We start from the raw sequence: 49393 nt of genomic DNA, 5'->3' as shown, positions 1-49393 counted from the left end.
CGACCCCAACCTTGGCAAGGTTGTGCTCTACCCCTGAGCTACGCCCGCTCTGGCGTTTCGGATGCCTGCGGCGGTTGGCGGCAGGTCCGGGGTGGAGGCGCGCCACTAGCAGGGGCTTTCCGGGGCGACAAGGGGGAAACGCAAAAATTTTCTGAACCGGGGGGCTTCGCGAGGGGAGACGTGTTCCCTAAGCGCATTCGCCCTTCACAAACCGGTGCGGAAATCCGATCTAGGGCTCCATCGCAAAGGATTTTGGAGCACGTATCTTGGCCAGCATGGGTCTCAATCTCGACGAGCAGAAGGCAGTGGACCGCTTCCGCAAGGCCGTCGCCGAACCTTCGATGACTCAACTGGTGATCCTGGATTTCTGGGCCGAATGGTGCGGGCCGTGCAAGGCGTTGACGCCAGTGCTGGAGAAGGTGGCGACGGATTATGCCGACAAGGGCGTGATCCTCGCCAAGATCAATGTGGACGAGGAGCAGTTCATCGCCTCGCAATTCCAGGTGCGCTCGATCCCCACGGTCTACGCCGTCTTTCAGGGGCAGCCAGTGGCCGACCTGACCAATGCTCGCAGCGAATCGCAGCTCAAGCAAATGCTCGACCAACTCCTCGCTAAGCTGCCGGTGCAACCCGACGGCCAGCCTCAGGCTGACCTGGCGCCTCTGATCGCCATGGGGGAAGAGGCGCTGGCTGGCGGCGACGGCGAACGCGCAGCCAATATCTTCCTCCAACTCCTCGACATGGCACCGGACAATGTGGAGGTAATTTCCGGGCTGATCCGCGCTCTCGTCACCGCCGGGCGAATCGAAGAGGCGGAGCAAACACTGGCTGAACTCGATCCTGCTCAAGCGTCCGATCCACTGATGGAACGCGCACGCAGCGCGTTTGAACTCGCCAAGGCCAAGCCGGAAGACAGCGAGATGGCCGCTCTGCGAGCCTCCGCCACCGAAAGGCCGGATGACATGGACGCGCAATTCGCGTTCGCCAGCGCCGCCTTCGCCGCGGGAGAGCGCGATGCTGCCGCCGAAACGCTGCTGCGCATGGTGGCCGCCGATCGGGAATGGAACGAAGGCGCCGCACGGGCGAAACTGCTGCAGATATTCGAGGCGGTAGGGCTTGAGGATCCCTGGGTTTCCGCCACGCGCCGCAAGCTTTCGACCGTGCTGTTCGGCTGAGCCGCCTTGACGCGGATCACCATCTTCCCGCTGCCCGGCGCGGTGCTTTATCCGGGATTGCAACTGCCGCTGCACATCTTCGAGCCGCGCTACCGCGCGATGGTGAGCGACGCTCTGGCCCGCGACCGACGCATCGGCATGATCCAGCCTCAACGTGCCATGGAAGGCGCGCCCCTGTTCACGATAGGCTGCCTTGGCCGCATCGGCGATGTCGAGGCATTGGACGACGGCCGTTTCAACATCGTGCTGGAAGGCGAGCAGCGCTTCCGCGTGCTGCGCGAACTGGACGTCAGCACGCCGTTTCGTCAGGTAGAAGCCGAACTGCTGGCGCAAGAGCCGGAGGAAGTGCTCGCCCCGATCGAGCGCGCCAGTTTTGAGCGCGAAGCCCGCCGGTTCGCCGATGCGCAGGGCTATGCCGTGGACTGGGAGCAGGTGGCGCGGCTGGACGACACTTCGCTCATCAACGGCGTCTCCCAGATTGCCCCCTTCGACCCCGCCGCCAAGCAAGCGCTCCTGGAAGCGCCGGGACTGGCGGCGCGGTGTGAGCTATTGGTCCAGTTGATGCAATTCTTCGGCCGCACCAGCAATGGGGATGAGGACGGGGCGACATTGCAGTGATGCGCCCTTAAATCCTCCCTGCGGCTGAGATTTGATCCCGGTCGCCGTCGTGCCTCACTCCACAGCAAATCCCTCAGGCGTCAGCCCGTCAATCCGCCGCTGATGCATCTGTTCCAGCGCGGTTTCCACCCGGTGCGTGTAGGCTGCGGTATCGAACAAGGGGTGCGTCGTCCGATTGGTTGCCAACCGATCGCACACATCCGCCAACGCTGCCGGATCGCGCGCCAGGAACAGCGCCATCTCGGCGTAAGCTTTCTCGCTCTTCACGGCCAGCTCGGGCAGGCCCACGGCAGTGACGAGACTGGCCGCAACGCGCGCGGCGAATTGTTGGCCGGCGAGAGTAAGCACCGGCAGACCGGCCCAAAGCGCGTCACTGGCAGTGGTGTGAGCGTTGACCGCGAACGTATCGAGAAACAAGTCCGCGTGGATCAGACGGCCCAGGTGCTCGCCGTGATCTACGGACGGGGTGAATACGAGCCGCGCCGGGTCGATGCCCCGTGCCTGGGCTTCCTTGCGCAGATTGGCCTCGGCCCACTGGTTTGAGCGCAGAAGCCACATGACGCTGCCCGGCACGTCTCGCAGCAGACCCATCCACAAGTCCCATTCGCGCGGGCTGATCTTGTAACTATGATTAAAGCTGGCGAAGACGAAACCTTGCTCGGGAAGCCCCCAGCCGGTCCGGCCTTTCGTATCGGTCACGATCGCGCGCCGATCGTCGTTGGCCTGGTAGCAGTGGGCCAGCCGCACGATCTTCTCACTGAAATGTCGCTCTGCGCTCAGCGGCATGGTCACATGATCGGCAATGAAATAGTCCATGCACGGATGCCCGATGCTGCCCGGATAGCCCATGAAGCTGACTTGCACGGGGGCGAGGCGGTGACCAAACAAGCGGCTGCGGCTGCCGCCGGTATAGCCCTTGAGGTCTACCGCAATATCCAGGTTGTCGGACCGGGCAAGTGCGACCACATCTTCGTCACGCATCGCGCCGATTTCGGTAAAGGCATCCACATGGCTGCGCAGATCGGCGCGCGTATAATCCTCCTCCCGCTGCGGACCTGAGCTGTATATCCGCACTTCGAAACGCGAACGGTCATGCTCGCGGAAGAAGCCCGACATCAGGTACATCGTGGCGTGGTTGTGGAAATCGGCCGAGAAATATCCCACGCGGATGCGCCCATCCGCGGAGGGAGCCGGATCGGGCATGACCGGGGCCAGCCCCTCGAACATCTTCGCCGCGCAATCCCGCGAACGGCGGTATTGATGCGCCGGATCGTCGACGAAGGGCAGCGCCGCGAAAGGCTGTACGGCCTCCGGCCCTTCCGTCAGTGCAAATTCGCCACGCCTGCTCCAGTCGCAGATATGGGCTTCCTCGAAAAGCGCCTGCAGCCGCGCGGATCGATCAACCGGATTGAGCGCCAGCGCGCCCCGGAAAGCGGCAATGGCGCCGGGCCCATCACGTTTGAGGACCAGCGCCTTGCCTTTGTTTATCATCGCCTGCCCGTTGAACGGATCGGCCGCAAGCGCACGCTCGTAAGCGGCCAGAGCCTCGTCCACGCGATCCAGCGCCAGGAGTTCAGCGCCCATATTGTTATGCGCATCACTGTGACCGGGGCGCAGGCGCGCGGCCTCGGCGAAGCAGGCGATGGCCTTCTCCCGCCGGGCCGCTTTGGCGAGCAAATTGCCAAGGTTGTAATGCGCATCGACATAGGTGGGATCGATGCGGATGGTCTCGGAAAAAAGTTCCGCCGCCTCGTCGCTCCGGTCGGAAAGCTGCAGCATGTTGGCCAGATTATAATGGGCATCCGCATAATCGGGGGCTCGCGCGATCACGGCGCGGTATGTCGCCTCGGCTTCTTCCAGCTGACCCAGCTTGCGCAGTGCGATGGCGAGGTTGTTGTAGCTGGCGGGATGGTCGGGGTCAGCCTGTATGGCGCGGCGGAAGGCTTCGACCGCACCCGCATCATCGTCAAGCGCAAGCAGCGCTGCGCCCAGCAGGTTCTGCACGCCATGCGCGCGGGGGAAGGCTTGCGCCAAGACGCGCCCCTCTCGGGCTGCCTCTTCCATGCGGCCGGACTGATAAGCTGCGACCATGATATCGAACTGCTGTTGCGAAGGACTGTTGTGTGCGGCCTCAAGCGCTGCCAGCGCGGCTCGTGCCCGGGGATTGCGGGGGTGCTTTTCCAGTACCTGGCGATAGATCTCGCGCGCGGCATCCGCCTCACCCCGCTTTGCCGCGCCTTTCGCCTTGATTAGGAGGGTTTCCAGCCCGCTCATCCCACTTCCTTCGCGCCCCGGTGAACCGAAGCAGCGGTAACCAAACGAGGTTGACCGAGCATGAGGGAGATATCCGGGGAAATGCCTAGGCGATTGCGCAAGGGCCTTTTACGCCGGGTTAACCATGGATGGAGGATAGAGTGATCCTATAGCAAGTCTCGCGGGGGCACGATTATGAAGATGGGGCCGATAAAGCCATTCGCCGAACATGCATGTCCCCGCCTTTCGGTCGTCGTGCCGTGCTATAACGAGGAAGCCGTGCTCGAAATGCTCGAGACGCGCCTGTCCGCCGCCTGTGCCCATCTCTTTGCTGACGATTACGAGATCATCCTGGTCAACGACGGTTCGAAAGACCGTACCTGGAGCATGATCTGCGACCTGGCGGCGCGCAATCCGTGCATCGTCGGCGTCGACCTTTCGCGCAATCATGGCCATCAGCTCGCCGTCACGGCGGGACTGCAAATGAGCAAGGGCGACCTCGTCCTGATTGTCGATGCGGACTTGCAGGACCCGCCCGAACTTCTGGGGCGAATGGTCGCTAAGATCGGCCAGGGTTACGACGTGGTCTATGGTCAACGCATCCGGCGTCACGGCGAAAGCGCCTTTAAGCGCGGCACGGCATCGCTGTTTTACAAACTTCTCGATCGCCTTGCCGATCACGAAATTCCGCTCGACACTGGCGATTTCCGGCTGATGACCCGCCGCGTGGTCGACCAGCTCAATGCCATGCCCGAACGCTTCCGATTCATCCGCGGCATGGTAAGCTGGATCGGCTTCGAACAAACCGCAATCGAATACGAGCGTGATCCGCGCGCGGCGGGTAAGACGCATTATCCGCTCGGCCGCATGATCCGCCTCGCGCTCGATGCGATCACCAGCTTTTCCACGCTTCCACTGCGAATCGCCTCGCATCTGGGCATGCTGATGGGCCTGGTCGGCTTCGGAATGCTCGGCTGGGCGATCTTTTCCTGGCTGAACCACGGCACCGTCTCGGGCTGGACCAGCATCATCGCCGTTGTTCTCATCATGGGCAGCGTGCAACTCTTTATACTCGGCGTCTTCGGGGACTACCTTGGTCGGCTCTATCTCGAAAACAAACGGCGACCGCTGTTCATCGTGCGCGAGATACGCTCGCGGCGGCACGCCGATGTGCCGCACTTGTCATCCTTGCCCGAAGCAATCCGTGACATGGCGATCAGATCGATCGAGATGCACGGATAAGCGTGCCAGCCGGAACAAAAGGAAATGCTGCAATCCGCAATCCGTTTCGGCCTGGTGGGTATTGCCAATACACTGATCGGCCTGGCCGTCATCGCGGCGCTGTTGCGCGCCGGGGCGGGCGACTATCTCGCGAATACCCTGAGCTATGCCGTTGGCCTGTGCGCTTCGTTCCTGCTCAATCGCGCCTGGACATTCGGAGTGCGTGGACCGGTCATCGCCGGTGAGGTGCAGCGGTTCATCGCTGCCTTCGCACTATCCTATGCCGCCAACCTTGCCATGCTGACGCTCATGCGCGGCTATGGTTTTGCCCAAAGCCTGATCGGGCAAGGCGCGGCCATGGCCGTCTATTCCGCATGCTTCTTCCTGCTTACACGCCGCTTCGTCTTTCGAGCCGGAACACACGCAGCATGAACCCGCTTTCCGACGACCTTCAAGTACGGAACAATTCCTCGGTCGGGCCTTGGTGGCCCGCGCTGATCCTTCTGTCGATCGTTCCCTTGCTTTATCCTGCAGTGCCGCCCCTGACGGACCTTCCCGCACATATGTCGCGGTTCCTGGTGCAGATGGATGCCGGGCGGTCCCCCGACATCGCACGATGGTACGGCTTCCACTGGAACCTAATTCCGAACCTCGGCACTGATCTGCTCGCCTGGATGCTCGAACCCGTCCTGGGGCTGGAGCCGACGATGAAGGCCATCGCGACGCTGATCGTGGCCCTCCAGACCGCCGGTTATGTGCTGCTGTCGCGCGCGGCGCATGGGCGCGTGCAGGCGCCGGCGCTGTTCGCGCTGCCCCTGGCTTATGGCTATCCGTTCCAGTACGGCTTCATCAACTTCACTTTCGCGACCGCGCTGGCGACGCTGGCGGTGGCATTATGGATCAGCCCGCCTATGGCGGCCCGGCCAGTGCTGCGGTGGCTGGTGTTCTGCCCCATCGCTTGTGTGATCTGGATCAGCCACCTTGCCGGCTGGGCCATACTATGCGTGATAATCGGCTGCTGCGAACTGGCCGCACGGCACGAGCGGACCGGACGGTTCTGGAAATCGGTCGCCAGCGGATTTATCGCGGCGTCATGCCTGCTCCTGCCGCAAGCGCTGAGCCTGTTATGGCCGGACGCCCCCGCCCATATGCCGAGCGCGGGCTTTTTCCTCATTCCCGAAAAACTCTATTTCCTGGCCAATGTCCTGAGCGATCGCTGGGCCGTTCTTGACGTAGGGAGCGCGTTGCTTCTCGCTGCGCTGATCTACGTGATCTGGCGCTCGCGCAGTTTCGCTCTGCACCGAGGGCTTGCGCTCACTGCGATCGTGCTCTTCGTGCTGTTCTGGTTGATGCCGGCGTGGGTGATGGGATCCTTTTATGCCGACATGCGCCTGACGCCGACAATATTTGCCATGGCGGTGATCGCAGCGAAGCCGAAGCTGCCGACAACGCGATTACGATGGCTGGCTCTGGCAGGCTTGACATTCTTTTGCATCAGACTGGCCGGCACTACCGCCAGCATGATGCTGTGGGACAAACAATTTCGGCAGGAGCTTGCCGTTCTGGACAAGCTTCCGCGTGGTTCTCAACTGGTCTCGTTCAGCGCGATCGAATGCCGTCCTTTCGTGCTGCAGGGGCGCCTGCGCGATATGCACATTGTCAGCTTCGCCCTGACGCGTCGTCATGCCTTCGCCAATGACCAATTCGCGCTGTCCGGCGGGCAACTGCTGCAAATCCATAATCCCGCCGCCGGCACATTCGACCGTGACCCCTCTTCCATACAAACGGGTGAGCCATGCCAGGGTTCGATCCCAATACGTGACAGCGCCGCCAAAGTGCCTGCCGCGATCCCTCACCTGTGGGTCGTCTGGCACTCCATGGAATCGCATCTTCCCGGCTGGACGGTTCTTACCCGCTCGGGCAACTCCGTGCTCTATCTAAGAGGTCCATCGCTGAATTGACTCCGTCAGCCCATTGGGCGCCGAAGGACGTATGCTTGCGTCCAAAGCAGGCCCCTCAGCCCCGGCAAGCGTCGGAACCGAGCATCCATCCAGCGCAGCAGCGCCCAGCCGCCTGATCCACCGAACTCCGCGACCACCGGCAAATACATTCCAAAGGTCTCTGCCTTCCACACTTCGAAGCCTGCCTTTGAAATTTGTTTCACAAGCCCGCTTCGAGTCAGCAAATTGATGTGGCCAAGCTCTTCGGCGGCCCCATAAATTCGGCGGGCAATCCAAAGAAGCGCGGGAAACTTGAAAAGCCTTGCCATCAGCTCAACCGTGGAGAACTTCTGCGGCGTGGTGAGCAGAAGAGTCCCGCCCGGCTTGAGAGCGCCGAACAAGCTATCAATCATGGCTTGCGAGCGCGATGATGGCACGTGCTCAAGGACTTCCGTGCACAAAATGAAGTCGGCCGGCTTGATCGGCAGCGAGTTTGTCGCGTCAAAGTTGAGGACAGACACTCCATCCATCTCGGAGACATTATCGAGAAAACTCTGATTGATATCGACAGCGGTGACCTGGAAGCCGCATTCCCGAAGAAACCTGACGAAAATTCCGCAGCCCACGCCCACTTCGACCGCCAGCCGCCCCGACTGAGCATAGGCGGCCGCCTCTGTCTCCACCCACTTTCTCCGGGCGAGATGAAGACCTCTTCGGGTGGGATTGGGATCGGTATAGAGGTTCGCTTGAAACGCCACCTCACTTTGCCCTCCCAATTCGCCATCCAGTAGCTCCTTCTTCATCGCCCTTCCTCGCAGCTCCGTACTGTATCGCCACGGCTACTGGACCATGTTGGCGTCATCTTGTCCACATGGCGGGCGAAGGGGATCTTTCTGCCGGAGCGTGCCCGTCCAGGCCGAGCGCGGTAGCGATCGGGGTTGCCATGGAGGTGCCGGTGGCCATTACTACCTTAATGCCATTTGCTCCAGCTTCGCGGACCGCCTCGACAATCGCCGGATCGTCCTCCAGCGAAAGGGACAGATTAATCGACCGCACATACAACGGCATTGTTTAATGAAAATCGCGCGATTCCGGAAGGATGCGGACATTGCGCGGGTGGCGTCGAGCTGCCGGGGACTGTCCTTCGACCGATAATGCGCCGTCCAACCGCGCCAGCAAGGCAGAGTGGTCGATTACTTGCCGGGCCATCAGGTGCACCACACCTTCCTTGCTGCGCTGGATTTCCCCCACGATCTCCGCCAGTCGCGAAGCCATGACGGCCGCGCGCTGTTTCTCGAAATCGCGAGCCCAGAGCAAGGCATTGACGATGCCGGTCTCGTCCTCGAGAGTGATGAACACGGCATTGCCTTTGCCGGGCCGCTGGCGCACCAGCACCACGCCTGCGCAACGCACCCGTGCCCCGTCCTTCGCGGCATTGGCCTTGGCACAACTCAGCACTCCGCGCTTGGCGAAATGGCCACGCAGGAACTGCATCGGATGGCCTTTGAGCGAAAGGCGATGAGTCTGATAATCAGCCACGACCTCTTCCGCCAAGGGCATCGGCGGCAGGACGGCATCGGGTTCCGCGCCGAGTTCGGGCGCCTCCATCGCATCAAACAGGGAAAGCTGTTTCGGGGGGAGACGACGCACTTCCCAGCCGGCATCGCGGCGGCTTTGTCCAAGAGAGCCGAGCGCATCGGCATCGGCCAACAGCGTCATCGCTCGCGCCGGCAATCCCGTGCGGCCAGCAAGATCCTGAATATCGGCGAAAGCCTTCACCCGGCGCGCCTGTTCCAGCATTTCCGCCCATTCCTTTCGAAACCCGCCGATCTGCCGTAGGCCCAGCCGCAACACGCGTTCCTCTTCCAACGCGTTGTCCCAACCGCTGGCACTGACATCAATCGGGTGGACTTCCACGTCATGCGCGCGGGCATCGGCCACCAATTGCGCAGGGGCGTAGAACCCCATTGGCTGGCTGTTAAGCAGGGCACAGGCGAAGGCCGCAGGATAATGGCATTTGAGCCAGCTTGAAACATAAGCGAGCCAGGCAAATGCCTGTGCGTGGCTTTCGGGAAAGCCATAATCGCCGAAGCCCTTGATCTGTTCGAAGCAGCGCTTGGCAAAATCGCGCTGATAACCGCGCGCCACCATGCCTTCGATCAGCTTGGCCTCATAATAGTGAATTGTGCCGCTGCGGCGAAATGTCGCCATGGCCCGCCGCAATCCATCCGCCTCGGCCGGAGTGAAGCCCGCCGCGACAATGGCGAGCTTCATCGCCTGCTCCTGGAACAACGGCACGCCAAGCGTCTTGCCGAGAACTTCGCGCAGTTCGTCCTCGTTGCCAGGCGGGCCAGGATATTCCGCTGCTTCCTCCTCATTCCGACGGCGCAGATAAGGATGGACCATGCCGCCCTGGATCGGCCCCGGCCGCACGATCGCCACCTGAATCACCAGATCGTAAAGGCAAGCGGGTTTCATGCGCGGCAGCATCGACATCTGTGCCCGGCTTTCCACCTGAAACGTACCCATGCTGTCAGCCCGCTGGAGCATCTTGTAAGTGGCTTCATCCTCACGCGGGACAGTGGCAAGCGCATAGTCGCCAAGATCCGCCTCACGCATCAGGTCGAAGCACTTGCGAATGCAGGTAAGCATGCCAAGCGCCAGCACATCCACCTTCATCAGGCCCAGGGCATCGATATCGTCCTTATCCCATTCGATGAAAGTGCGATCCGGCATGGCGGCGTTGTGGATCGGCACCAGTTCGTCCAGCCGCCCCTCGGTTAGCACGAAACCGCCCACGTGCTGCGAGAGATGGCGAGGAAACTCCAGCAGTTCCCCCACCAGATCGCGCAACCGGGCCAGATCCGGATTGTCAGGATCGAACCCGGCTTCGACCAGACGCCTCTCAGGCAGGTCGTCTCCGCCCCAACTGCCCCAGATCGTGCCGGAAAGGCGCGCCGTCACATCGTCGGTCAATCCCAGTGCCTTGCCGACCTCACGAATTGCGCTGCGCTGGCGATAATGGATCACAGTGGCGGCGATCCCTGCACGGTCGCGGCCATAACGCCGGTAAATGTACTGAATCACCTCTTCGCGTCGCTCGTGCTCGAAATCGACATCGATGTCCGGCGGTTCATCGCGCGCTTCTGAAAGGAAGCGAGAGAACAGCAGCTTCTCCTTCACCGGATCGATCGGCGTGATACCCAGGAAATAGCACACCAGCGAATTGGCGGCGCTTCCCCGTCCCTGGCACAGGATCGGCGGAGAAAGTCCCCGCGCATAAGCGACGATATCGTGGACGGTGAGGAAATAAGAGGCATAGCGCCGCTCGCGGATAAGGCGAAATTCCGCTTCCAGAGTTCGGCGATATGCCTCGGGCAAGCCGTCAGGGAACAAGGCCCGCGCGCCTTGCTCCACCAGATGTTCCAGCCAACCTTGCGGCGTATGGCCGGGCGGCACTGGTTCATGCGGATATTCGTAGCGCAAGTCATCCAGTGTGAAGCGCACGACATTGAACAGGTCCAGCCCGGCCGCCAGCGCTTGCGGGCAGCATGCGAACAGACGGGCCATCTCCATGGGTGGCTTGAGATAGCGTTCAGCATTGGCGGCCAGCCGGCAACCGCCCGTCTGAACGGTCAAGCCCTCACGAATGCAGGTCATCACATCATGCAGGGGGCGGCATTCCGGCGTGGCGTAAAGCGCATCGTTCGTGGCGATCAACGCTATGCCCGCTTCGTCCGCCAATGCCATGCGCCGCGCCAATTCGCGCCCATCCTGCCCGGCGCGCGGCATGGCGGCGGCCAACCATATGTGCGAAACCGCTTCCTGCAGCGTGCCAAGCAAGTCCCGCGCGCCATCCAGGGCGATCAGCGCGAGCCCTTCGGCATGGTCCAGCAGATCGGGCAGATGCAGCAGGCAATCTCCCTTTTCCGCGCGGCGGTTGCCCAAAGTAAGCAACCGCGTCAGCCGTCCCCAACCGGCGCGGTCAACGGGATAGGCGACGATGTCCGGCGTGCCGTCCGCAAAGACCAGCCGCGCGCCGACGATCAGACGAAAACCGCCTTCGCGCGCGCCGGATCGTTTCCAGGCGACATGCGCGCGAACGACGCCGGCCACGGTATTGCGATCGGCAACGCCCAGCCCCGCCATGCCCAGCGCACGGGCCTGCATCACCATTTGATCGGGCGCTGACGCGCCGCGCAGGAAGCTGAAAGCCGTGGCGGCAACAGGCTCGGCAAAGGTCATGCGAAAAGCCCATGCATATACCAGCGCGGGCTTTCGATTTCGCCAAACTGGCCAAGGCGGAAGACCCAGTAACGACTGCCTGCCTCATCCTCGATGCGGTAATAGTCACGTGCAAGGCCGGCGCCGCCCGGCAGGTGGCCCTCAGGTAGAGACCACCATGCAGGAGCAAGACGTTCAGGCCCTTCCGCCAGCGCCACTTCGTGCAAGCGCCCCCGCCAGCGCAACCGCTGCGGCGGACCGTCCGGCACGCTGGCGATGGCGGTGATCGGCTGCGGCGGATCGAAGAGGAATAGCGGCCGAGGCGGTTTCAGAGTCGGGTCCGGCCAGGTCTGCGAAGCGGGACGGGCGGCGGGCAGAAAGGTCTGCGCCGCTTCCGGAACATGTGTGTCGCAAGAGGTGAGCCGCAGGACCTTGTCCGGCCCCAGACGCGTCGCCAGTCGATCAATCAATGCGGCAATGCCATCCTCCTCAGCCTGGACCTTGATGCCGGCGATCCGGGAGGCGATCTGGGAGGGAGGCAGACATTCAGTGCGAGTTACCGCCAAAACCACGGCATCGAAGCCGAAACCGGGATCGAGCGGATCAGCAAGGCTTTCGATCCGTTCGCGAAACAGCCGCATGACGCGTGCCGGCTCCCGGCTGGGCAGACTGGTTTCCACCGCCAGTCGCCGTTTCACCCCATCAGCACGTTCCAGCCGAACTGCAAAACGCCGTCCGCCCAGATGGCGCGCCTCCATCTGCCGAAATACCTCGATCAGCAAGTCTTCGATCACATCCAACACGTATTCGGTGCGGCCAATCGGTTCGGCGAAGCGGGCTTCCGCACGCAAGGGAACAGACGGGCGAAGCGGCGCCATGGGACTGTCCCGCTCCCCCAGCACTGCAAGCAACCTTGCCGCCATTTCCTCGCCGAAGCGCGCGGCCAACGCCGCCATCGGCCGCGCCGCCAAGTCGCCAAGACTGACAAGGCCCGCGCGGCGCAGCCCTGACAGCACCTCCTCCGGCAATTCCAGAGCGGCGACAGGCAGAGCACGGACGCGGGCAAGCTCTTCCGCTTCCAGGGAGAAGGAAGCAGGTGCTTCATAACGTGCCAATGCCCGAGCCGTGGCGGCATGATCGGCAAAAGCGTGGCGTACGGTATAACCGGCCTGCATCATCGCCTGACGCGCCAGCACGGTTTCTCCCCCAAACAAGTGCGCGCAGGCAGTAATGTCTAACATCAGTCCGTCAGGCGGATCGGCAGAGACCATGGGAGTAAAACGCAGCATTTGCGCCGCCAGTCGATCAAGCTCGCGCATATCGGCTTGGGCATCGTGCGGCAGGGTCGCCAGATCAGGGCAGCGTGCCCGTGCGTCGGCCAGCGTCATCCCCACCGACAGGCCCAGCCGATTGGCCGCGACGTCTACCGCTGAGAGCCGAAAGGCGTTGCGGGTCCGCATCACCAGCGCCAGAGGGGTGGAGGGCGTGCACTGTTCCTGTGGCATGGCCCTGCGCGTCCGGTCGCATGGGAACCATGGAAACCACAGCGCCAGATAGCGGCGCGGCATCGACGCGTTCTGCATGAAAGCCTCCATTTGCGTCATTCCATTCCAATCGCCAGCGCATCCCCAACGGTCCGCCACGACGGCGCGACAGCTCCGCCTCGCAGACAGGCAGACCCGGCGCATTGGCCGCCAACGGAACAGAAGGAGCGCTGCGGATGATCCAGCGGCTATGCGCGGCGGTAGCGCCCGGTGCGGCCTCACACCGCAAGACGATTACCGGCGTACAGGATTTCTCCGCCGCCAGGACCAGACGGCGGCTGGCGGTCAAATCATAAAGGGGTAGGCTGCCCCATGTTTCCAGCATGACGGCGGCAAGGTCCGGGCAACGCGCCGCATCCAGTCCCGCCTGCAGCAAGGCACGATCGTCGTCCGTCTCGACAATCAGCAACCGGGCCGGGTCGATGCCCAAACCCGCAACGCCTGGCCCATAAATCCGCATCCGCAATCCCGCCCGACGAGCCGAACGCGCCAGTAGGATCGGTTGCGCACCGGCCTTGTCCAGTGAGCCAAAAATGAAGGCCAAGGCCGCGCTGAAAGCTTCCGCTTTAACGTGGATCTCATGCAGATGCCCTTTCGCAAGCCACACATCCCCCATTTCCGAGATGGAGGAAGTTTGGCGGCAATCATGGGCATGGTTGGGAAACATCGTGAACATCGCGAATCGCTAACAATGTTCATGTTATGTTCTTTTATTTCCTATTTGTCCAGACCGCCTTAAGATGAAGGTCGACCTGCCTTTACAAACAAACGCGACTTTCGCCGGCTCCGCTCAAAGCGGGGACCACGGCCTTTCATCGACTTCTTCCTGTTCGCCATCCGGCCGCTCGGTCACGGTCGCGGCGGGGAGGTAATCGATCACCGCATCCAGCAATTGCGAGACGCCTTTGCCGGTCGCGCCGGAAATCGGAAATACCTCGTCCGCGCCCGCCTGGAGCAGTTCCTTCGCATATTCCGCCGCCAGCGCATCATCCACCAGATCGATCTTGTTGAGCGCCACCAACCGCGGCTTGTCCTCCAGACCGCCGTCATAGGCTTCCAGTTCCTCCTCCACGATGCGCATCGCCTCAACCGGATCATTGCTGGAAATGTCGATCAGGTGGACCAGCACGCGACAGCGTTCGATATGACCCAGGAAGCGGTCGCCAATGCCCGCGCCATCTGCCGCGCCGGCGATCAGACCAGGGATGTCGGCCAACACGAACTCTCGGTTCTTGTGCATCACCACCCCCAGCTGCGGACGCAGGGTAGTGAATGCATAATCGCCGACCTTGGCCTTGGTATTGGTCAGCTTGTTGATGAAGGTGGACTTGCCTGCGTTCGGCATGCCGACCAAGCCTACATCGGCCAGCAGTTTCAGCCGCAGCCAGACCCCCATCTCCTGTGCCGGCTCACCCGGCTGGTGCTGGCGTGGAGCGCGGTTGGTGCTGGTCTTGTAACTGGCGTTGCCGCGCCCACCCAGGCCGCCGTGAAGCAGCGTCACGCGCTGGCCGGCGGTAACGAGGTCAGCCAGCACCGTCTCTCGATCTTCATCATCGATGATCTGGGTGCCCACCGGAACCTTTACCACCAGGTCCTTCCCGGCCGCGCCGTTGCGGTTCTTGCCCATGCCATGGCCCCCGCGCGGAGCCTTGAAATGCTGAGTATAGCGAAAATCGATCAGGGTATTGAGACCCGCCACCGCCTCGAACACTACATCGCCGCCCTTGCCGCCGTTGCCGCCGTCCGGGCCGCCATACTCAACGTATTTCTCGCGCCGGAAGCTTACCGCCCCTGGCCCGCCCGCGCCGGAGCGAATGTAGATCTTGGCTTGGTCGAGAAAATGCATGGAAACTTTATCCGGCGGAATTGGGACCTGTCAGGCCGCAAGCGTCGATGACGCTGACAAAAACGCGAACGGCCGCAGCAATGTGCGGCCGATCAGCGTGAATATCAATTACTGGTGGAGCCGAGGGGGATCGAACCCCTGACCTCGTCATTGCGAACGACGCGCTCTCCCAGCTGAGCTACGGCCCCGTTCCAGTATTGCTCTCACACGGCCTGCCGCGTCGAGAGGCGCCCACTTAGCGAAGAGAGCCTCGCCATGAAAGAGCAAAAATGCGCTGCACGAAAATTCGTCCGCCCCTTGCCGACGCTATTGCGAAAAGCCCGGCAATTTAACGCCCGGCTGAACCTGGTTCGGTTGCCGCGCCGTAACTTGCGGTTCCACGGAAGGCAATTGCACGGTTGGTTGTGACTGGCCCGGCTGTGACTGGCCCGGCTGCTGCTGGATCGGCTGTAATTGAACGGGCTGCGGTTGGACCATCTGCCGAACGGTGACCTCTTGCCCCATAGACGGCAGCGGCCCGATCGGCTGCGGCGGCCTCGACTGCTGGGCGGTAACCTGCTGCGCCACGGACGGGCGTACGGTTATCAGTCCTCCGCCATACCGCGCCTGCCAGGCGGCAAGGTCAGCCTTGTATTGCTCGTACGCGGTAAAGAAGGACTTGAACGGCGCCTCCATCTTCGCAAGGCCAGTGAACGAATAAGCCTCAAACTGAGTGGGATCGACCGTCTGCAACTCAGTGGTCACATCCATCGCGGCCTGGCAGAAGCCGCTGTCTACCGGCGGCAACGAAAAGAAGTTGTAGACCTGCGTTTGATACGTTTCCCGCGCAACCGTGGCGGCCCGGCCGCTGGCCTGAGTGCCGAAGCTGGCGTCGATCGCCTTGTTCGCGGCGGCCAGTTGCTTGGCGTAGACTTTCAGGAAGCGTTTGTAGCCGTCCAGGATTGGGGTGTACTGCGGCTCAATGCAATTAAGCGCGGCGACATTGTAGGCCGAGCGCAGGTTCCACACCGCCTGCGGCGTGGAGATCCCGGTGTTGACCGTATGGCGGTTTCCCGTGGCATCGACAGGCGGAATGGTCATGTCGGTCGGCGCGCCGTTCGGCGGCGTCGGCATCTGTGGGATAACCACGACGGGAGGCGGTGGAGGTGGCGGCGGTGCCGGTTTTGGCGCGCAACCCGAAAGCACGCTCATCGTCAGCGCCACCGCGGCCCCTGCGAGCAACGGCAACCTGCGACCAAGGCCGTTAGGCTTGAGATGTTTCAACCTTGCACTCCCATCACTGGTATCAGGTCTAACGCGCCGGGCGATCAAAGGAAATGCCCGGTGCGACAAACCGCACCGGGCATTATAGCAAGCCGAAACTGGACTGTGGATTACTTACACGCCGCCACTTATCGGTCAGCGGCGATCACCCATGAAGCTCAGCAAGAACTGGAACATGTTGACGAAGTCCAGGTAGAGGCTGAGCGCACCCAGCACCACCGCCTTGCCGACAAACTCCGTGCCGCGCAGCTGATAATACTGGTTCTTGAGCATCTGCGTATCATACGCGGTAAGCCCTGCGAAGATCAGCACGCCCAGAATCGAGACCGCGAGTTGCAAGGCAGTCGAGTGCACGAACAGGTTAATCAGCATCGCCACCAGAATGCCGACCAGGCCCATAATCAGGAAAGTGCCGAAGCCCGACAGGTCCTTCTTGGTGGTATAGCCATAAAGGCTAAGACCGGCGAACGCCGCCGCCGTGGCGAAGAAGGTGGTCGCAATCGAAGTCGCGGTGAAAACCAGGAAGATCGTCGAAAGCGACAAGCCCATAACCACCGCGAAGCCCCAGTAGAGCATCTGCAGCGTCGTCGTCTGCATCCGGTTCGCGCCATAGCTCATGGCGAACACAAAACCGAGCGGCGCAAGCATGACCACCCACTTCAGCGGCGAGAAGGCCATCTGCTCGGCCATACCGGAGTTGGCGAAAAGCATCGCCACGATGCCGGAAAGCAGAACGCCGGACGCCATGTAATTATAAATCGACAACATGTGCCGGCGCAGCCCCGTGTCGTACGAGGCCCGGCCCGCGGCACGCCCGTCAAGGCTGGGCGACGCACCAAAACCCGAACGGGGCTGGGGGTCGTTCCAATTTGCCATTTCAAACTCCCTTTCACGGGGCCTTCCGCACGATGCGGCTCCCCGGACGAAAGCAATATCGGCCTGCATGAGTAAAGATTCAAGAAAAACCGAGCGCAACCGTTTGTGACAAATTGTACAAGGGGCTGGTAGAAATCGCTCTATCCCCGCCGCGCGTCAGCCGCCATTTCCGCGTTTCGATCACGCGATGCCGTCATCGCCTCAGCAATGACCCTGGCCAATGCACCGTCGGCATCCAGCACGTTGAGACCGGCCCGCGTGGAACCGCCGGGGCTCGCGACCCGATCAGCCAGCACGCCTGGCGAGACGGGCGGCGACGCTTCGGCCTGTTGCGCGGCAAGTTGCGCCGCGCCCTCCACCATCGCCAGCGCGAGGCGCTGCGATTGCCCTTCCTCCAGCCCCAACGTCACGGCCGCGGTGGCCAACGCGTCGATGAAACGATAAACGAAGGCAGGGCCGCAGCCGGCAAGTGCAGTTACGGCGTCGAAAAGATGCTCGCCTGCCAGCCATTCCGGCGTTCCCAGCGGAGCCATCAGCGCTATCACCGCGGCGCGCCCCGCCTCGTCAAGACCCCTGGAGTCAAGCGCGACTGGCGATTTGCCGATCGCCGCTGCCAGGTTAGGCATAATCCGCACAATCGCACCTGCCTCTGGAAAGCGTGTGGACAGGCTATCGAACTCAACCCCCGCCAGGATTGAGAACAGGACGGTCTCCCGGCCGACCAGGCCGGAAAGGGCGGGTGCGAGATCGTCCAGGCCCTGCGGCTTGATCCCCAGCAGAATCGCGTCGAAACGCCCCTGAGGAAGCTCCCGAAGCAGAGTAACGCCATCGGGCACGTCGCCGCGCTGCGGATCGACCACCGTAAAACGCGAAGCGGGAATGCCGCCGGCCAGCCAACCGACGAGCATGGCTCCGGCCATGTTACCGCAGCCCACCAGCAGAATGTTCTGAAAACGGTCCATGCGCGTCGCTTAGGCGAGCGCAGACGTCCTGCCAAGGGCAAGCCCCGTCATGCTTCCCCGGCGGCGTCCACCAAGGCGGCCGCGAGCGCCTCCGCAGGCGTCTTGTCTCCCCACAGGATGAATTGGAAAACCGGATAGAAGCGGTCACACTCCTCAATCGCGGCTTCGACCACAAGCTGGGCCTGTCCGGGACCGAGCAGTCCGTCTTCGCCAAGCATCAAGCCGTGGCGGTAAAGCACCACGCCGCCGTTCGACCACATGTCGAAATGGCCGAGCCAGAGCTGTTCGTTGATAAGCGACAGCGCTTCGAACATGGCCGGGCGCTTGCCGTCGACGACGCGGATGTCGGGCAGGCAAAGAAGCTGCAACACCCGGTCCTCCGCACGCCAGATCGCCTGGAACTGGTACGTTGCCCAAGCGCCTTTCACTTCGGCCGAAATTTCATCCTCGCCCGAATATTCGTAAGGCCACTCGCGCGCCTCGAACAACGACGCGAGCATTTCCACCGGAGCGGCCTCATCGTCTCGGTCGATATCGTCCTGAACCGTCCTCATAATTTCCGACACAAGCTCTCCGCGAATACGCGTGCATGGATGCTGCGTTCCGGCAGCGCAACACAATGCGCGAAGAGCGATCGGCTGCGCAAAACTGCACAAGTCTGTTTACAGCGTGTGGATAAGAATAACCAAATCTTAACGGAGGACGGCGAGCCCCCTCGCCCGACGCGCCTTCCGGCGTTCACTTGTCCGAAAGTGGATCGACCACCTGACCGGCCGGGCTGGTCCACGGCATTGCACCATCGAAGCCGGCCTTTTTCAATTCTGCAACGAACTGGTCGGCGGACTTCTGCGTTCCGAAGGGGCCCGCCAGGATGCGGTTCGTGCGGCCCATCTCGCTTACATAGGCTTGCCGCCCTTTAAACAGCGCGGGCGCCTGCTTGGCATAGCGTCGCCAATCGAACGCGATGGCATCCTTGTCGCGCCCCACGCCCATCTGCACCCAGATCCGGCTTGGATGAGCGGGAGGGGCGGGCTTCTCTGGCTTCTTAGGCTTGGGCTTGTCTGCAGGCTTTGCTGCTGCCTTGGGATCGGGTTTCACCTCCGCGCGTCCGATCTTGCGGATGTCCACAGCCCCGGCAGTCGGCTCGGCGCGCATCGTGGGCTTGCCGAAATCTGCGAAGATCGCGGCAAGCGATGGCCGGCCCGGAAGCGGCGACGACGGGGGCGGCGACGCTTCGGCAGGCGGCGAAGTGGGCCTGCGGGGCGGTGGGCTTGATGCAGGTGCCGGTGCGGGCGGCGGTGAGGCAGCGGGAGATGGCGGGTGCGCCGCCTGCAAATTCCCAAGATCGAAGCCCGGCGTAGCAACGTGGCCGGTGACGCCAACCGGTGAAGGCGCGTTATGCGATGCCGAAGTCGGTGCCGGCGTTGGCGGCGCTGGTGTCGGTATGCTTCGTGCCGGAGGAGGCGGAGCTTTCGCCGCAGCCGAACCTGCTAAAGGCGGCAATTCACCGCCGCTCTCGATCGCCGGCTTGGGCTCCGGCGGGGCGACTCTGTCTGGGTCCGCCGAAGCGAGCGTTGCCTGGCGGGCAGCCTCGGTCCGGCCCGTGGGACGTGGCTCTGCGTTCGGCAACCGCGTCAGATGCGCGGCTTTCGCCCGGGCGCGCGCCGCCTTGGCGCTCCGATCCCCGCCCAGCGGCTCACCCTTCGGAACCAGGCCCGAATCGGCGGCAGCGGTGCGCAAGGGGGCATAAGCGGCGATGCGCGGATCATCCCGGCCGACCTCCGATGCGCGAGGAAAACGGCCCAAGTTAGCGGCGGCCGCCTGCTGAGCACGCGTCAGGCGCGGCATGTAGCGCAAGTAAGGTGCGATGTTTTCGGCCAGTTGCGGCGGCAGGATCGTTCCCGCTAGATCTACCGCCTGCTTGGTGTCTCCAGCAATCGCCAGAGCAAACGCACGGGTTCGCCACCCCGGCTTGTCCTGCTTTCTCAGGAGCGGCAGCAAGGTCGCATCCGCAGCTTTCGCATCGCCGGCGATGGCCAGGCTCAGCGCCAGCCGCATCCGCACTTCGTCACTGCCCTGCGTTGCCATTGCCATGGCGTAATAGCGCTGCGCCGCGGCATTATCGCCCACCAGATCATAAGCAAGGCCCCGGTCCGCCGCGAGTTGGATCGGGACGGCGCCGGCTCTCTCAGCGGCGTCGAACAAAGGGATAGCGCTGACCGGGTCGCCATTCATCACGTAAGCACGCGCCAAGCCGGCTTTCACGGCCGGCTGGTTAGGCGCAACCTCGTCCGCACGGCGATAGAAACCGATTGCAGCGTCGAAATCGCCGGCGCCGCGCGCCGCGTCGCCGGCTTCAATCAGCGCCGCGATATCACGGGGATCACGCCCCAGCTTTGCCAGCGCGGCATTAAGGCGCGCGGTGCCGGGATCGGGAAGGGACTGGATGATCGGGCGCGACACGGTGGGCGCGCTCCTCGCCCATCCCGCCGAAGACAAGGTGATGGCACTGCCGGCCGCCGCCACGAGGCAGCACACGATTCTGGCTTCAACCCGCAAGACCCGAGACACCCATGCCTGTCCGCTGACCTCGCCCGTCTGCTGGATCGCGATCGATAAGTTTGGGTTGGATCATGATCCGGTTACCCGTTGTTTTGCATTTCCCAGTCACAGCGGTTTCCGACTTGAAAATGCTCCACTCATCGCAGCCAGCGCCGCATCGGCCCTATGCGCTGGGATCGATGAACCTCATGCGAACGGGCCGGCGATGCGCCAATGGCGACTGCACGATACGCCGAGCCCGCTGCACAAGCCCTTACTGGTTGTTCTGCCGCCCCAGGAATCGCGGAATGCTGATCGAGCTGCTGTCGCCATCTTCATCTTCAAGAGGTTCGCCGGCAGGCGCCTTGGGACGCGAAAGGCTGGTCATACGCTCAAACAGGGTGCTGCCGCCCGCAGCCGGCTTCGGCCTTGCCGGAGCGCTTTCAGCAGCCGCACGCGAAGCCTCACCCCGCCCGCCGTCGAAAAGCAGTTCATCCTGCACCCGCGCCCTTCGAGCGGAAGTCGGTTCAGGCTCCGCTTCTTCCTCCAAGCCCAGATCAAGCGGCTCGCGGCGCGTCGCGGCCAGGCCGCTGAGACTGGCGTAATTGCCCGAGGCCGTCTGTTCCTCCTCAATCTCATCCCCCGCGCCCAGCTCCAACTCGGCGGTCGGTTCGTAAACTTCAGCTGGCGATACGAACGGGTTCGACGCAGGCTGATGAAGTTCGACCGGTTCGAGCGTGGACGGTGTTTCGATGACAGGCTCAGACGTCGCATGCGAAACGGGTGCGGGCGCCTGCACGGCCGGGCGGACCGGTCCACGCGCAGCAGTCAGGTTCATCGGACGTGAGGCCACTTCCGCCTGCTCGGCAGTCTGCTCGATACCGGTAGCGACCACGGAAACGCGGATCTTCCCCTGCAGGTCCGGATTGAAAGCCGAACCCCAGATGATGTTCGCATCGCTGTCCACCAGTTCGCGGATGTGGTTCGCCGCCTCGTCCACCTCAAGCAGCTTCATATCGTCGCCGCCGATGATCGAGATAATCACACCCTTGGCGCCCTGCATCGACACGCCGTCCAGAAGCGGGTTGGCGATCGCCCTCTCTGCCGCTTCCAGCGCGCGGTTGGGGCCTTCGCCCTCGCCGGTGCCCATCATGGCCTTGCCCATCTCTCCCATGACGGAGCGCACGTCAGCAAAGTCAAGGTTGATGAGGCCCGGCATGACCATCAGGTCAGTGATCGAACGCACGCCCTGCTGCAGCACTTCGTCGGCAAGCTGGAATGCCTCCTTGAAAGTGGTCTCCGCCTTGGCGACTAGAAACAGGTTCTGGTTCGGGATAACTATCAGGGTATCGACGTGCTTTTGCAGTTCTTCGATGCCAGCGTCCGCCGAACGCATGCGGCGCGTACCCTCGAAGAGGAACGGCTTGGTCACGACGCCGACGGTCAGCACGCCCTTCTCTCGCGCGGCCTGCGCGATAATTGGCGCAGCGCCGGTGCCCGTGCCGCCACCCATGCCGGCGGCGATGAACACCATGTGCACCCCGTCCAGAATGCGGTCGATCTCTTCCAGCGTCTCTTCCGCAGCCGCGCGTCCCACTTCGGGCCGCGAACCCGCGCCAAGGCCCTGCGTGATATCCGGCCCAAGCTGGATGCGGGTTTCGGCGATCGAATTGTTAAGCGCTTGCGCGTCGGTATTGGCGACGACGAAATCCACGCCCTCGATCTGGGCCTGGATCATGTTGGCGATGGCATTGCCGCCCGCGCCGCCCACACCGATGACGACGATCCGCGGACGAAGCTCGTCTATCGCCGGCGGTCCGATATTAATGCTCATTTGGCTCTCCTGGCAGTCCCGCGCGCGAAGAATTTCATTTGACCAATCTGATTGCACGCTTCGACTCATCGACGCAAAGCATGGTAAACCTTTGTCCACAGCGAAAACCGCCGTTCCGGGCGATTTATTACTGCTCACCGCCTTCTCTGCACGCCTGATCGGTTAAGGCCGATTCTGACGGCATTCCTTAGAAATATTCCTTCAACGCCTGATAGACCCGGCCCACAGTGCCCAACCCCCCGAGCTTCATCGTGCGTTGAGCGCTGCGGCTTGTGGAACGGATATCGACAGGATCCGCAGCCGCATAAAGAACCAGGCCGGCGAGAGTGGAAAAGCCGGGCTTCACATGCGCTTCCGCAAGGCCCGACAGATGCGGCACTCGGCCGATACGCACCGGCTTGCCGATCGCCGCCTGCGCATAATCGGCAAGCCCCACCAGCTCGGCACCACCGCCGGTGATGACCACTTGCTTAGCGCGTTGGCCGGTGAAATGCATGGCTTTGAGCGCCTTGTTCACCTCTTCCATCACCACGCCAAGCTGGCCCGTGATGACGCCGATCAATTCGGCGCGTGGAACACGATTTTTGTCATCGGCATGACGCGCGAGCGGGCCGGAACCTTCCTCTCCGGGAGCATTGACCGGAATCATTTCGCGATGGTCGTGCGGGCTGGCGATTGCCGATCCGTTGACGCACTTGAGACGCTCGGCCTGAAAGCGGCGGATGCCGAATGCGGACGCGACGGCGTCGGTGAGATCGGCCGACCCCATCGGGATTGCCATCATATCCTTGAGCATCCCCTGCTCGTAGATTGCAACATTAGTCAGTTCCGCGCCGAATTCGACAAGCGCGACGCCCAGGTCGCGCTCTTCGGGGGACAGGCAGGCATGCCCCGCCGCAATCGGCGAGGCGACAACCGCTTCAACTTCCAGATGCGCGCTCTGCACCGCTTCAGTCAGGTTGCGGATCGGCGCGCCGTCAGCCATCATCACGTGGATATCAACCCCGAGCCGTTCCGCATGGAGGCCCTTGGGGTTGGCCACGCCGTGCGCTCCGTCGAGCCGGTATTGCGCGGGCTGCGCATGAAGCACCATACGCCCATCCGGCTGGATTACATCGCGCGCAGCGATCAGCAGCTGGTCGATATCCTCCTGCTCTATGCGCCGGCCGCCGATCTCGGCATCGAACTGATCGATGCGGCTGGCCAATCCGGCGCCGGAACAGCCGATCCAGACCTTCTGTACAGCGGTGTCAGCCATCTTCTCCGCGCGATCGATGGCATCGCGCACGGCATAAGTCGCCGCAGCCATGTCCGTCACATAGCCGCGTTTGACGCCCTGACTGGCTCGATGGCCGGAACCGAGCACGACCATGTCGCCCATTTCGTTGATCCCCGCAACGATCGCGGAAATGCGAAACGAGCCGATGTTGACCGCGCCGAACACCCGCGTGATCCGGGGACCTGCCATTACTGCTCCTCCGCCTGGGCCGTATGCGGGACTGCCCCCGCCTTGAGTGCGAGTTCCTTGCCGTCTTCGTCCGGAACCCGCAGATAGATGCGGTCCTTCGCCCGCATGTCGAACGCAGTAACCTTGCCACCGAGAAGGCGATTGGTGCCGTCGAGCCGGGCGAAAGTGACCAGCGCGCTCGCCGCCTCCCTGTCTCCTTCCGGAAGCGCCAGGACCTGCCCGGTTTGAAACGTGAGGTTCCAGCGCCGGTTGCCGATCCGCTCAGCCTCCACCACGCGCGGCTTCAGGGCCGGCGCCGCTTCGAGGAGCTGCGACAGCGCAACGACCTGTTGCCCGGCGCCAGGGCCAGAGACGATGAGCTTGCCTTGCGCATTCGCCCGGCTGATCGTTTCCAGTTCATGCCCGGTCTCATCGATCAGCACGAAACGATCAGCCTTGCGCAGGACCGCGTGCGGATCGCGTTCGACAATGTCGATCACGAGCGTGTCGGGAAGCTGACGGGAGACGCGCGCGTCCTTGACCCATGAAAGGCCGAGCAGTTCGCCGCGCAGCCGCTCCAGGTCGACTGCCGGCATCGCCCGATCACGCTCGGCCAGGGCCTTTTCATAGACCTTCAGCTCGTTGAGGTTCTTGACGCCGCGCACCTCTACGCGCTTGACCTCAAACCCTGCGTTGGCCGCCGTTTGTGCGATTTGATAGTTCGCCATGGTCGGCAGGCCGGCCATCGAGGCCACGACCCAGACGAGCACCACCGCGCCGCCCAGGATGGTCGCCAGGAATATCCGGTGCAACTGCTGCTCGGAAAAGGGCAGCCAGCTCATCGCCATGTCAAGCGCCGACCCGGTTGTGCTCCTGGCCTGCCGCACCTTGGCCTTGGCGCCCTGCGCCGCCGCGGCCTTTCGCGCGGTCTTGGCCTTGCGCCGGATCGTCGTGCTCATTTGGCGTGTCCCCTCGCCGTTCGAACATTCGCCTCGTGAGCGTTCGCAAGCGTCTCCGCTATGATCGCCTCGACGAGATCGGGATAATCCATTCCACAGGCGCGCGCCTGCTCAGGCACGAGGCTAAGCGGCGTCATGCCCGGCTGCGTATTGACCTCCAGCAGGAACAGCCCCTCCACGCCCTGCGTATCGTCCCACCGGAAGTCCGCGCGGCTGGTGCCCTTGCACCCTAGCTGCCGGTGCGCACGCAGAGCGATGTCCTTGCACGCCAGCGTGATCTCGTCCGGGATGTCCGCCGGGCAGACGTGCTCAGTCATGCCGTCAGTATACTTGGCGTCGAAATCGTAGAAACCAGACTTGGGCTTCAGTTCCGTAACCAGTAGCGCCCGGTCTCCAATCACTGCGGTGGTCAACTCCCGCCCGCGGATGTACGGCTCGGCCAGAAGCTCTTCGAACTCCTGCCATGGTCCCGTAGCGTCGCGGCTGATCGGATTCCCGTAATTGCCCTCTTCCGTGACGATGGCGACACCGACAGACGAACCCTCGTTCACGGGCTTGAGCACATAGGGGCGCGGCAGCGGATCGCGCTCATGGACCTCTGCCGACTTGACCACCCGCCCACCCGGCATCGGAATGCCATGAGGAACCAGCGCCTGCTTGGTCAGCTCCTTGTCGATCGCGATCACTGAAGTCGCGAGGCCGGAATGCGTATATGTCAGGCCCATCAGGTCCATCATCCCCTGCACCGTGCCATCTTCGCCGGGGGCGCCGTGCAGGGCGTTGAACACGACATCGGGCTTCGCCTCGGCCAGCCGCAGCGCAACCTCGCGATCCATGTCAATGCGCGTAACCTTGTGGCCTTTCGACTCCAGGGCCTTGGCCACGCCTTCCCCGCTCATGAGCGAGACCGGCCGTTCGCTCGACCATCCGCCCATCAGAACCGCGACATGGAGTTTGGGCAAGCTCATGGACGACCTACTCTCTGAATTTCCCATTCGAGCTCGATGCCCGAGTTTTCCTTCACCCGCCGACGGACCTCTTCCCCCAGCGCCTCGATATCGGCGCTCGTCGCATCGCCCGTGTTAATGAGGAAGTTCGTGTGCTTTTCGCTGACCTGCGCGCCGCCGATCCGCAGCCCACGGCAATCCGCCTCATCGACAAGTTGCCACGCCTTGTGCCCCGGCGGGTTCTTGAAAGTCGATCCGCCGGTCTTTGAACGCAGCGGTTGCGATGCTTCCCGGCTGCTGGAGATGCGATCCATTTCGGCCTGGATGGCTTGTGGCTGGCCGGCGCGCCCGCGAAACCGCGCGGCGATCACGATCGCGCCTTCCTGCAGTTCAGAGTGGCGATATGTGTAATGCAAATCGGCGTTGCGCAGCGTGACCTGTTCGCCCGATCGCAGCACGACGTCGCAATCGACCAGGATGTCCTTCACCTCACCGCCATAGGCCCCGCCATTCATCCGCACGAAGCCACCCACAGTGCCGGGAATGGAGCGGAGAAACTCAACGCCGGCGATACCGCTGTCACGCGCGGTGGACGATACCAGAATACCCGAGGCGCCGCCGCCGCAGTCGAGGGTCAATTCGTCCACTTTTCTCACCTGAGCGAACGTCTTGCCGAGACGGATCACGACGCCGGGCACTCCACCGTCACGCACGATCATGTTCGAGCCCAGGCCGAGCGCCATCACCGGCACGGCCGGATCGAGGTCGCGCAGGAAGCGCTGCAGATCGGCAAGGTCCTTCGGTTCGAATAGCCATTCCGCCGCCCCGCCCGACTTGAACCAGACAAGGGGGGCCAGGGCGGCATTGGCGGTAAGCTTGCCTCTTACCCCGTTCGTGTCGAGCGAAGTCGAGACACCTGCGCCTGACGTGTCTCGACTTCGCTCGACACGAACGGAAACAGGATTGGAAGAGGCTGGTCTGGACATCACCCACCCCTCCGCGTCTTGATCGCCTCAGCCAGACCCGCGGCCCACTTGGTGATGTCGCCCGCGCCCAGGCATACGACCATATCGCCGGGCTGGACGGCGTCCGCGAGAACGTCGGCCAGCGCATCAGGTCCGGCGATGACTTGCGCGGAGCGATGCCCGCGCGCTTTCATCCCGGCGACCATCGCATCCGAGGTTGCGCCCTCGATCGGCTGTTCACCGGCCGGATAGACCGGGGCGGCATAGACCACATCCGCATCGTTGAAGGCGCTTTCGAAATCGTCCATGTGATCGCGCAGGCGGGTGAAACGGTGCGGCTGTACCACGGCGATAACGCGGCCCTTCACACCTTCGCGCGCGGCAGCGAGCACGGCGCGGATTTCCACCGGATGATGCCCGTAATCATCGATCACGGTAACCGCGCCTTCGTCCACGGGCACTTCGCCGACCTTGGTGAAGCGGCGCTTGACGCCGCCGAACTTCCCGAAGCCGCTGCGGATCACTGCGTCGCCGCAGCCCATCTCCACCGCCACGCCGACGGCAGCGAGGGCGTTCTGCACGTTATGGCGGCCCGGCATGGGCAGTTCTATGCCCGCGATCCGGCGGAACGAGCCGTCACGCTGGCGCAGCGCGACGTCGAAACGGTTGCCCCCGGGAATGGGAGTGACATTCTCGCCCCGAATGTCGGCCTGCGCAGAAAAGCCGTAAGTAACCACGCGCCGATCGCGGACTTTCGGAATGATCGCCTGCACTTCGGGATGATCGATGCAAAGCATGGCCGCGCCGTAGAACGGCACGTTCTCGATAAACTCGACGAAGGCTTCCTTCACGCGTTCGAATGAGCCGTAATGATCGAGATGTTCCGGATCGATATTGGTCACGACCGCCAGCGTGCCGTCCAGCCGCAGGAACGATCCGTCGCTCTCATCGGCTTCCACGACCATCCAGTCGGATTCGCCCAGGCGCGCATTGGAGCCATATGCATTGATGATGCCGCCGTTGATGACGGTGGGGTCGATCCCGCCCGCATCCAAAAGCGCCGCGATCATCGATGTTGTCGTAGTTTTGCCATGCGTACCGGCAACGGCGACCGTGTTCTTCAGCCGCATCAGCTCGGCCAGCATTTCCGCGCGCCGCACCACTGGGATACGGTGTTCGAGAGCATAAACCACTTCCGGGTTATCACGCTTGACCGCCGTGGAGGTAACCACAACCGCGGCTCCGATCACATTCTCGGCCGCGTGACCGATCATGACCTTTATGCCCCGTTTGCGCAGGCCCTCTATCACATAGCTTTCGGCAATGTCCGAGCCCTGTACTGAATAGCCCAGGTTGTGCATGACTTCGGCGATGCCGGACATGCCGATGCCGCCAATGCCGACGAAGTGGATCGTGCCGATATCGGTCCCGACGCCCCTCATCGTATCGCTCCCTTCGCCAGGGCCTCTCCCCGTTTGGGTGCAGCCGCCTTCTCCATGCGGATCACGTCCATGATCGGTGCGGCGCCGAAGCTCTCCACAAGATCGGCGAGGTCGCTGGCCGCATTGGGATAGCCGCAGTTCCATGCGGCATGAGCCGCATTGGCAAGCGTTGCTGGGTGTTGCGCCATGGCCTGGATCTGCTTGGCCAGCGCGGTCGCGGTAAAGCTCTCCTGCCGGATCGCCCGGGCGCCCCCGGCGGCCACGATCTCCCGCGTATTGGCCGCCTGATGATCGTCAGTGGCGATGGGCAGCGGAATAAGGATGGCCGGACGACCGACCGCCGTCAGCTCGGCAATCGTCGACGCGCCGGCGCGGCCGATGAACAAGTGCGCATCGGCCAGGCGCTCGGCCATATCCTCGAAATAAGTGGCAAGTTCGGCCGGAATGCCATGGCCAGCATAACGCGCGCGTACCGCGTCGATATCTTCCGGGCGGCACTGCTGGATAACCTGCAAGCGCGAGCGCAATGCGGGAGGCAACATGGCAAGTCCGTCCGGCACCACCTCGGACAGTACCCGCGCGCCTTGGCTGCCGCCCGTCACCAGGATCCGCAGCAACCCTTCTTCGCTGAACTCCGGGAATGGCGCATCGCGCAGAGTCAGCACATCGGCGCGCACGGGATTGCCCACCAGGGTAACCTTGTGATCGCACTTTGGATCAAGCCGATCGACCTGCTCGAACGCGGTTGCGATGGCATTGACCTTGCCGGCGAAATAGCGATTGACGCGGCCCAGCACCGCGTTCTGCTCATGCAGCACCGTGGGTATCGCGGCTGAAGTTGCCGCCAGCAACGTCGGCAACGCGGGGTAGCCGCCAAAACCGACAACGGCCGAAGGCTGAAAGCTCTGGAACAGGCGCAGCGCCATGCGCCGCCCCTCCATCACGCCTTTCGCCCCTTTTAGCCATGCCAGCGGGTTCATTCCGGCGATGCGGCCGGCCGGCAGCACGTGCGATGTCAGGTATTCCGGCTTGCCCGGAATCGCGGCGCCGCGCTCATCCGTAATCAGCGCGAGGTGATGCCCGCGCCGATGCAGTTCGGCGGCCAGGGCGAAAGCAGGGATGAGGTGTCCGCCCGTCCCGCCGGCGGCGAGCACATAATGGCGGGAAACCAGACTCATTGAGCATCTCCGATGGCGCGCAGCGAAAACTTCTCGCGCTGGATAAAGGGATTGCGGCGCGTGATCGCCAGCAGCAGCCCCATGCACAGGCACATCGCAACCGTGGACGAACCACCATAGCTGATAAGCGGCAAGGTCATGCCCTTTGAAGGGAAGAGCTGCAGATTGACGAGGACATTGATGAACGCCTGCCCGCCGAGCTGCGCCGCAAAACCCGATGCGGCAAGGACGGTGAAAAGATCCTCCTCTTCCACCAGGCGCAGGATCACCCGCGTCAGGATCGCGAGGTAAAGCAGCACGATCGCCATGCAGGCGAGCAGGCCGAACTCCTCGCCGATCACAGAGAATATGTAATCGGTATGTGCTTCGGGCAGCGCCAGCTTGCGCGTGCCCATCCAGAAGCCGAGCCCGGTCCACCCGCCGTTAAGCAGCGTACGCTCGGCCAGATCGACCTGGTCAAAGGCGGTGCCGCCGAACAGGAAATTATCGATGCGGTTCCGGCCGTTGGAATAAGTGAAATACATCAGGATCAGCCCGACGAACCCCACGCCGAAGAACATGCCAAGACGCTTGATGTCTATGCCTGCAAGCAGGATCAGCACCAGGAACGTCCCAGAGAATAACATTGTCGAGCCGAAATCGGGCTGCAGCATCAGCAAAGCGCCCAGCAGGCCCATCACCCCGAAACAGATGGCCACCACCGGGATCTGCGGATCACGCGCGCGCCAGGAAAGAATCCAGGCAAGCAGGATCGGATAGCCGCATTTGAGAAACTCCGAGGGCTGCAGCGAAATGCCGAAACGCAGCCAGCGCTTAGCGCCGTTGACTTCCGAACCGATGATAGGAACCAGCATGAGCGCAACCAGCATCGACGCGCCAATCAGGATGCCGAACCTTCGGGCGCTCTCCTTCCCCAGGCTCGATGCCCAGAACATCGCGCCCAGGCCCAGCAATTGCCAGCGCATGTGCAGATTGAAGAAATAGAGATCCGAAAGCTTCTCGTGCGCGGTGGAGAGCCGGCGCGCGCTGGCGGGTGAACCTGCGGCAACCGCAACCGCGCCGACCGCCATCAAGATCAGGACAAGGATCAGCGTAGCCCGGTCAATCTCCTGCCACCACACAGCCAGGCGGCTTCGGCGATTGCGGTTGTAACGATTGGCGGCAGAACGCGACACCGGCGCCGTGCTGGCCATCAGCCTTTCCCCCCGGTCTCCTCGTCGGGCGCGAGCAGCGCTTCAACGATCTGGCGGAACGTCTGGCCGCGCGCTTCGAAATCGCGGAACTGGTCGAAACTGGCGCAGGCGGGCGAAAGCATGACGACGTCGCCCGGTTTCGCCTCGGCCATGGCTTGGCGGATTGCCTCGGCCATCATCTCCGAGCGGTGAACACGGGTGTAAGGGGCCAGAATTTCAGCAAAGCGCGGGCCCGCGTCACCTATCGTATAAGCGGCGGCGACATTACCGAAATAAGGCATGCATTCGTCCAGATCGTCGCCTTTGGGCAGACCTCCGAGAATCCAGTGCAGCCGCGGCTCCGGGTTTGGCGGGAATGCGGCGATGGCCGGTGCGGCTGACGCCGGGTTAGTGGCCTTGCTGTCGTTGATGTAGACGACGCCGTTCGCCTCTGCCACCCGTTCCATCCGATGCGGCAGACCGCGAAAGTCGCGCAGCGCCCTCTCCCACTGTCCCTTCTTGATCCCCAATGCTTCGACGATGGCCACGGCTACGGCTGCGTTCTGCAGATTGTGCGGACCCTGCAGCGAAGGCCATCCCCCCTGCATCTCAGCCAGATCACTGCCATCAACCAGCCGGATAAGGCCGGGGGCCCGCCGCGCCGCCTCCACGCGCGCGATGATCCCCGTCTCGCTGTCGGTCATCCCGAACACGCCGCAGCGCTCCTTGCCCTGCATCTCGAACAACCGTGCCTTGGACGCCGCGTAAGCTTCGAGAGTCCCATAGCGATCAAGGTGGTCAGGCGTGAGATTGAGCAAGGCCGCAACCTCGCAATCAAGGCTGTGCGTAAGGTCTATCTGGTAGCTCGACAGTTCAAGCACGTAGACGCCGCCTTCCGGCAACGGATCGCTTCCCAGCACCGGCACGCCGATATTGCCGCCCACTTGAGACGGAACGCCCGCCACTTCAAGAATGTGATTGACGAGCGAGGTAGTGGTCGATTTGCCGTTAGTCCCGGTGATGCCGACCACGCGATGCGTGGGCAAGGTATGACGGGCAAGCGCAAAAAGCTCTATGTCGCCGATCACCGGTACGCCGGCGCGCGCCGCCGCCTCTGCCACCGGGTGCTGGTTGAGCGCAATCCCCGGCGAAACGATCACGCCATCGTAGCCGGCCAGGTCCGCGGCTACCGGATCGGCCAGTTCGACTTTGCCGCAATCGATCCATTCACATAGACCCTGCCGAGGCTCGTCGCGGCTGTCCCACGCCATCACGTGCGCCCCGCTCGCCACCAGCGAAGCGACCGTGGCCTGACCTGACCTGGCAAGGCCCAGTACCGCGTAGCGTTTACCGGCAAAGGCGGAAGAGACGATCACATCCGCCCCTATCGCAGCTTCAGCGTGGAAAGGCCAATCACAGAAAGAACGATCGAGATAATCCAGAATCGCACGACGACGGTCGATTCCCGCCAACCCTTCTGCTCGAAATGGTGGTGGATCGGCGCCATGCGGAACACACGCCTGCCAGTGCGTTTGAACCAGAACACCTGGATCATGACCGACACCGCCTCAAGCACGAAGAGGCCGCCCACGATCGCAAGCACGATTTCATGATGCGCCGCCACCGCGATCGCGCCGAGCGCGCCGCCGAGGGCCAGCGAGCCGGTATCACCCATGAAAACGGCGGCCGGCGGCGCGTTGAACCACAGGAAGGCCAGGCCCGCACCCATGATGCCGGCGCAGAAGATCGCCAGTTCGCCCACGCCCGGCACGTGCGGAATGCCAAGATAATGGGCATAGTCGACGCGTCCCGCGAGGTAACAGATAATTGCAAAAGTGCCCGCCGCGATAATGACTGGCATGATCGCAAGGCCATCGAGCCCGTCCGTAAGATTTACCGCATTGCCGGCGCCCACGATCACCACGGCCGCGAACACGTAATAGAACGGCCCGAGTGGAATGTACCATCCCGAGAGGAACGGGACGTAGAGGTTGGTGTTGAGTTGCCTGACGATGATGTACGCCGCGATCCCAGCGACGATAAATTCCAGAAGCAAGCGGAGCTTGCTGGAAAGACCCGCGTGATGCCGCTTCGTAACCTTGTCATAATCGTCCATGAAGCCGATCAGGCCGAAGCCGACCGTGACGGAGATGCAGGCCCAGAGGAACGGGTTGCTCATGTCCATGTAAAGCAGCATCGCGCCGGTCAGCGCGGTCAATATCATCAGCCCGCCCATGGTCGGCGTGCCTCGCTTGGCCAGATGAGTCTGTGGCCCATCCTCGCGGATCGGTTGCCCCTTGCCCTGGCGCACGCGCAACATGTTGATGAACTTCGGCCCGATCAGAAGGCCGATGAACAGCGCCGTCATCAGCGCGGCGCCGGAACGGAACGACTGATAGCGAAAGAGGTTGGAAAATCCCTCGAAATGCAACCATTCTGCGATGAGATACAGCATCGTGCGGGGGGTGGCCCCTATCCTTCCTGCTTGCCGAGCGTGGTAACGAGCGAGGCTAGTCCAACCGAATTCGAACCCTTGACCAGGATCACGTCGTCCCGCTCAAGCCCGAATGCGCGCAGGGTCTCGACCGCTTCCCTCACATCCGCGCAATGGGCGAAGGGCACCGGTTTGCCAAGCTCGGAAGTGCCCGATTTCCCCAATTCCTCGGCCAAGGCGGTCATCTCGTCGCCAACCAGCACGGCAAAGTCCACGCCCGCCTCCCGCACCGGACCGGCCAGCGCGGCGTGATAGCCTGGGCCATGACTGCCCAGTTCCTTCATCGCCCCCAGCACGGCGATGCGGCGATGCGCCGGGGTCCGCCCCAACTGCGCCAGCGTAGCGCGCATCGAGGCGGGATTGGCGTTGTAGCTCTCATCGATCAACAGCGCCCTGCGCCGACCTCCATCGTCCGGCTCGCCGCCCGGCACGTCGATCTCGATGCGCGCGCCGCGTCCAGCGAGACCGCCCATCTCCGCTAGCGCGACGCCGGCGGCACCAAGATCGCCCTTCACCGCGCGCACCGCGGCCATTACCGCCAGTGAATTGATGACGTGATGCTCGCCCGGAGCCGCGACGGTGTAACACACGCGCCGGTCGCCCATGTCCACCGTCGCCAGCGAACCGCCACCGATCGCCGCCACGGTATCCAACAAGCGCACATCGGCATCCTTGGCTTTGCCGAACGAGACGACAGTGGCGCCGCAAGCGAGCGCGGCCTCCTTCAGGCGGACGAAATGCGGATTATCCGCCGGCATGACGGCGACGCCGCCCGGTTCCAACCCCTCGAATATCTCCGCCTTGGCGTCGGCAATGGCTTCTTCCGATCCCAGCATCTCGATATGCGCGGGCGCGATCGTGGTGATGACGGCCACGTGTGGGCGCACCTGCCCAGTCAGCACGGCAATCTCTCCCGCATGGTTCATGCCCATCTCGAAGATCGCGAAACGGGCGCGACTGGGCATGCGAGCCAAGCTCAGCGGGACGCCGACATGATTGTTGTAGCTCTTGACCGAGCGGTGGGCGTCGCCCCTGCTCGCGCGATCGAGCGCGGCGAAGATCATCTCTTTCACCCCGGTCTTGCCGACCGAGCCGGTAACACCGATCACCGGTCCGCGGATGCGGGCCCGCGCAGCGGCGCCGATCCGCACCAGCGCGTCCATAGTGTCGTCGACGAGAATATGCGGTCCTTCGACCGGACGGTCGACGAGAACGGCGGCGGCACCCTTGGCAAAGGCCATGTCGATGAAACGATGCCCATCCGTGGTTTCGCCCTTGAGGGCAACGAACAAGTCGCCCGGCTGCACATCCCGGCTGTCAATCTCCACGCCCGATGCGTTAAAATCAGCGCTAGCAGTACCCTTCGCCGCGCGCGCCAGGCTGGCCGAGTCCCACAGCACATGCGCGTTTTCTTCAGTTACTTCGACCGGCCAATCAAGAATGCGGGCAACAGCGTTCATCGTCATTCTACCTCCCAGCGCCAACCATTTCCCTGGCGACCGTGACATCATCGAATGGCAGCACGTGCATGGCCTCGCCACTGCCGATAATCTGCCCCTGTTCATGCCCTTTGCCGGCGACAAGGACGATATCCCCGGCACGAGCCTCTGCGATTGCGGCGCCGATGGCTTCCCGCCGATCACCGATCTCCCTTGCGCCTTTGCCCATGCCCGCCAGCACCATGGCGCGGATCGCCGCCGGATCCTCTCCCCGCGGGTTGTCGTCCGTCACGATGGCGACCTCCGCCCCCTCGCTCGCCACGCGCCCCATTTCCGGGCGCTTGCCCTGGTCGCGATCGCCACCCGCGCCGAACGCCACGATCAGGCGCCCGGCAACGTGAGGGCGCAGTGCAGCGATCGCCGCCTCCAGAGCATCCGGAGTATGGGCATAATCAACATAGACCGGCGCACCCACGGCCGAGATTGCTGCCCGCTCAAGGCGGCCGCGCACCGTCACCAGCCGTTTCATCGCATCGAATGTGGGGTCGGCCTGGCCGCCGGTCGCCAGCACGAGCCCGACGGCCACCAGCGCATTAGCGGCCTGATAAGCACCGATCAACGGCAGATCGATCGCTCTCTTCCGGCCTGCGTGCTCGATTTCCAATTTCTGCCCCAGGCCGCCAGGAGTGCGCCCGAGGAGGCGTATGTCCTCGCCTTTGGCGCCTACCGTCAGCAGTTTCAGCCCTCGCCGGCGGGCATGGTCTATCGCTTTGCCGGACCAGACGTCGTCCGCCCATATCACCGCTGTCCCGTGATCGACCACCACTTCATCGAACAAGCGCATCTTGGCGGCGAAGTAATCGTCCATCGTCGCGTGATAATCGAGGTGATCGCGGCTGAGATTGGTGAAAGCCCCGACGCTGACGCACGGTCCTTCAATACGGAACTGCGACAGTCCATGGCTGGACGCCTCGTAAGCCACATGCGTCACGCCTTCACGGGCCAGGCCGGTAAGATTGGCCAGAAAGGTGACGATGTCGGGCGTCGTAAGGCCGGTCGAGACGCTTTCGTCACTGGTGGTCACACCCAGCGTGCCGATTGAGGCCGCCCGATGTCCCGCCATCCGCCAGAGTTGCCGAGTCAGTTCGACGGTCGAAGTCTTGCCATTAGTGCCGGTGACCGCCGCGAGCGTCTCCGGCACGGGTGTGAAGAATGAGGCCGCGAGCCGCGCGAACAAGCGCCGCGGCTCTCCGTCGGCCAGATGGACGGCGCCCTTCACATCGGCGTCAGGGGCCGCCACGATTGCCGTCGCTCCGGCCTCAACGGCTGCGGCGATAAAGTCCTCGCCATTGAACTTCGCACCGCGAAACGCCCCGAACACCGTACCCGGCGCGACCTTGCGATGATCGATCGCAAAACCGGTCACGTTGGCATCGGGCCCTGCAAAAGCGATATCGGCCTGAGCGCAAAGCGCGGAAAGTTTCATTCGCCCGATGCTCCCTGCGGGATCAGGGGCTTGAGATCGGAAATGTCGATATCTCGCGTCTCGTCAGGCATGATGCCCAGCAAGGGACCGATGCGGGGGATCAGGCGGCCGACCACGGGCGCGGCGTTCCATGCCGCGGTGCGCTGGAATGAGGTCGCCTCGGTTCCTTGAGGTTCGTCCATCATGGCGACAACCACATAACGCGGCTTGTCCATGGGAAACGCGGCGGCAAAGGTGGTGATAAGAGAGTGGCGACGGTAACCGCCTGCGCCCGGCTTCTCGGCAGAGCCGGTCTTCCCGCCGATACGGAAGCCGGAGGCGTCCGCCTTGCGGCCCGTACCGTATTCCACGATCATGCGCAGCAACTGGCGAATGCGCGCGCTGGTGGAAGCCGTGAAAACGCGGCGTCCCGCAGGCACGCTGGACGGATCGAGCTTTCGCAAGGTCGCCGGGCGCCAGATGCCGCCATTCACCATCGCACAATATGCTGCGGCGAGATGAAGCGGAGTCACCGCGATGCCGTGCCCGAACGACACCGTCATAGTGCGCAGCCGGGGCCACTCGCCCGACGGCCAGATCGGAAATCCGCGAGCAGGCAGTTCTATGTAAGGCCGCTCGTTCATGCCCAGCGACTCCATCGTCTTCTTGAGACGCGCGCCCCCTAGTTCGTCGCCGATCTGCGCGGCAACGATATTCGAGGAATGGATCAGCATCTCCGGAATGTTCAGCGAAGACCCGAGATTCTCGTCATCATGAATGGTGAAGCCGGCAATATGCAATGGCGCGGCGGGAAACCGGCGGCTGAGATCGGTGAGGGTGCCGGCGTCAAGCGCGGCTGCCACGGTGATCGGCTTGAATGTGGAGCCCAGTTCGTAAACCTGGTTCGTCACGCGATTGAAGCCGTGGGGAACATCGCCTTCGCGCGCCTGCGCGCTGGTGACCATCATGTCACCGGGCTGGACGTGATTCGGGTCGAACGAGGGGAGGGACGCCAGAGCCAGAACTTCGCCGGTGTCGACGTCCAGGATCACGCCCGCCGCACCTTTGGCCTGACTTAGCGCCATGCCCTTGTTCAGTTCATCCTCAAGCGCGCTCTGCACTCGAAAATCGATCGACAGAACGGACGGGTGAGTGCGCCCTTCCATGCTGGTCAACTGCCCTTCGAACGCCTGCTCCATGCCGATCTGGCCTTTGCCATAGCTGTCGACATAACCCAGCACATGCGCCGCCATCGAGCCTTGCGGATAGAAACGCGTCGTTTCGAGCGGGTATTCGAGCGCCGGTTCGCCCAGAGCGTGAACCTTGTTGGCATCTTCAGGCAGGATCGATTTGCGCAGATAGCCCGGCTTGCCGGCGGTAAGCTTGCCGATCAGTTCACGGCGGTCCAGATCAGGAAAGATGCGGATCAACCCATCCGCCACTTCGTCCGGCGTATGAATCAGCGGGGAGCCCTCCGACATCGCCTTGGGATTGAACCACAGCGAGTACACTCGGAAATCGCGGGCCAACGGCACACCGTTGCGATCGACGATCTCACCCCGGTCTGGGACCAGCGCGTCACTCAGTTCGCCGCGATGCGCACTGGCGCCGGTCACGCCCAGATAAGTAATCCTGCCCAGCGAGCAGATCCCGACTAACACGAATACGCCCAGGACCCACAAGGTACGCAGCTTCGCGACCAGCAGCGAACGCTGCCGAACATTAACAAGCTTGCGCCGCCCCGTGCTAACCGTGGTCGGAATCGCACCAATCGGAAACGCCGGTGCATTCACTGCTGGCTGGCCTCCGCCACTTCGATCTGCGCCAGCCGCTTGCCAAGCGCGGCCGCATCGCGAGACATTTCATCCCGCTCGGGATCGTGCCCGCGAACCGCCTTGGCACCAGCCTCCGGCACGACCGCCACGGTCGCGCCGGTCACCGGCGATACCATCGCCAACAGCCCTGTTCCCGCCTGTTCCGAAGTGGCCTTTTCCGCATTGGCATAGCGGATCGGCTTCGGCGCGCCGGGGCCTGCCGCCATGCCGAGAGCCGCCAGTTGCCGTTCACCCTCAATGTATTGCCCGGCAACCGGCGCCTTGTAGCCAAACTCAAGGTCATTGATCTGCTTGAGCGCCTGCTGGTTCGAGCGCGTCTGGAACTCGGTCTGGAGGAAGTCGATATCCTGCTGCACCCAGACGATCCGCCTTTCGGTGTCGTGGACCTGGCTCTTCACCGCGTTGACTCGCAGCGTCAGCGCGATCGTCAAGGCACCGCAAATGAGCAATACCGAGACCCAGCCGATCGAACGAATGCGGTCGCTGGTCAGATTCATGCGGCACTCCTATGGAAAGCTCTCGCGGGGGCATCGGTACGCACGGCGCTGCGCAAAGTGGCGGAACGGGAGCGAGGGTTGGCGACAAGCTCAGCCTCGCCTGGACGCACGGCCTTCGCCACCTGAGCAAATGTCGGAGCTTTGCCTGCCACTGTCTGCGGCAAATGGCGGGACGCGGCCTGCCCCCCGCCGCTGGCATGCCGCAGGAAATGCTTCACCTTGCGATCCTCAAGGCTATGAAAGGTCACCACAGCCAATCGTCCGCCGGCACGCAGCAACGCCTCGGCCGCCTCCAACCCCGCGTCGAGTTCATCGAGTTCACCGTTCACATGAATGCGGATTGCCTGAAAGCTGCGGGTCGCCGGGTCCTTGGGAGCGCCGGGACGGTGGCCCAGGGCCTTGCGCACGACGCGCGCGAGTTCTGCCGTCGTGGAAAGCGGCCGCGCGGCCACTATAGCGCGCGCGACGCGCCGTGACTGGCGCTCTTCGCCATGGAGATAAAGCACGTCGGCGATCTGGGCCTCGTCAGCCGTATTGAGGAAGTCCGCGGCCGAAGGACCTTCCTGGCTCATGCGCATGTCGAGCGGTCCATCGGAGGCGAAGGCGAAGCCGCGACCGGCCTGATCCAGTTGCATGGATGAGACCCCGATATCCATGACGACGCCGTCAACGGTCTTCACGCCGACCTCGACCAGCGCCTCCTTCATTTCCGAGAAGCGGCGCAGGTGAAGGACCAGCCGGGGGGGAGTGGTATCCAGTTCAGGCCATCGGGCAGGATTGGCCCGGACCGCCGCGATCGCATCGGGATCACGGTCGAAAGCATGAACCGTCGCACCCGCATCAAGCAAACGGCGCGTGTAACCGCCCGCCCCCAGCGTAGCATCGACAATGAGGTCGCCGCGCTGGGGGTTCAGCGCGGCGACCACCTCCTCGAGGAGCACGGGAACGTGCGGTGAATGCTTGGCGATCTGCGAAGGGACGCTCATTTCTTCTTCGCCCTGGTCAGTTCGGCCGTGGCGAACGAACGGCAGGTAGCGATCACCCCTTCCATTTCTGGATCGCTCGCGAGCTTGTAGAGTTCGTCAGGATTCCAGATGGTGATGAAGCGACCAACACCCTGAAAGAACAGCTGATCCTGGATATTGGCGAGGCCGCTCACAGTTTCAGGCATGACGAAACGGCCGCTGCCGTCAAAGGGCACTTGCGTAAAGGTGTAAAGCTGCATCGCCCGCTTGTCGCGATTGAACGATCGGCCGGCAGCGTCCGCGCGAGCTTCCTCAACATCAAGTTGGGTCTCGAAATCATCCACACGTGAAAGACCGAAACCTACGAGGCACTTCCATTCCGGATGCTTGGCCAGGCAGATCACATCCTTGCCGCTTGAATCGCGCACGGTGGAACGAAGCGCGTTAGGCAGGACGAAGCGGTTCTTATCGCGTAAAAGCGAGAAGCCCTGTCCGCTGTATATGTATGGCTGCCCCGCCATGCCCCGCTTCACCCCAAGGTATCGTCTCGAATGACATCTCCTCGCCCCGCCGCACCAAAGCGGTGGGGTTCCGCACTCATAAGAATGCGGCAGAATCAGCCATTTCGATTGACTGTTTTCATATAACGGGAAATGTGGGGATGAAAGGGAAATGTGGGGAAAGACGGGAATTTATCCACGAACAGGCGCAATTTCCATAAAGCCGGCTGCCCTCCCCACTGCAGGCGAGGATGGAAATTTACCATCAACACGCAGGAAAAACGTGCATTTTGTCGGCGGAAAGGTCGTTTCCCTCTCCCGATAGAACATCCCGCCCAATCCCCAGCCCGGTGCCGAAACGCTGGAACAAAAGGTCGGCCCACCCCCAAATATCGCCAGAATCTTCCACTTTTCCTTCCCGCACCAGGCGTAGCCACCGTCCGTATCGTGCACGGCAGGGGATTTCCGGATTTCCCGCAAGAACTCAAAAAGCCATCCCCGAAAATCCCGGACGCTGCCGAGGACGTGCGCAAGTGCGTGCGAACAAACAAACAGTGAGCGCGGCCGCCCGACGATGCAGGTCAGATTCCATAATCATCGCGCTGAGAACCCGCGCGATCCCCAGCCCGACCGTACCGCCTTTAATGGCGCGATGGATTGACGGGTTCGGTGGCTTCAGCGCCTGGCGTGGGGCTGGGGTCGGCAGCTGGAACCACGCCGATGTCGGCAAGCGGGTCCGTGGCCGCCTTCGTCGGTTTGGCATCCACTGCCACGACGTCGTGAATCGGGTCCTTGGTGTCGGTCAGCTTGGCGCGGTCCATGATGATGTTGGCCAGTCCGACGATCAGCAGCATCGTGCAAAGTCCGAAAAGGCCCACCTGCAGCCGCTGCACCGCCTGCGCGCGAAGCTCGCGCGCGGTGGGCGCGGCAAAATGCTGCGGTGTAATGATCGGTTCGATCAGATGCGACGGAAGCTTTCCTGCCATCGACCGAACATGTACCTCAGCTGGCCAGCCAAGGGAAGACCGGGAGACCTTTCACCTCTAACCAGGTCGGATTGTAAAGCGACGAAAGATACCGGAAGCCCGTGTCGCACAGGATGGTGGCGATCCGCGAGCCGCGCCCCAGTTGCCTGCCCAGCGCCATCGCCCCTGCAACGTTGATGCCTGAGGATAGGCCGAGACACAGGCCCTCCTCAGCAAGCAGGCGGCGCACCCATTCCAGGCCCTCTTCATCGGAGACGCGAAATTGCGTGTCGATCGGCGCGCCTTCCAGATTCGCGGTGATCCGGCCCTGCCCGATACCCTCGGCGACGGACGACCCTTCCGCCTTCAGCTCTCCGCAGGCGTAATAGCTATAAAGTGCGGCGCCATGCGGGTCGGTCAGCGCGATCGTGATCTTCTCATCAAACGCCTTCAGCCCCATGCCCGTGCCTGCGATGGTGCCGCCGGTTCCCGCGGCGCAAGTAAAGCCGTCAATACGGCCATCCATCTGCTGCCACAGTTCAGGCGCGGTGCTTTCTATATGAGCCTTGCGGTTGGCGATATTGTCGAACTGGTTCGCCCAGATGGCGCCTTCGGTTTCCTCGGCCAACCGGCGCGACGTATGCACGAAATGTCCGGGATTGGAGAATGGCGCCGCCGGAACCAGTACGAGCTCGGCCCCCAACGCGCGCAAAGTATCCATCTTCTCGCGCGATTGCGTTTCGGGCATGACGATCACGGTCTTATAGCCCAGGGCGTTTGCAACCAGCGCCAGGCCGATCCCGGTATTCCCCGCCGTACCCTCCACAATCGTGCCGCCGGGCTTGAGCGTTCCCCGCGCCTCGGCGTCGCGCACGATCCAGAGCGCAGCGCGATCCTTCACTGACGCGCCGGGATTGGCAAATTCACACTTGCCCCAGATCTCACACCCCGCCGCCTCGCTCGGACCCTTGAGCAGAACGAGCGGCGTGTTGCCGATAAGATCGAGAGTGGAGCGCTTTGCTTGCGGTGCAGTCATGCGGTCGAAAGTAGGAAGACCGGAGGCATGGCGCAAATGAATTGCGCCTTACCCCCTGCAAGTCCGTCTTGCCGCGCGCCGATCAATCTTCCTGCGCGATGGTTATCGTGCAGCCTTCCAGCGCGGAAGTGATCGGAATCTGGCAGGAAAGGCGCGAATATTCGTTCCGATGATCCGAGCTGTCGAGCAGGTCGTTTTCATCGTCGGTCATCTTCGGCAGCTTGTCGACATATGCCGGATCGATATGAACGTGACAGGTGGCGCAGGAGCAGCAGCCGCCGCAAAGCGCCAGCAACTCGTCAAAGCCGGCATCGCGGATGACTTCCATCAAGGTCCGGCCTTCAGCGGCCTCGACACTGGATTCCTCACCCGAATGATTGACGACGGTAATCTGCGGCATGCTCAAATCCCTTTGACATTCGATGCATCACAATACGGCGTATGCGCGTTCGCCGCAGGCTGCTAAAGGCTGCCACCCGCTTTTGCAAGGTAGCCGATCATGGGGCTTACTGCCGACCAGCTGAAATCCGGCCTGGACGCCATCGCCGCGTCGGAACCGGCGATGGCGCGCGCGCTGGAGATCGCGGGATATCCTCAGCCGCGAATCCGCCCCACCGGATATGCCACATTGCTTCGCACGATCGTTGGCCAACAAGTCAGCGTCGCCGCCGCCGCTTCCGTATGGAGCCGGCTTGAAGCGCTGCTCGGGGAAGGACTGCCGCCAGATGCGCTGCTCGCTGCGGAGTTCGAAGCCTTGCGCGCCTGCGGCCTCTCGCGCCAGAAACAGGGCTACGCGCGATCGCTGTGCGAACTCGTGACCGCCGGCGCACTGGATTTCGACGCCCTGCCCCCCGATGATGAGGAGGCGATCGCTCGGCTCGTGCAAATCAAGGGGATCGGACGCTGGTCGGCCGAGATCTATCTTCTGTTCGCCGAAGGGCGGCCGGATATCTGGCCGGCCGGAGACCTTGCCGTGCAAGCCGGACTGCACCGCATCCTTGGCCTGGGGGTGCGCCCCGGCGAGAAAGAAGCACGCGCCCTGGCCGAACGCTGGCGCCCGCATAGAGGGGCGGCCGCGATCTTCACCTGGCACTGCTATAACAACGCGGCGTTGTAATCCGACGCACCTGCTTCAAAGCAAATGGCCGGTCCGGTCCCGCTTGGTCTTCAGGTAGCGGACGTTGTGGGGATTGGGGGGAAGCCGATGCGGCACCCGCTCCACCACATCGACGCCCACTTCGCGCAGCGCTGCCACTTTCGCGGGATTGTTGGTCATGAGCCGGATCGAATGGACACCTAGAAGTTCGAGCATTCGAGCCGCCACCGGAAAGTCGCGCGCTTCCGTTGGCAGGCCAAGCCGATTGTTGGCGTCAACCGTGTCGAAGCCCTGGTCCTGCAGGCGATAGGCGCGCAGCTTGTTCACCAGGCCGATGCCCCGCCCTTCCTGCCTGAGGTAAAGCAACACACCCCAGCCGCCCTTCCCGGCCTCCTGCGCCATGGCGCGCAAGGCAGCATCCAGTTGCGGGCCGCAATCGCATTTTAAGCTGCCGAGAATATCGCCGGTAAGGCATTCTGAATGCAGCCGCACCAACGGCGGCCGATCGCCGTCCTGCACGCCGATGACAAGTGCAACATGTTCGCGCAGATCATCCAGTGCGCGAAAGGCCACGATCTCGGCTTCCTCGCAAGCCGCCACGGGCAGCCGCGCGCGCGAGGCGATCTGCAGCCGGCGCGTGTCCTTCCATTCGGCAAGATCAGCCGGGGAAACGTTTTGGATGTCCCCCTCCAGACCGGGGTCCACGAGGAAAGCCGGCAGAATACCCGCGAGCCGCGCCAGTTCCATGGCCGTGCGGGCGACCTCGACATCATCTATGTGCTCCGCCGCGAATGGGCCTTTCAGCGGGTGCACCAGATCGAGCGCGGGGTCCGCCACGGCGCGAGCGGTTTCAAGATCGAATGGTTCGGCCGCGCGGATCAACACCGGCGCTTCGGGAACGGCTGCCTCGCGCTGGTTCGCGAGCTTCAGCGTCACCGCGCGTGCTGCCGAGATCAGCATGCGAGGGGCTACGACGCCGGACGCAAAGCCGGTTTCAGCGGCGAGCAGCACCGCGCCTCCGCCTACCCGAATCGGCCAACCGTGGCGCAGCGCATCAAGCACCAGCGCCACCCGCCGCGCACCGGGCGAAGGCAAGGAGGCGCGCTGTTCGTTCAGAGATCAAACTCCGTGATGAGCGGCACGTGATCGCTGGGCTGATCCCACCGCCGCGTTTCCTCCACAAACCGGTGAGCGGTGGCTTGCGATGCCAGTTCCGGAGAGGCCCACATATGATCGAGGCGGCGCCCCTGATCCTTCTGACGCCAGTAGCTGCGGTAGGACCACCATGAATAATTGCGTTCAGGCGCCGGAAGGAACCGGCGCCCCAGATCGACCCATCCATGCGCATTTTGAAACCGCGTCAGCGTTTCGACCTCTATTGGCGTATGACTGACGACCTTTATCAGGGCCTTGTGGTCATAAACGTCGCATTCCAGCGGCGCGATATTGAAATCGCCGACGATCAGGGTGGGACGGTCGATCTTGTCGGCCCAGCGCGTCATCCGTTCAAGGAAATCGAGCTTCTGACCAAACTTAGGATTGACCTCGCGATCGGCGATGTCGCCGCCGGCCGGAATATAAACGTTCTCCAGCACCAGACCGCGCCCTGCGCCCTGCAGTTCCACCCCGATATGGCGCGCCTCTCCATTGTCCTGCCAGTCGTGCCGGCTGAACTCGGCGAAGGGAACCTTGGATACGGTGGCCACGCCGTGATAGCCCTTCTGCCCGTGAACGGCGCGGTAGGTGTAGCCCAGCCGGTCGAACATCTCGTGCGGAAAGAGAGGCTCGACCACCTTGATTTCCTGCAGGCAGAGCACATCCGGCGCTTGCTCGGTCAGGAACCGTTCAACCTGATCTAGACGAAGGCGGACCGAATTGATGTTCCAGGTGGCGATCTTCATAAGCCGGCTTTAGGGACGCCCCCGCCGAAATGCCAGAGGCCCTTCGACAGGTGCCTGCAAGCAGCCAGAGAGAAGAGCGATCAGGGGGAGAGGGCTTTCAATCGAAGGACTAACGATTATCCCGAAAACAGAAAACCCTCGAGCCGGGGGCAGAGGCTCGAGGGTTCCTGTAAGCGTTCGTCACGCTAATCAGCACGGCGGGTTCAGGAGACGTGGGCAACAGGGGGGAAACCCGTCTCAAGCCGTACTGACGAGTTCAATCTAGACCCGATTGCCTTGCTGCCAAGTGAACGAAATTCAGGAAAGTGTCGCGGCTTGTCGCGGCCCGAGCACGGGTAACGACGAACCGGTTTTCGTCATCGACGAGTCTGCGGACGCGGATCGTTCCAACGGAAATCGTTGTCGCTCACCGGCACGCCATAGCGGTGGTTGGATAGCGCCACGGTGGTCCGCTGATTCTGCGAATCAAGGGCGACCCAATAGCTGAGTTCCAGCCCGCCGGGCGCTGATGCATTGCGCGTGAAGATCAGGGTTATCACCCCATATTCGGGGTGCGACGAATCCCGCACCTCCACGCTGGTGACGTTAGGATTGCCCGTGGACATCACCCGGCCATATTTCGCAACGTCCCGACGGGGATCAAGCAGCGCCCCGAGCGGGCTGTTGCTGATCGGCCAGCGCTGCACTTGCCTGACCGCGTAATCCACGAGGGTAAGCGCCCTGCCGTCGCCCACGATTAGCATCTGGGCGCTCTTTTCATATTGAAAACGGATTCGCCCCGGTCGCTTGAGCGTAAGCGTGCCGCGCAGCACCTGTCCCTTTCGGTCAGTCTGGACGAAATCGGCCTTCATGGTTGAAATGCCGCGCAGCGCGGCGACCGCCTGATCGAGTTGCCGGGCATCTGCGGCATCCACGGCTGCGGCTTGCGCCGCCGAAGGTATGGCAGGAACGAAAAGCGCGGCCATCAGGGCCGCGCTCACGCAGGTGCGAAAAGTCTTGGTCAGGTTTTTCATGGCCGAGTCCCTATGTACGCAGCCTTGAACCAAATCTGAATCGTAAGGTTCGAAGCCTTACTTGATCTTCGCTTCCTTAAATTCCACATGCTTGCGCACGACGGGATCGTACTTGCGGAAGCTCATCTTCTCGGTCGTGTTCCGGGGATTCTTCTTGGTGACATAGAAAAATCCGGTGTCGGCGGTCGAGACCAGACGGATCTTGACGGTTGCGGGCTTCGCCATGGCGGGTTCCTGTAACTTCTCGTTTGAGCCGCCCTGGCAGGTCGGCCTGTCCGTTGAAAAACTTCAGGGCGGCAACGACGCGCCGCCCCTTCAAGGCTGCGGCCCATGCGTCAGCAACGGCGCAAAGTCAAGCGGAAGGGAGCCTTCAAGCCAACCGAAACGGCTTGATCGGCTCCAGAACGCCGAATTTCTCCTTCTTCGGCTTTTCGTCCAGCGACGGCATGTCCAGATCGACCGGATCGCAGCGGGTATCAGGCAACCGATCCAGGAGGTTCCGAATCAGTGTCAGCCGCCCCAGCTTCTGATCGTTGAAGTCCACCAGGGTCCAGGGCGCGTGGTGCGTATGCGTCGCTTCCAGCATCTTTTCCCTCGCCTTGGTATATTCCTGGTATTTCTCCCGCGCCGCGACATCGATGGGTGAGAGCTTCCAGCGTTTGAGCGGATCATCGAGCCGTTCGTGCAGGCGCTGCTCCTGCTCTTCCTGATCGCAAGTGAGCCAATATTTGAAGAGCAGGATGCCATCTTCGACAAGCAGCTTCTCGAAGACCGGCGCATCGCGCAAAAACGCCTCCACCTGCCGGTCGGTGGCGAAACCCATAACTTTTTCCACACCGGCGCGATTGTACCACGATCGGTCGAACAGGATGATCTCGCCCGGCGCGGGAAGATGAGGCACGTAGCGCTGGAAATACCATTGCCCCTGCTCACGCTCGCTGGGTGCGGGCAACGCGACGGTGCGGCACTGGCGAGTGTTGAGATGTTCGGAAATGGCATGAATCACGCCGCCCTTGCCCGCGGTGTCGCGCCCTTCGAACAGGATCACGATCCGCGCGCGCCTGGCGCTGGCCCAGCGGGTTACGCCAACCAGTTCCTCCTGCATCGGCTCCAGCAGGGCCTGGTATTCCTTGTGCTTCAGGGAATGGCCGGGGCCCTTGCCCATGTCAGACCCTTGCAAGCAGGAACAGGGCGGCGGCCCCGGCAAGGATGCGATACCAGGCGAACGGCGCGAACCCCGATCGGCTGACAAAGGCCATGAACGCCTTGATGACGACCAGAGCGACCACGAAGGCCACGAAAAACCCGATCGCGATCTGGTTCCAGCCGACCGGCCCGATGCCGGCGGCCAGGTCATGCCGCGCGCCCCACAGTTCCAGCGTCGTAGCGCCCATCATTGTCGGCACGGCCAGGAAGAAGCTGAACTCGGCAGCGGTGCGCCGCTCGATCCCCATGGCGAGCGCGCCCATGATCGTCGCGCCGGAACGGCTTACGCCGGGGATCATGGCCAGGCACTGCGCCGCGCCGACGCCGACGCACTTGACCAAGGGCAACTCGGCCACGCCGGTGAGCGGTCCCTGTCTCGCCACTTTCTCGATCGCAAGGATAGCAATGCCGCCGACGATCAGCGCCCAGGCGACGACGCCCGCCTGCCCCAGCAGCGCCTCGATATAATGCTTAAGGGCGAAACCGATCACCGCGGAGGGCAGGAATGCGACCAGCACGTTGCGCACGAAGCGGACTGACACGGCGTTGAACTTGAGCAGCCCCATCCCTACGGCCCAGAACGTGCGCCAGAACTGAACGATTACTGCCAGGATCGCGCCGAGCTGGATCACGATGTTGAACGTCGCCCACTGCGCGGCATCATAACCGAACAGCTTCGTGGCGAGAATGAGATGCCCGGTCGATGAAACCGGCAGGAACTCAGTGAGGCCCTCGACAATGCCGAGGAGGATCGCGGTAAAGGTCAGGTCCATCGGTGGCAGGTCATGCCCGACGCGCGGCGCAAGTCAAGCGGAGCCGCATGCTGCGATGCGAAAAAATGGGTCGGGAAGTGCAATGGCTCGTCCCGGACGTGCGCCGGGACGAACGCAAACTCACCAAATGCGCACGCGCTGGTCAGGGGCCAGATAGAGCTTGTCACCCGGCTTCACGTCGAACGCCTTGTACCATTCGTCAAAGTTGCGGACGATTCCGTTGATCCGGTAATGCGGCGGCGAATGGGGATCGATGACGAGATACTGACGCGCCTGCTCTTCACGCACCTTGCTGCGCCACACTTGCGCCCAGGCCATGAAAAAGCGCTGATCTCCGGTCACGCCGTCAATCACCGGCGCCTCCTTGCCGTTCAGCGAGAGCCGGTAAGCGCGGTAAGCGAGGCTGAGGCCGCCCAGGTCGCCGATGTTTTCACCCAACGTCAGCTTGCCGTTGACACATGTCTTGCCGTTGTCGAACGGACAGAACGCATCGTACTGCGCGGCCAGCTTGTCCTGCAGTTTCTCGAACGCAGCCTTGTCCTTCGTCGTCCACCAGTCGCGCAGGTTGCCCGCCGCGTCGGCCTTGGCCCCCTGATCGTCGAAGCCATGGCCCATCTCATGGCCGATGACGGCGCCGATCGCACCATAGTTGACCGCCGGATCAGCTGAGAGGTTAAAGAACGGCGGCTGCAGGATCGCGGCGGGAAAGACGATCTCATTGAAGGTCGCGTCGTAGTAGGCATTCACCGTTTCCGGCAGCATCTGCCATTCGGTCCGGTCCACCGGCTTGCCGATCCGGTTCATGTCGTAATTGTTCTGCCACTCGTCGGCAGCGACAGTATTGCGCAGCGGATCGGTTGGCGAGAAGGTCAGGCCCTCATATTCCTTGAACTTGTCAGGCGCGCCGATCTTGGTGGTGAAAGCGGCAAGCTTGGCTTCAGCCTGCTTGCGCGTTTCAGGGCTCATCCAGGAAAGATCGGCAAGGTTTGCCTGCATCGCCTTGCGCAAATTGGCGACGAGCTTCTCCATCGCTGCCTTCTGCTCGGGCGGATAGTATTTTTCGGCGTAGAGCTTGCCCAGCAATTCGCCGGCCTCGCTCTCCACCGCGCTGATGCCGCGCTTCCAGCGGGCCCGCTGCTCGGGTTGGCCGGTCAACGTCTTGCCATAGAAGGCGAACGTCGCCCGGTCGATGTCGCCGGGCAGCACAGCAGCATGCGCGCTTAAGAAATGTGCCGCGAGCCATGCCTGCCATGTTGCAAGGGGCGCGGAATCGATCAGCTTCAGCAGCGCGGGCATACCGGGGCCGAAAAGCGCTTGAGCTTTTGTCGCATCGATCCTGGCGGCCTTCAGCTCTTCGGGCGTCGGGGGCATCTCGCCAACGATGACGTATTCCGCCTTGCCCGCGCCGGCGGCGACCATCAGAGCCTTGGCGAGGCCGGGCGATCCCAGCGCCTCGAACTCGGCGCGCGAGAGTTTGTTATAAGTCAGATCGGGGTTGCGCGCGGCGGCACGGTCCCAATCGGTCTGCGCGATCTGCGTCTCTAGCGAAAGCACGGCGCCAGCAGCCTTGTCTGGGTCCGCATATCCCGCTTTGCCCAGCAGGAAAGCGAGATAAGCGAGATACTTCGCCCGTATGTCCTGCGAGCGCGCGTCGTTCTTCAGGTAATAGTCCCGATCAGGCAGGCCGAGCCCGCCGACATTGGCGTGCAGCGCGTAGACATCGGACTGTTTCTCGTCAGCACTCACCGCCATCGTCACGGGAGAAGCATAGCCGGGCGCGCCAAACAGTTTGACCAGATCC

General features: G+C 62.8%; 43 protein-coding genes and 1 tRNA gene. 6 read left to right on the top strand and 38 right to left on the bottom strand.

Annotated features, from left to right (window positions below; translation table 11 throughout):
- Positions 1–275: 275 nt before the first annotated feature.
- The gene (locus tag V7D69_RS06830; RefSeq protein ID WP_324064015.1) at positions 276–1175 is read left to right on the top strand and encodes a tetratricopeptide repeat protein; all 900 of its coding nucleotides are present in this window, start codon (positions 276–278) and stop codon (positions 1173–1175) included.
- Between the two features lie 6 nt (positions 1176–1181).
- Positions 1182–1793 carry an LON peptidase substrate-binding domain-containing protein gene (locus tag V7D69_RS06825; RefSeq protein ID WP_333605402.1) on the top strand — a complete coding sequence of 204 codons (612 nt, stop codon included), beginning with the start codon at positions 1182–1184 and terminating at the stop codon, positions 1791–1793.
- Positions 1794–1847: 54 nt separating this feature from the next.
- Here the strand turns inward: V7D69_RS06825 and V7D69_RS06820 are convergent, their stop codons facing one another.
- Positions 1848–4067 (bottom strand): O-linked N-acetylglucosamine transferase, SPINDLY family protein, encoded by a 2220-nt coding sequence (locus tag V7D69_RS06820; protein ID WP_333605401.1) that lies wholly within the window; start codon positions 4065–4067, stop codon positions 1848–1850.
- 174 nt (positions 4068–4241) lie between these two features.
- Here V7D69_RS06820 and V7D69_RS06815 point away from each other — a divergent pair, with 174 nt between their 5' ends.
- Genes V7D69_RS06815 through V7D69_RS06805 form a run of 3 tightly spaced genes read left to right on the top strand, consistent with a single transcriptional unit; the run spans position 4242 to position 7228 of the window.
- Positions 4242–5288, top strand: coding sequence for a glycosyltransferase family 2 protein (locus V7D69_RS06815; protein WP_324064012.1), 1047 nt, complete (start codon positions 4242–4244; stop codon positions 5286–5288).
- Between the two features lie 24 nt (positions 5289–5312).
- Positions 5313–5699, top strand: a complete 387-nt coding sequence (locus tag V7D69_RS06810) for a GtrA family protein (RefSeq protein WP_324064011.1) — start codon at positions 5313–5315, stop codon at positions 5697–5699.
- On the top strand, positions 5696–7228 hold the full coding sequence (locus tag V7D69_RS06805) for a hypothetical protein (RefSeq protein WP_324064010.1): 1533 nt from the start codon (positions 5696–5698) through the stop codon (positions 7226–7228). The genes V7D69_RS06810 and V7D69_RS06805 overlap by 4 nt, the downstream gene beginning before the upstream one ends.
- A gap of 5 nt (positions 7229–7233) precedes the next feature.
- Here the strand turns inward: V7D69_RS06805 and V7D69_RS06800 are convergent, their stop codons facing one another.
- The 30 genes from V7D69_RS06800 to V7D69_RS06655 all read right to left on the bottom strand — a co-directional run bounded on the left by V7D69_RS06800 (position 7234) and on the right by V7D69_RS06655 (position 42003).
- Positions 7234–8010: a class I SAM-dependent methyltransferase gene (locus V7D69_RS06800; protein WP_333605400.1), complete on the bottom strand. Its 777-nt coding sequence runs from the start codon at positions 8008–8010 to the stop codon at positions 7234–7236.
- Positions 8011–8278: 268 nt separating this feature from the next.
- Positions 8279–11452, bottom strand: coding sequence for an error-prone DNA polymerase (locus tag V7D69_RS06795; RefSeq protein ID WP_333605399.1), 3174 nt, complete (start codon positions 11450–11452; stop codon positions 8279–8281).
- Complete coding sequence (locus V7D69_RS06790) at positions 11449–12891, bottom strand: Y-family DNA polymerase (RefSeq protein ID WP_333605398.1); 1443 nt, start codon at positions 12889–12891, stop codon at positions 11449–11451. Before V7D69_RS06790 ends, V7D69_RS06795 begins: the two co-directional genes overlap by 4 nt.
- On the bottom strand, positions 12785–13651 hold the full coding sequence (locus V7D69_RS06785; RefSeq protein ID WP_333605397.1) for an ImuA family protein: 867 nt from the start codon (positions 13649–13651) through the stop codon (positions 12785–12787). Before V7D69_RS06785 ends, V7D69_RS06790 begins: the two co-directional genes overlap by 107 nt.
- Before the next feature lie 114 nt (positions 13652–13765).
- Complete coding sequence (gene obgE / locus V7D69_RS06780; RefSeq protein ID WP_324064084.1) at positions 13766–14821, bottom strand: GTPase ObgE; 1056 nt, start codon at positions 14819–14821, stop codon at positions 13766–13768.
- A 112-nt stretch (positions 14822–14933) separates the two neighbouring features.
- Positions 14934–15009 (bottom strand) — tRNA-Ala (locus tag V7D69_RS06775).
- Positions 15010–15127: 118 nt separating this feature from the next.
- Positions 15128–16084: a hypothetical protein gene (locus V7D69_RS06770; protein ID WP_333605396.1), complete on the bottom strand. Its 957-nt coding sequence runs from the start codon at positions 16082–16084 to the stop codon at positions 15128–15130.
- 135 nt (positions 16085–16219) lie between these two features.
- On the bottom strand, positions 16220–16960 hold the full coding sequence (locus tag V7D69_RS06765) for a Bax inhibitor-1/YccA family protein (RefSeq protein WP_324064082.1): 741 nt from the start codon (positions 16958–16960) through the stop codon (positions 16220–16222).
- 140 nt (positions 16961–17100) lie between these two features.
- Positions 17101–17922 (bottom strand): pyrroline-5-carboxylate reductase family protein, encoded by an 822-nt coding sequence (locus tag V7D69_RS06760; protein ID WP_333605395.1) that lies wholly within the window; start codon positions 17920–17922, stop codon positions 17101–17103.
- Positions 17923–17969: 47 nt separating this feature from the next.
- Complete coding sequence (locus tag V7D69_RS06755; protein WP_324064080.1) at positions 17970–18476, bottom strand: YbjN domain-containing protein; 507 nt, start codon at positions 18474–18476, stop codon at positions 17970–17972.
- 184 nt (positions 18477–18660) lie between these two features.
- Positions 18661–20385 (bottom strand): SPOR domain-containing protein, encoded by a 1725-nt coding sequence (locus V7D69_RS06750; protein WP_324064079.1) that lies wholly within the window; start codon positions 20383–20385, stop codon positions 18661–18663.
- A 352-nt stretch (positions 20386–20737) separates the two neighbouring features.
- Positions 20738–22297, bottom strand: a complete 1560-nt coding sequence (ftsZ, locus tag V7D69_RS06745) for a cell division protein FtsZ (RefSeq protein WP_324064078.1) — start codon at positions 22295–22297, stop codon at positions 20738–20740.
- A gap of 187 nt (positions 22298–22484) precedes the next feature.
- Positions 22485–23765 (bottom strand): cell division protein FtsA, encoded by a 1281-nt coding sequence (gene ftsA / locus V7D69_RS06740; protein WP_333605394.1) that lies wholly within the window; start codon positions 23763–23765, stop codon positions 22485–22487.
- On the bottom strand, positions 23765–24703 hold the full coding sequence (locus V7D69_RS06735; RefSeq protein WP_324064076.1) for a cell division protein FtsQ/DivIB: 939 nt from the start codon (positions 24701–24703) through the stop codon (positions 23765–23767). Before V7D69_RS06735 ends, ftsA begins: the two co-directional genes overlap by 1 nt.
- Positions 24700–25671 carry a D-alanine--D-alanine ligase gene (locus V7D69_RS06730; RefSeq protein WP_333605393.1) on the bottom strand — a complete coding sequence of 324 codons (972 nt, stop codon included), beginning with the start codon at positions 25669–25671 and terminating at the stop codon, positions 24700–24702. The genes V7D69_RS06735 and V7D69_RS06730 overlap by 4 nt, the downstream gene beginning before the upstream one ends.
- The gene (gene murB, locus V7D69_RS06725; RefSeq protein ID WP_333605392.1) at positions 25668–26636 is read right to left on the bottom strand and encodes a UDP-N-acetylmuramate dehydrogenase; all 969 of its coding nucleotides are present in this window, start codon (positions 26634–26636) and stop codon (positions 25668–25670) included. Before murB ends, V7D69_RS06730 begins: the two co-directional genes overlap by 4 nt.
- The gene (gene murC / locus V7D69_RS06720) at positions 26636–28057 is read right to left on the bottom strand and encodes a UDP-N-acetylmuramate--L-alanine ligase (protein ID WP_333605391.1); all 1422 of its coding nucleotides are present in this window, start codon (positions 28055–28057) and stop codon (positions 26636–26638) included. The genes murB and murC overlap by 1 nt, the downstream gene beginning before the upstream one ends.
- On the bottom strand, positions 28054–29235 hold the full coding sequence (gene murG / locus V7D69_RS06715) for an undecaprenyldiphospho-muramoylpentapeptide beta-N-acetylglucosaminyltransferase (protein ID WP_324064690.1): 1182 nt from the start codon (positions 29233–29235) through the stop codon (positions 28054–28056). Before murG ends, murC begins: the two co-directional genes overlap by 4 nt.
- Positions 29232–30428, bottom strand: coding sequence for an FtsW/RodA/SpoVE family cell cycle protein (locus V7D69_RS06710; protein WP_333605390.1), 1197 nt, complete (start codon positions 30426–30428; stop codon positions 29232–29234). The genes murG and V7D69_RS06710 overlap by 4 nt, the downstream gene beginning before the upstream one ends.
- Positions 30428–31783 (bottom strand): UDP-N-acetylmuramoyl-L-alanine--D-glutamate ligase, encoded by a 1356-nt coding sequence (gene murD, locus V7D69_RS06705; RefSeq protein ID WP_324064693.1) that lies wholly within the window; start codon positions 31781–31783, stop codon positions 30428–30430. Before murD ends, V7D69_RS06710 begins: the two co-directional genes overlap by 1 nt.
- 8 nt (positions 31784–31791) lie before the next feature.
- Positions 31792–32862 carry a phospho-N-acetylmuramoyl-pentapeptide-transferase gene (gene mraY / locus V7D69_RS06700; protein ID WP_324064694.1) on the bottom strand — a complete coding sequence of 357 codons (1071 nt, stop codon included), beginning with the start codon at positions 32860–32862 and terminating at the stop codon, positions 31792–31794.
- 17 nt (positions 32863–32879) lie between these two features.
- On the bottom strand, positions 32880–34361 hold the full coding sequence (locus tag V7D69_RS06695) for a UDP-N-acetylmuramoyl-tripeptide--D-alanyl-D-alanine ligase (protein WP_333605403.1): 1482 nt from the start codon (positions 34359–34361) through the stop codon (positions 32880–32882).
- A gap of 7 nt (positions 34362–34368) precedes the next feature.
- The gene (locus V7D69_RS06690) at positions 34369–35826 is read right to left on the bottom strand and encodes a UDP-N-acetylmuramoyl-L-alanyl-D-glutamate--2,6-diaminopimelate ligase (RefSeq protein WP_324064695.1); all 1458 of its coding nucleotides are present in this window, start codon (positions 35824–35826) and stop codon (positions 34369–34371) included.
- Positions 35823–37598 (bottom strand): peptidoglycan D,D-transpeptidase FtsI family protein, encoded by a 1776-nt coding sequence (locus V7D69_RS06685; protein ID WP_324064696.1) that lies wholly within the window; start codon positions 37596–37598, stop codon positions 35823–35825. The genes V7D69_RS06690 and V7D69_RS06685 overlap by 4 nt, the downstream gene beginning before the upstream one ends.
- Entirely contained in the window at positions 37595–38137 is a 543-nt protein-coding gene (locus tag V7D69_RS06680) for a hypothetical protein (protein WP_324064697.1), read from the bottom strand. The genes V7D69_RS06685 and V7D69_RS06680 overlap by 4 nt, the downstream gene beginning before the upstream one ends.
- On the bottom strand, positions 38134–39123 hold the full coding sequence (gene rsmH / locus V7D69_RS06675; RefSeq protein ID WP_333605389.1) for a 16S rRNA (cytosine(1402)-N(4))-methyltransferase RsmH: 990 nt from the start codon (positions 39121–39123) through the stop codon (positions 38134–38136). Before rsmH ends, V7D69_RS06680 begins: the two co-directional genes overlap by 4 nt.
- Positions 39120–39623: a division/cell wall cluster transcriptional repressor MraZ gene (locus V7D69_RS06670; protein WP_324064699.1), complete on the bottom strand. Its 504-nt coding sequence runs from the start codon at positions 39621–39623 to the stop codon at positions 39120–39122. Before V7D69_RS06670 ends, rsmH begins: the two co-directional genes overlap by 4 nt.
- A 620-nt stretch (positions 39624–40243) precedes the next feature.
- The gene (locus tag V7D69_RS06665) at positions 40244–40588 is read right to left on the bottom strand and encodes a hypothetical protein (RefSeq protein WP_324063697.1); all 345 of its coding nucleotides are present in this window, start codon (positions 40586–40588) and stop codon (positions 40244–40246) included.
- A gap of 16 nt (positions 40589–40604) precedes the next feature.
- Positions 40605–41603 carry a cysteine synthase A gene (locus tag V7D69_RS06660; protein WP_324063720.1) on the bottom strand — a complete coding sequence of 333 codons (999 nt, stop codon included), beginning with the start codon at positions 41601–41603 and terminating at the stop codon, positions 40605–40607.
- Positions 41604–41685: 82 nt separating this feature from the next.
- Positions 41686–42003: a 2Fe-2S iron-sulfur cluster-binding protein gene (locus V7D69_RS06655; RefSeq protein WP_324063698.1), complete on the bottom strand. Its 318-nt coding sequence runs from the start codon at positions 42001–42003 to the stop codon at positions 41686–41688.
- 99 nt (positions 42004–42102) lie between these two features.
- On the opposite strand from V7D69_RS06655, the gene V7D69_RS06650 reads away from it, so the two are divergent.
- Positions 42103–42720, top strand: coding sequence for a DNA-3-methyladenine glycosylase family protein (locus V7D69_RS06650; RefSeq protein ID WP_324063700.1), 618 nt, complete (start codon positions 42103–42105; stop codon positions 42718–42720).
- Between the two features lie 15 nt (positions 42721–42735).
- On the opposite strand, the gene ribA is transcribed toward V7D69_RS06650, so the two are convergent.
- The 7 genes from ribA to V7D69_RS06615 form a co-directional block, all read right to left on the bottom strand.
- Positions 42736–43794 carry a GTP cyclohydrolase II gene (ribA, locus tag V7D69_RS06645; RefSeq protein WP_324063702.1) on the bottom strand — a complete coding sequence of 353 codons (1059 nt, stop codon included), beginning with the start codon at positions 43792–43794 and terminating at the stop codon, positions 42736–42738.
- A gap of 17 nt (positions 43795–43811) precedes the next feature.
- The gene (gene xth / locus V7D69_RS06640; protein WP_324063704.1) at positions 43812–44600 is read right to left on the bottom strand and encodes an exodeoxyribonuclease III; all 789 of its coding nucleotides are present in this window, start codon (positions 44598–44600) and stop codon (positions 43812–43814) included.
- Between the two features lie 356 nt (positions 44601–44956).
- Complete coding sequence (locus V7D69_RS06635) at positions 44957–45613, bottom strand: LolA family protein (protein ID WP_324063707.1); 657 nt, start codon at positions 45611–45613, stop codon at positions 44957–44959.
- 57 nt (positions 45614–45670) lie between these two features.
- Complete coding sequence (rpmG, locus tag V7D69_RS06630) at positions 45671–45838, bottom strand: 50S ribosomal protein L33 (protein ID WP_054945942.1); 168 nt, start codon at positions 45836–45838, stop codon at positions 45671–45673.
- A 145-nt stretch (positions 45839–45983) separates the two neighbouring features.
- Positions 45984–46778 carry a polyphosphate kinase 2 gene (gene ppk2 / locus V7D69_RS06625; protein ID WP_324063714.1) on the bottom strand — a complete coding sequence of 265 codons (795 nt, stop codon included), beginning with the start codon at positions 46776–46778 and terminating at the stop codon, positions 45984–45986.
- Position 46779: 1 nt separating this feature from the next.
- Positions 46780–47592 carry an undecaprenyl-diphosphate phosphatase gene (locus tag V7D69_RS06620; protein WP_324063716.1) on the bottom strand — a complete coding sequence of 271 codons (813 nt, stop codon included), beginning with the start codon at positions 47590–47592 and terminating at the stop codon, positions 46780–46782.
- 120 nt (positions 47593–47712) lie between these two features.
- Positions 47713–49393, bottom strand: a 1681-nt coding sequence (locus V7D69_RS06615) for a M13 family metallopeptidase (protein ID WP_333605388.1), incomplete at its 5' end; no start/stop codon positions are given.

The sequence above is a fragment of the Novosphingobium sp. genome, from assembly GCF_036733805.1.
Lineage (GTDB): Bacteria > Pseudomonadota > Alphaproteobacteria > Sphingomonadales > Sphingomonadaceae > Novosphingobium.
The sequence above is the reverse complement of the archived record's forward strand: the minus strand, read 5'-3'. Positions and strand labels throughout refer to the sequence as shown.

Coding starts and splice junctions, on each gene's coding strand:
- V7D69_RS06830 (WP_324064015.1), top strand. CDS start 276: ATGGGTCTCAATCTCGACGAGCAGAAGGCAGTGGACCGCTTCCGCAAG.
- V7D69_RS06820 (WP_333605401.1), bottom strand. CDS start 4,067: ATGAGCGGGCTGGAAACCCTCCTAATCAAGGCGAAAGGCGCGGCAAAG.
- V7D69_RS06815 (WP_324064012.1), top strand. CDS start 4,242: ATGAAGATGGGGCCGATAAAGCCATTCGCCGAACATGCATGTCCCCGC.
- V7D69_RS06810 (WP_324064011.1), top strand. CDS start 5,313: ATGCTGCAATCCGCAATCCGTTTCGGCCTGGTGGGTATTGCCAATACA.
- V7D69_RS06805 (WP_324064010.1), top strand. CDS start 5,696: ATGAACCCGCTTTCCGACGACCTTCAAGTACGGAACAATTCCTCGGTC.
- V7D69_RS06800 (WP_333605400.1), bottom strand. CDS start 8,010: ATGAAGAAGGAGCTACTGGATGGCGAATTGGGAGGGCAAAGTGAGGTG.
- V7D69_RS06795 (WP_333605399.1), bottom strand. CDS start 11,452: ATGACCTTTGCCGAGCCTGTTGCCGCCACGGCTTTCAGCTTCCTGCGC.
- V7D69_RS06790 (WP_333605398.1), bottom strand. CDS start 12,891: ATGCGGACCCGCAACGCCTTTCGGCTCTCAGCGGTAGACGTCGCGGCC.
- V7D69_RS06785 (WP_333605397.1), bottom strand. CDS start 13,651: ATGTTCACGATGTTTCCCAACCATGCCCATGATTGCCGCCAAACTTCC.
- obgE (WP_324064084.1), bottom strand. CDS start 14,821: ATGCATTTTCTCGACCAAGCCAAGATCTACATTCGCTCCGGCGCGGGC.
- V7D69_RS06765 (WP_324064082.1), bottom strand. CDS start 16,960: ATGGCAAATTGGAACGACCCCCAGCCCCGTTCGGGTTTTGGTGCGTCG.
- V7D69_RS06760 (WP_333605395.1), bottom strand. CDS start 17,922: ATGGACCGTTTTCAGAACATTCTGCTGGTGGGCTGCGGTAACATGGCC.
- V7D69_RS06755 (WP_324064080.1), bottom strand. CDS start 18,476: ATGAGGACGGTTCAGGACGATATCGACCGAGACGATGAGGCCGCTCCG.
- ftsZ (WP_324064078.1), bottom strand. CDS start 22,297: ATGAGCATTAATATCGGACCGCCGGCGATAGACGAGCTTCGTCCGCGG.
- ftsA (WP_333605394.1), bottom strand. CDS start 23,765: ATGGCAGGTCCCCGGATCACGCGGGTGTTCGGCGCGGTCAACATCGGC.
- V7D69_RS06735 (WP_324064076.1), bottom strand. CDS start 24,703: ATGAGCACGACGATCCGGCGCAAGGCCAAGACCGCGCGAAAGGCCGCG.
- V7D69_RS06730 (WP_333605393.1), bottom strand. CDS start 25,671: ATGAGCTTGCCCAAACTCCATGTCGCGGTTCTGATGGGCGGATGGTCG.
- murB (WP_333605392.1), bottom strand. CDS start 26,636: ATGTCCAGACCAGCCTCTTCCAATCCTGTTTCCGTTCGTGTCGAGCGA.
- murC (WP_333605391.1), bottom strand. CDS start 28,057: ATGAGGGGCGTCGGGACCGATATCGGCACGATCCACTTCGTCGGCATT.
- murG (WP_324064690.1), bottom strand. CDS start 29,235: ATGAGTCTGGTTTCCCGCCATTATGTGCTCGCCGCCGGCGGGACGGGC.
- V7D69_RS06710 (WP_333605390.1), bottom strand. CDS start 30,428: ATGGCCAGCACGGCGCCGGTGTCGCGTTCTGCCGCCAATCGTTACAAC.
- mraY (WP_324064694.1), bottom strand. CDS start 32,862: ATGCTGTATCTCATCGCAGAATGGTTGCATTTCGAGGGATTTTCCAAC.
- V7D69_RS06695 (WP_333605403.1), bottom strand. CDS start 34,361: ATGAACGCTGTTGCCCGCATTCTTGATTGGCCGGTCGAAGTAACTGAA.
- V7D69_RS06690 (WP_324064695.1), bottom strand. CDS start 35,826: ATGAAACTTTCCGCGCTTTGCGCTCAGGCCGATATCGCTTTTGCAGGG.
- V7D69_RS06680 (WP_324064697.1), bottom strand. CDS start 38,137: ATGAATCTGACCAGCGACCGCATTCGTTCGATCGGCTGGGTCTCGGTA.
- rsmH (WP_333605389.1), bottom strand. CDS start 39,123: ATGAGCGTCCCTTCGCAGATCGCCAAGCATTCACCGCACGTTCCCGTG.
- V7D69_RS06670 (WP_324064699.1), bottom strand. CDS start 39,623: ATGGCGGGGCAGCCATACATATACAGCGGACAGGGCTTCTCGCTTTTA.
- V7D69_RS06665 (WP_324063697.1), bottom strand. CDS start 40,588: ATGGCAGGAAAGCTTCCGTCGCATCTGATCGAACCGATCATTACACCG.
- V7D69_RS06660 (WP_324063720.1), bottom strand. CDS start 41,603: ATGACTGCACCGCAAGCAAAGCGCTCCACTCTCGATCTTATCGGCAAC.
- V7D69_RS06655 (WP_324063698.1), bottom strand. CDS start 42,003: ATGCCGCAGATTACCGTCGTCAATCATTCGGGTGAGGAATCCAGTGTC.
- V7D69_RS06650 (WP_324063700.1), top strand. CDS start 42,103: ATGGGGCTTACTGCCGACCAGCTGAAATCCGGCCTGGACGCCATCGCC.
- xth (WP_324063704.1), bottom strand. CDS start 44,600: ATGAAGATCGCCACCTGGAACATCAATTCGGTCCGCCTTCGTCTAGAT.
- V7D69_RS06635 (WP_324063707.1), bottom strand. CDS start 45,613: ATGAAAAACCTGACCAAGACTTTTCGCACCTGCGTGAGCGCGGCCCTG.
- rpmG (WP_054945942.1), bottom strand. CDS start 45,838: ATGGCGAAGCCCGCAACCGTCAAGATCCGTCTGGTCTCGACCGCCGAC.
- ppk2 (WP_324063714.1), bottom strand. CDS start 46,778: ATGGGCAAGGGCCCCGGCCATTCCCTGAAGCACAAGGAATACCAGGCC.
- V7D69_RS06620 (WP_324063716.1), bottom strand. CDS start 47,592: ATGGACCTGACCTTTACCGCGATCCTCCTCGGCATTGTCGAGGGCCTC.